This is a genomic window from Paraburkholderia fungorum (assembly GCF_046027605.1).
GTDB classification, from domain to species: domain Bacteria; phylum Pseudomonadota; class Gammaproteobacteria; order Burkholderiales; family Burkholderiaceae; genus Paraburkholderia; species Paraburkholderia fungorum_F.
The window spans coordinates 403,700-460,817 of the sequence record NZ_JAQQEF010000003.1; the positions used below are offsets into that span (position 1 = coordinate 403,700).

The 57,118-nt window shown below is 61.8% G+C and carries 52 protein-coding genes, 1 tRNA gene, 1 pseudogene and 1 riboswitch (2 of these 55 cut by a window edge); of the genes and pseudogenes, 20 read left to right on the top strand and 34 right to left on the bottom strand.

Annotated elements, in window-relative coordinates; genetic code table 11:
• Window positions 1–2,710, bottom strand: the 5' portion of a protein-coding gene (gene hrpA, locus PQR53_RS07890) for an ATP-dependent RNA helicase HrpA (protein ID WP_408452093.1). The gene continues 1,688 nt to the left of window position 1, outside the view; the window shows 2,710 of its 4,398 coding nt (coding positions 1–2,710); its start codon is at window positions 2,708–2,710; the stop codon falls past the left edge of the window.
• A 23-nt stretch (window positions 2,711–2,733) separates the two neighbouring features.
• On the opposite strand from hrpA, the gene argA reads away from it, so the two are divergent.
• Complete coding sequence (argA, locus tag PQR53_RS07895) at window positions 2,734–4,122, top strand: amino-acid N-acetyltransferase (RefSeq protein WP_179732927.1); 1,389 nt, start codon at window positions 2,734–2,736, stop codon at window positions 4,120–4,122.
• A gap of 54 nt (window positions 4,123–4,176) precedes the next feature.
• Window positions 4,177–4,452 (top strand): oxidative damage protection protein, encoded by a 276-nt coding sequence (locus tag PQR53_RS07900; protein WP_082855080.1) that lies wholly within the window; start codon window positions 4,177–4,179, stop codon window positions 4,450–4,452.
• Between the two features lie 29 nt (window positions 4,453–4,481).
• Here PQR53_RS07900 and PQR53_RS07905 read toward each other — a convergent pair whose 3' ends face one another.
• Window positions 4,482–4,712: a hypothetical protein gene (locus tag PQR53_RS07905; protein WP_408452095.1), complete on the bottom strand. Its 231-nt coding sequence runs from the start codon at window positions 4,710–4,712 to the stop codon at window positions 4,482–4,484.
• 482 nt (window positions 4,713–5,194) lie between these two features.
• Between PQR53_RS07905 and proP the strand changes: the two genes are divergently transcribed.
• Entirely contained in the window at window positions 5,195–6,697 is a 1,503-nt protein-coding gene (proP, locus tag PQR53_RS07910) for a glycine betaine/L-proline transporter ProP (protein ID WP_408452097.1), read from the top strand.
• Window positions 6,698–6,844: 147 nt separating this feature from the next.
• Here the strand turns inward: proP and PQR53_RS07915 are convergent, their stop codons facing one another.
• The 13 genes from PQR53_RS07915 to PQR53_RS07975 form a co-directional block, all read right to left on the bottom strand.
• Window positions 6,845–7,333 (bottom strand): metallophosphoesterase family protein, encoded by a 489-nt coding sequence (locus PQR53_RS07915; RefSeq protein ID WP_408452099.1) that lies wholly within the window; start codon window positions 7,331–7,333, stop codon window positions 6,845–6,847.
• Between the two features lie 143 nt (window positions 7,334–7,476).
• Complete coding sequence (locus tag PQR53_RS07920) at window positions 7,477–8,286, bottom strand: hypothetical protein (RefSeq protein ID WP_408452101.1); 810 nt, start codon at window positions 8,284–8,286, stop codon at window positions 7,477–7,479.
• A gap of 2 nt (window positions 8,287–8,288) precedes the next feature.
• Window positions 8,289–8,864: a TMEM175 family protein gene (locus tag PQR53_RS07925; RefSeq protein ID WP_408452103.1), complete on the bottom strand. Its 576-nt coding sequence runs from the start codon at window positions 8,862–8,864 to the stop codon at window positions 8,289–8,291.
• Between the two features lie 78 nt (window positions 8,865–8,942).
• Entirely contained in the window at window positions 8,943–9,329 is a 387-nt protein-coding gene (locus PQR53_RS07930; RefSeq protein ID WP_408452105.1) for a DUF488 domain-containing protein, read from the bottom strand.
• An 80-nt stretch (window positions 9,330–9,409) separates the two neighbouring features.
• Window positions 9,410–9,757, bottom strand: coding sequence for a cupin domain-containing protein (locus PQR53_RS07935; RefSeq protein ID WP_408452107.1), 348 nt, complete (start codon window positions 9,755–9,757; stop codon window positions 9,410–9,412).
• An 89-nt stretch (window positions 9,758–9,846) separates the two neighbouring features.
• Entirely contained in the window at window positions 9,847–11,247 is a 1,401-nt protein-coding gene (locus PQR53_RS07940; protein WP_408452109.1) for an FAD-containing oxidoreductase, read from the bottom strand.
• 92 nt (window positions 11,248–11,339) lie between these two features.
• On the bottom strand, window positions 11,340–11,528 hold the full coding sequence (locus PQR53_RS07945) for a hypothetical protein (protein ID WP_179732940.1): 189 nt from the start codon (window positions 11,526–11,528) through the stop codon (window positions 11,340–11,342).
• Window positions 11,529–11,688: 160 nt separating this feature from the next.
• The gene (locus PQR53_RS07950; RefSeq protein ID WP_408452110.1) at window positions 11,689–13,998 is read right to left on the bottom strand and encodes a putative bifunctional diguanylate cyclase/phosphodiesterase; all 2,310 of its coding nucleotides are present in this window, start codon (window positions 13,996–13,998) and stop codon (window positions 11,689–11,691) included.
• Window positions 13,999–14,120: 122 nt separating this feature from the next.
• Window positions 14,121–15,029 (bottom strand): SH3 domain-containing protein, encoded by a 909-nt coding sequence (locus PQR53_RS07955; RefSeq protein WP_408452111.1) that lies wholly within the window; start codon window positions 15,027–15,029, stop codon window positions 14,121–14,123.
• A gap of 228 nt (window positions 15,030–15,257) precedes the next feature.
• Complete coding sequence (locus PQR53_RS07960) at window positions 15,258–15,803, bottom strand: nucleoside deaminase (protein WP_408452113.1); 546 nt, start codon at window positions 15,801–15,803, stop codon at window positions 15,258–15,260.
• A 43-nt stretch (window positions 15,804–15,846) separates the two neighbouring features.
• The gene (locus PQR53_RS07965; RefSeq protein ID WP_408452115.1) at window positions 15,847–16,989 is read right to left on the bottom strand and encodes a BMP family ABC transporter substrate-binding protein; all 1,143 of its coding nucleotides are present in this window, start codon (window positions 16,987–16,989) and stop codon (window positions 15,847–15,849) included.
• A gap of 242 nt (window positions 16,990–17,231) precedes the next feature.
• On the bottom strand, window positions 17,232–17,540 hold the full coding sequence (locus tag PQR53_RS07970; RefSeq protein WP_408452117.1) for a helix-turn-helix domain-containing protein: 309 nt from the start codon (window positions 17,538–17,540) through the stop codon (window positions 17,232–17,234).
• Window positions 17,541–17,571: 31 nt separating this feature from the next.
• Window positions 17,572–19,005: an aminotransferase-like domain-containing protein gene (locus PQR53_RS07975; protein WP_408452119.1), complete on the bottom strand. Its 1,434-nt coding sequence runs from the start codon at window positions 19,003–19,005 to the stop codon at window positions 17,572–17,574.
• A gap of 165 nt (window positions 19,006–19,170) precedes the next feature.
• On the opposite strand from PQR53_RS07975, the gene PQR53_RS07980 reads away from it, so the two are divergent.
• Window positions 19,171–21,489, top strand: coding sequence for an FdhF/YdeP family oxidoreductase (locus PQR53_RS07980; protein WP_408452121.1), 2,319 nt, complete (start codon window positions 19,171–19,173; stop codon window positions 21,487–21,489).
• 31 nt (window positions 21,490–21,520) lie between these two features.
• Here PQR53_RS07980 and PQR53_RS07985 read toward each other — a convergent pair whose 3' ends face one another.
• On the bottom strand, window positions 21,521–22,024 hold the full coding sequence (locus tag PQR53_RS07985; protein ID WP_408452123.1) for a M48 metallopeptidase family protein: 504 nt from the start codon (window positions 22,022–22,024) through the stop codon (window positions 21,521–21,523).
• Between the two features lie 772 nt (window positions 22,025–22,796).
• Window positions 22,797–23,444, bottom strand: coding sequence for a hypothetical protein (locus PQR53_RS07990; protein ID WP_408452125.1), 648 nt, complete (start codon window positions 23,442–23,444; stop codon window positions 22,797–22,799).
• 686 nt (window positions 23,445–24,130) lie between these two features.
• On the opposite strand from PQR53_RS07990, the gene PQR53_RS07995 reads away from it, so the two are divergent.
• The gene (locus PQR53_RS07995; protein ID WP_408452347.1) at window positions 24,131–24,829 is read left to right on the top strand and encodes an alpha/beta hydrolase; all 699 of its coding nucleotides are present in this window, start codon (window positions 24,131–24,133) and stop codon (window positions 24,827–24,829) included.
• Here the strand turns inward: PQR53_RS07995 and PQR53_RS08000 are convergent.
• From PQR53_RS08000 to PQR53_RS08010, 3 genes and pseudogenes are all read right to left on the bottom strand, one after another.
• Window positions 24,809–25,309 (bottom strand): annotated as a pseudogene (locus tag PQR53_RS08000) (transporter substrate-binding domain-containing protein); the annotation flags it as partial. The gene PQR53_RS07995 and the pseudogene PQR53_RS08000 sit on opposite strands and share 21 nt — an antisense overlap.
• A 75-nt stretch (window positions 25,310–25,384) precedes the next feature.
• Entirely contained in the window at window positions 25,385–26,812 is a 1,428-nt protein-coding gene (locus PQR53_RS08005) for an MFS transporter (protein ID WP_408452127.1), read from the bottom strand.
• 62 nt (window positions 26,813–26,874) lie between these two features.
• A complete protein-coding gene (locus tag PQR53_RS08010) occupies window positions 26,875–28,269 on the bottom strand; it encodes a dihydroorotase (RefSeq protein WP_408452129.1) in 1,395 nt (464 codons plus the stop codon).
• Between the two features lie 113 nt (window positions 28,270–28,382).
• Between PQR53_RS08010 and PQR53_RS08015 the strand changes: the two genes are divergently transcribed.
• Genes PQR53_RS08015 through PQR53_RS08025 form a run of 3 tightly spaced genes read left to right on the top strand, consistent with a single transcriptional unit; the run spans window position 28,383 to window position 30,488 of the window.
• Window positions 28,383–29,159 (top strand): GntR family transcriptional regulator, encoded by a 777-nt coding sequence (locus tag PQR53_RS08015; protein ID WP_408452131.1) that lies wholly within the window; start codon window positions 28,383–28,385, stop codon window positions 29,157–29,159.
• A 52-nt stretch (window positions 29,160–29,211) separates the two neighbouring features.
• A complete protein-coding gene (locus PQR53_RS08020; protein WP_408452133.1) occupies window positions 29,212–29,499 on the top strand; it encodes a hypothetical protein in 288 nt (95 codons plus the stop codon).
• A gap of 5 nt (window positions 29,500–29,504) precedes the next feature.
• Entirely contained in the window at window positions 29,505–30,488 is a 984-nt protein-coding gene (locus PQR53_RS08025; RefSeq protein ID WP_408452135.1) for a CobW family GTP-binding protein, read from the top strand.
• 144 nt (window positions 30,489–30,632) lie between these two features.
• Here PQR53_RS08025 and PQR53_RS08030 read toward each other — a convergent pair whose 3' ends face one another.
• Both PQR53_RS08030 and PQR53_RS08035 read right to left on the bottom strand, forming a co-directional pair.
• The gene (locus tag PQR53_RS08030) at window positions 30,633–32,837 is read right to left on the bottom strand and encodes an OsmC domain/YcaO domain-containing protein (RefSeq protein ID WP_408452137.1); all 2,205 of its coding nucleotides are present in this window, start codon (window positions 32,835–32,837) and stop codon (window positions 30,633–30,635) included.
• 561 nt (window positions 32,838–33,398) lie between these two features.
• Window positions 33,399–33,483 (bottom strand) — tRNA-Leu (locus tag PQR53_RS08035).
• Window positions 33,484–33,665: 182 nt separating this feature from the next.
• On the opposite strand from PQR53_RS08035, the gene PQR53_RS08040 reads away from it, so the two are divergent.
• The 6 genes from PQR53_RS08040 (at window position 33,666) to PQR53_RS08065 (ending at window position 39,647) form a co-directional block, all read left to right on the top strand.
• Window positions 33,666–34,721, top strand: coding sequence for a LacI family DNA-binding transcriptional regulator (locus tag PQR53_RS08040; RefSeq protein ID WP_408452139.1), 1,056 nt, complete (start codon window positions 33,666–33,668; stop codon window positions 34,719–34,721).
• Window positions 34,722–34,883: 162 nt separating this feature from the next.
• Window positions 34,884–35,963 (top strand): ABC transporter substrate-binding protein, encoded by a 1,080-nt coding sequence (locus PQR53_RS08045; protein WP_408452141.1) that lies wholly within the window; start codon window positions 34,884–34,886, stop codon window positions 35,961–35,963.
• Window positions 35,960–36,784: an ABC transporter permease gene (locus tag PQR53_RS08050; RefSeq protein ID WP_408452143.1), complete on the top strand. Its 825-nt coding sequence runs from the start codon at window positions 35,960–35,962 to the stop codon at window positions 36,782–36,784. Before PQR53_RS08045 ends, PQR53_RS08050 begins: the two co-directional genes overlap by 4 nt.
• Before the next feature lie 38 nt (window positions 36,785–36,822).
• Window positions 36,823–37,731: an ABC transporter permease gene (locus PQR53_RS08055; RefSeq protein WP_408452349.1), complete on the top strand. Its 909-nt coding sequence runs from the start codon at window positions 36,823–36,825 to the stop codon at window positions 37,729–37,731.
• Window positions 37,728–38,774: an ABC transporter ATP-binding protein gene (locus PQR53_RS08060; protein ID WP_408452144.1), complete on the top strand. Its 1,047-nt coding sequence runs from the start codon at window positions 37,728–37,730 to the stop codon at window positions 38,772–38,774. The genes PQR53_RS08055 and PQR53_RS08060 overlap by 4 nt, the downstream gene beginning before the upstream one ends.
• A 45-nt stretch (window positions 38,775–38,819) precedes the next feature.
• Window positions 38,820–39,647, top strand: coding sequence for a phosphodiesterase (locus PQR53_RS08065; protein ID WP_408452146.1), 828 nt, complete (start codon window positions 38,820–38,822; stop codon window positions 39,645–39,647).
• An 18-nt stretch (window positions 39,648–39,665) separates the two neighbouring features.
• On the opposite strand, the gene PQR53_RS08070 is transcribed toward PQR53_RS08065, so the two are convergent.
• Complete coding sequence (locus tag PQR53_RS08070; protein WP_408452148.1) at window positions 39,666–40,151, bottom strand: DUF2569 domain-containing protein; 486 nt, start codon at window positions 40,149–40,151, stop codon at window positions 39,666–39,668.
• Window positions 40,152–40,526: 375 nt separating this feature from the next.
• Here PQR53_RS08070 and PQR53_RS08075 point away from each other — a divergent pair, with 375 nt between their 5' ends.
• Window positions 40,527–41,720, top strand: a complete 1,194-nt coding sequence (locus PQR53_RS08075) for an MFS transporter (RefSeq protein WP_408452150.1) — start codon at window positions 40,527–40,529, stop codon at window positions 41,718–41,720.
• Between the two features lie 990 nt (window positions 41,721–42,710).
• Here PQR53_RS08075 and PQR53_RS08080 read toward each other — a convergent pair.
• From PQR53_RS08080 to PQR53_RS08100, 5 genes are all read right to left on the bottom strand, one after another.
• A complete protein-coding gene (locus PQR53_RS08080) occupies window positions 42,711–43,139 on the bottom strand; it encodes a response regulator (protein WP_408452151.1) in 429 nt (142 codons plus the stop codon).
• 20 nt (window positions 43,140–43,159) lie between these two features.
• Entirely contained in the window at window positions 43,160–43,792 is a 633-nt protein-coding gene (locus tag PQR53_RS08085) for a response regulator (RefSeq protein ID WP_408452152.1), read from the bottom strand.
• 320 nt (window positions 43,793–44,112) lie between these two features.
• A complete protein-coding gene (locus tag PQR53_RS08090) occupies window positions 44,113–44,685 on the bottom strand; it encodes a ferritin-like domain-containing protein (protein ID WP_323047314.1) in 573 nt (190 codons plus the stop codon).
• A gap of 88 nt (window positions 44,686–44,773) precedes the next feature.
• The gene (locus PQR53_RS08095; protein ID WP_006052455.1) at window positions 44,774–44,935 is read right to left on the bottom strand and encodes a DUF1328 domain-containing protein; all 162 of its coding nucleotides are present in this window, start codon (window positions 44,933–44,935) and stop codon (window positions 44,774–44,776) included.
• A 142-nt stretch (window positions 44,936–45,077) separates the two neighbouring features.
• A complete protein-coding gene (locus tag PQR53_RS08100; RefSeq protein ID WP_179733025.1) occupies window positions 45,078–45,254 on the bottom strand; it encodes a DUF1328 domain-containing protein in 177 nt (58 codons plus the stop codon).
• Between the two features lie 304 nt (window positions 45,255–45,558).
• Here PQR53_RS08100 and PQR53_RS08105 point away from each other — a divergent pair, with 304 nt between their 5' ends.
• Together PQR53_RS08105 and PQR53_RS08110 are read left to right on the top strand one after the other, a co-directional pair.
• Window positions 45,559–46,965, top strand: coding sequence for a sensor histidine kinase (locus PQR53_RS08105; protein ID WP_408452351.1), 1,407 nt, complete (start codon window positions 45,559–45,561; stop codon window positions 46,963–46,965).
• A gap of 232 nt (window positions 46,966–47,197) precedes the next feature.
• Window positions 47,198–47,332: an entericidin A/B family lipoprotein gene (locus PQR53_RS08110; protein ID WP_012433647.1), complete on the top strand. Its 135-nt coding sequence runs from the start codon at window positions 47,198–47,200 to the stop codon at window positions 47,330–47,332.
• 254 nt (window positions 47,333–47,586) lie between these two features.
• Here PQR53_RS08110 and PQR53_RS08115 read toward each other — a convergent pair whose 3' ends face one another.
• Entirely contained in the window at window positions 47,587–48,381 is a 795-nt protein-coding gene (locus PQR53_RS08115) for a DUF4397 domain-containing protein (protein WP_408452154.1), read from the bottom strand.
• A gap of 363 nt (window positions 48,382–48,744) precedes the next feature.
• Here PQR53_RS08115 and PQR53_RS08120 point away from each other — a divergent pair, with 363 nt between their 5' ends.
• On the top strand, window positions 48,745–50,844 hold the full coding sequence (locus tag PQR53_RS08120; protein ID WP_408452156.1) for an oxidoreductase: 2,100 nt from the start codon (window positions 48,745–48,747) through the stop codon (window positions 50,842–50,844).
• Window positions 50,845–50,948: 104 nt separating this feature from the next.
• On the opposite strand, the gene PQR53_RS08125 is transcribed toward PQR53_RS08120, so the two are convergent.
• The 5 genes from PQR53_RS08125 to PQR53_RS08145 form a co-directional block, all read right to left on the bottom strand.
• Entirely contained in the window at window positions 50,949–51,890 is a 942-nt protein-coding gene (locus PQR53_RS08125) for an EamA family transporter (protein ID WP_408452158.1), read from the bottom strand.
• 366 nt (window positions 51,891–52,256) lie between these two features.
• Window positions 52,257–52,505: a pentapeptide MXKDX repeat protein gene (locus PQR53_RS08130; protein ID WP_408452160.1), complete on the bottom strand. Its 249-nt coding sequence runs from the start codon at window positions 52,503–52,505 to the stop codon at window positions 52,257–52,259.
• 123 nt (window positions 52,506–52,628) lie between these two features.
• The gene (locus PQR53_RS08135) at window positions 52,629–53,432 is read right to left on the bottom strand and encodes a molybdopterin-dependent oxidoreductase (protein WP_408452162.1); all 804 of its coding nucleotides are present in this window, start codon (window positions 53,430–53,432) and stop codon (window positions 52,629–52,631) included.
• A 50-nt stretch (window positions 53,433–53,482) separates the two neighbouring features.
• Window positions 53,483–54,130 (bottom strand): cytochrome b/b6 domain-containing protein, encoded by a 648-nt coding sequence (locus PQR53_RS08140; protein ID WP_408452164.1) that lies wholly within the window; start codon window positions 54,128–54,130, stop codon window positions 53,483–53,485.
• Between the two features lie 191 nt (window positions 54,131–54,321).
• Window positions 54,322–54,786 (bottom strand): hypothetical protein, encoded by a 465-nt coding sequence (locus tag PQR53_RS08145; RefSeq protein ID WP_408452166.1) that lies wholly within the window; start codon window positions 54,784–54,786, stop codon window positions 54,322–54,324.
• A gap of 565 nt (window positions 54,787–55,351) precedes the next feature.
• Here PQR53_RS08145 and PQR53_RS08150 point away from each other — a divergent pair.
• Together PQR53_RS08150 and thiC are read left to right on the top strand one after the other, a co-directional pair.
• Window positions 55,352–55,762: a GreA/GreB family elongation factor gene (locus PQR53_RS08150; RefSeq protein ID WP_408452168.1), complete on the top strand. Its 411-nt coding sequence runs from the start codon at window positions 55,352–55,354 to the stop codon at window positions 55,760–55,762.
• Between the two features lie 153 nt (window positions 55,763–55,915).
• A riboswitch (TPP riboswitch) is annotated at window positions 55,916–56,034 on the top strand.
• A 176-nt stretch (window positions 56,035–56,210) separates the two neighbouring features.
• Window positions 56,211–57,118, top strand: partial view of a phosphomethylpyrimidine synthase ThiC gene (gene thiC, locus PQR53_RS08155; RefSeq protein ID WP_408452170.1) — the beginning only. Its footprint extends 1,024 nt past the window's final position; 908 of the gene's 1,932 nt are visible here — the first part of the coding sequence; its start codon is at window positions 56,211–56,213; its stop codon lies off the right edge, out of view.

Genomic DNA, 57,118 nt, shown 5'->3' on the forward strand with positions numbered 1-57,118 from the left:
GGTCGTAGAAGCCAAAAATCAGTTCGTCGTCGACCAGCACATCCTGGCGGCGCGATTTGTGTTCCAACTGCTCGATATCGGCGAGCAGCTTGCGATTGTGCGCGAAGAACGCGAGCTTCGTATCGAACTCGCCTTCGACCAGCGCACCGCGAATGAACAACTCACGCGCCCGCGCCGGATCCTGTTTGCCGAAGCTCACGCGCCGCCGGTGATAGATCGGCAGGCCGTACAGCATCGCGCGCTCGAACGCCGACACCTGCGCCGCGCGCTTTTCCCAATGCGGCTCGGACAAAGACTTCTTCAGCAGGTGTTCGCCGATCTTCTCGATCCATTCCGGCTCGATCTTCGCGATGCAGCGCGCGTACAGACGGCTGGTCTCGACCAGTTCCGCGGCCATCACCCACTTGCCGGCCTTCTTCACCAGCGCCGAGCCCGGCCAGAGGTAAAACTTGATGCTGCGTGCGCCGAGGAAATAGGGTTCGTCGTCGGCTTTGAGGCCGATGTTGCCGAGCAAGCCGGTCAACAACGCGAGGTGAATCTGCTCGAACGTCGCCTCGGCCTCGTTCAGACGCCAACCGTGCTCGCGCACCACCGTCAGCAGTTGCGAGTGCACATCGCGCCATTCACGCAGGCGCAGTTGCGACAGGAAGTTCTTGCGGCACTCGTCCTGCAATTGCCGGTTCGACTTCTTGTGCGCGATGGCTTCTTCGAACCAGTTCCAGATCTTCAGCCATTGCAGAAATTCCGAACGCTCGTCGGCGAACCGGCGGTGCGCCTGGTCGGCTTGCTCCTGCGCTTCGATCGGCCGGTCACGCGGGTCCTGCACCGACAAGGCGCTGGCGATGATCAGCACTTCCTTCAACGCCTGCTGATCGCGCGCGGCGAGAATCATCCGGCCGACACGCGGATCGAGCGGCAGGCGCGCGAGTTCGCGGCCGAGCGGCGTGAGCTGGTTGTCATCGTCGACGGCGCCCAGTTCGTTGAGCAGTTGGTAACCGTCGGCGATCGCTCGGCCCGGCGGCGGCTCGATGAACGGGAAGGTTTCGATCGCCGTCAGATGCAGCGACTTCATCCGCAGAATCACGGAGGCGAGCGACGAACGCAAAATTTCCGGATCGGTGAAGCGCACGCGGCCCTGGAAGTCGCTTTCCTCATACAGGCGGATACACACGCCATCGGCAACGCGGCCGCAGCGCCCTGCCCGCTGATTCGCGGCGGCTTGCGAAATCGACTCGACCTGCAACTGCTCGACCTTGTTGCGATACGAGTAGCGCTTGACGCGCGCGAGCCCGGTATCGACCACATAGCGGATCCCCGGCACCGTCAACGAGGTTTCAGCGACGTTGGTTGCCAGAACAATGCGGCGCGCGTTCGAGGTGCGGAACACGCGCTCCTGTTCGGCTGCGGACAGGCGCGCGAACAGCGGCAGAATTTCCGTGTGCGGCGGATGATGCTTGCGCAGCGCCTCGGCGGCATCGCGAATTTCACGCTCGCCAGGCAGGAACACCAGCACGTCGCCCGGGCCTTCGCGGCACAGTTCGTCGACCGCATCGACGATCGCTTCCATCAGATCGCGATCGGTCTCGCGCTGCGTCTTCGGCCTGTCGCGCGATTCACGCGAAGACGATGCGGCTGAGCCTTCCGCTGACTTCACCGCCGGACTGTCCTCCGCGACCGGCCGGTAGCGCATCTCGACCGGATACAGACGCCCGCTCACCTCGATCACCGGCGCAGGCTTGTCGTCACGGCCGAAATGCCGCGCGAAGCGGTCCGCGTCGATCGTCGCCGAGGTCACGATCAGCTTCAGATCGGGGCGCTTGACGAGAATTTCCTTCAGATAGCCCAGCAGAAAATCAATGTTGAGGCTGCGCTCGTGCGCTTCGTCGATGATCAGCGTGTCGTAGGCTTTGAGCAGCGGATCCGTTTGCGTTTCGGCGAGCAGAATGCCGTCGGTCATCAATTTGACCGACGCGCCCGGCGACAGATTGTCGGTAAAACGCACCTTGTAGCCGACCACTTCGCCAAACGGCGTGCCGAGTTCTTCGGCGATGCGGCGGCCCGTCGCCGATGCGGCGATCCGGCGCGGCTGCGTGTGGCCGATCAGACCGGTTCCCCCCGCGCCGAGACCGCGCCCGAGTTCGAGGCAGATTTTCGGCAGTTGGGTCGTCTTGCCCGAGCCCGTCTCACCGCAGACGATCACCACCTGATTTTGCGCGATTGCCTTAGCGATCTCTTCGCGGCGGCCGGAGACCGGCAACGCTTCGGGGAACGTGATCGGCGGAATCGGATTCGGTTCGACGACGCGTTGAACGCGCGGCGGACGTGGTTCACGACGCGGCTGACCGCCTTGCGCATCACCTGCTTGCGGCGAATTTTGCACGCGGCCTTCATCACGACGCGCCGGCTGCACCGCGCCGCCGGCATTGGGCTGCCGGCGCGAAGCATCGCCCTGCGGCGGCTGTTTGCGCCCCTCACGAGCGGTGTTCGGCGCCTGCGCGCCCGCTTCGCGGCGCGCGTCACGGGGCGGATTATTTTTCGGTGCCGACGCTTGCGCGCCTTTTGCGGCACGTCGCGGTTCGCGCGCCGTTTCCGGCGCGTTGCGTTTAACATCCTGCGCGTCACGGCGCGGCGCGTCACCGGGCTTCACCTGATCGGCGGCCGGCGCCGCATTCTCGTTCGCCGTAGCGGGACTTTTGGGTACATTCGACATGGGGGCGCATTATAATCCCCGGCATGAATTCCCAAACCGACCTCGTCCCCGCGCCCGCGAGCGTTCCGGCCCCCGCCGGAGCAACGGAAGATCTCGCACAGCACGCGCAATTCGTCGACTGGATGCGCTCAGTCGCCCCTTACATCCATGCGTTCCGTAACAAGACGTTCGTCGTCGGGTTCGGCGGCGAGGTGGTGCATCAGGGGCTCCTGAATGCACTCGTGTCCGATATCGCGCTGCTGCAGGCCATGGGCATCCAGATCGTGCTGGTGCACGGCTCGCGACCGCAGGTCGAAGAGCAGATGAGCCTGCACGGCGTGGAATCCGAGTTTTCGCACGGCATGCGCATTACCGACGCGCGCGCGTTGGAGTCGGCGAAAGAAGCGGCCGGCGAAGTGCGTCTGGATATCGAGGCGGCCATCAGCCAGGGCTTGCCGAACACGCCAATGGCGCACGCGCACATCAGCGTGGTGTCCGGCAACTTCGTGACGGCGCGCCCGGTCGGCATTCTGGACGGCGTGGACTTCGCCCACACCGGTGTGGTCCGCAAGATCGACGCGGATTCGATCCGCCATTCGCTCGCGAGCCGCAAGCTGGTGCTGCTGTCGCCGCTCGGCTTCTCGCCGACCGGCGAAGCCTTCAATCTGGCCATGGAAGACGTCGCCTCGGCAGCCGCGATCGCGCTGCGCGCCGACAAGATCGTGTTCCTGACCGAGACGCCGGGCCTGATGGAGACCGGCGAAGACGGCCCCGTACTGGTTCGCGAACTGTCGCTCGACGACGCCTACAAGCTGCATGAAAGCGGCGAAGTCACCGGCGACGCGGGCTTCTATCTGAAGCATTCGATCCGCGCCTGCCGCGGCGGCGTGGCGCGGGCGCACATCATCCCTTACGCGCTCGACGGCAGCCTGCTGCTCGAACTGTTCCTGCACGACGGCGTGGGCACGATGATCTCGTACGAGAACCTCGAAAGCCTGCGCGAAGCCACGCCGGACGATGTCGGCGGCATTCTGTCGCTGATCGAGCCGCTCGAATCCGACGGCACGCTGGTGCGGCGCGGCCGTCACCAGATCGAACGCGACATCGACCATTTCTCGGTGATCGAGCACGATGGCGTGCTGTTCGGCTGCGCGGCGCTGTATCCGTACCCGCAGGAGCGCATCGGCGAAATGGCGTGCCTCACGGTCGCGCCGGAAGCGCAAGGCACCGGCGACGGCGAACGCCTGCTCAAGCGCATCGAACAACGCGCCCGGGCGCGCGGCCTCACGCGGATTTTCGTGCTTACCACGCGCACCGAACACTGGTTTCTCAAGCGCGGTTTCGTCAAGGTCACGGTCGACGACCTGCCCGAAGACCGTCGCCGACTCTATAACTGGCAGCGCAAGTCGCTCGTGCTGATGAAACAGCTCTGAGCGTCCTCATATAAAGCGACTGCCCGCCCCACATCGATATAGGAGAAGCACAGCATGACTCGTATGGTTCAATGCGCGAAGCTCGGCAAGGAAGCCGAAGGCCTCGATTTCCCGCCGCTGCCGGGCGAACTTGGCAAGCGGATCTACGAAAGCATTTCGAAGGAAGCCTGGCAGGCATGGTTGAAGCAGCAAACCATGCTGATCAACGAAAACCGCCTGAACATGGCCGATCCGCGCGCCCGCCAATATCTGATGAAGCAGACTGAAAAGTTCTTCTTCGGCGAAGGCGCGGATACCGCCCAAGGCTACGTGCCGCCGGCAGCTGAGTAAGCGTTTCGGTTGCACGCCAGCATTGGCGATCAGCCTGATAAAAAATCCGCGCCGCGTGCGCGGATTTTTTTCGTCCCCGTTTTTGCGTCCCGTTTTTTCATCCCGATCGCGCCGCAAAACTCACCAGACGGTACATTCCCGGCCGGTTTTAAGCCTTTTTTCCATACCGCCGAATTGCACCAGATCCCCCGCCCCGCAAGGGATTGCACACCGTCCCCCAAATCCTCGCCGGACAGCGGGTTTGCACGATCCTCTGTCATCGTGCTATCATGTGCATCGTTCCAACAGCAATTCACCTTCATTCACGTTTACATCAAGCTTGGTTAGGTCGCGTTCGCAAGCACGGCTCGCATGGCTTCACCGCGGGTTCACAGCGAATTTCAACCAGGCGGATTGAACAGTTTTTATACAAGAAGGCTCGTCGGTCGTTTCACCGCTTCATCTCGCATCGTGAGCGGCGATCCAGCACCGGCCTTTTTCGTTTCAAGCCTTCCAGCGGCGCATGGGCCAGCTTCAGCCACCCCAGCGTCCTCATGCATCTGCCCCCCTTCCACGGCCACGCAGATGCAACCGTCAGCACAATTTAGACGAGTGTTTTTTCGCGATCTGTCTCGCGAGGCACGGGCGTTGTGTTTTCCTTCACGCCCCAATCTTTCGTCCTTGCGGGCGAGGGAGACGCCATCGCCTTAGCTCGCGAAACTGCACTTCCCCAGCACCCGTGGCGGAACATTCATGCGTTTTCATGAGTTTCGTCGCAGTCATTGGAGTTTTCACCTTGACCGCTTCCAGCAACGGCTTCTGGCGACACCACAAAGAAGAACAACGCCTCTCCCTCGACGACATCACCGTCGTCGATAAATCTCTCCTCAAGCGGGCCGTCGGCGCCATGGCGCTCGGCAACGCAATGGAATGGTTCGACTTCGGCGTGTACAGCTACATCGCTGTCACGCTCGGCAAAGTGTTCTTCCCGTCCGCGAGTCCCGCCGCGCAACTGATCGCCACCTTCGGCACGTTCGCCGCGGCGTTCCTCGTGCGGCCGGTCGGCGGCATGGTGTTCGGGCCGCTGGGGGACCGCATCGGCCGTCAGCGCGTACTGGCCATGACGATGATCATGATGGCGCTCGGCACCTTCGCGATCGGCCTGATTCCGGGTTACGCGACGATCGGCATTTTCGCGCCGGCATTGCTGCTGGTCGCGCGCCTCGTGCAAGGTTTTTCGACGGGTGGTGAGTACGGCGGCGCCGCGACCTTCATCGCCGAATTCTCGACGGACAAGCGCCGCGGCTTCATGGGGAGCTTCCTCGAGTTCGGCACGCTGATCGGCTACGTGCTCGGCGCGGGTACGGTCGCGGTGTTGACGGCGACACTCTCGCACGACGCGCTGCTCTCGTGGGGCTGGCGTGTGCCGTTCCTGATCGCCGGCCCGTTGGGTCTGGTGGGTCTCTACATCCGGATGAAGCTCGAAGAAACGCCCGCGTTCAAGAAGCAGGCCGAGCAACGCGAAGCCGAAGACAAGGCGCTTCCGAAGCAATCGTTCCGCGAGTTGCTGATGCAGCAATGGAAGCCGCTTCTGCTGTGCGTCGGCCTCGTGCTGATCTTTAACGTCACCGATTACATGGCGCTCTCGTATCTGCCGAGCTATCTGTCTGCCACGCTGCACTTCAACGAAACACACGGCCTGTTCCTCGTGCTGCTCGTGATGGTGCTGATGATGCCGATGACGCTCGCAGCCGGTCGCCTGTCCGATACGATCGGTCGCAAGCCGGTTATGCTGTTCGGTTGCGTAGGTCTGTTCGCGTTGTCGATTCCGGCGCTGCTGCTGATCCGCATGGGCACGGTGCTGCCGGTGTTCGGCGGCCTGATGATTCTCGGTGTGCTGCTGTCGTGCTTTACCGGTGTGATGCCGTCGGCGCTGCCGGCGTTGTTCCCGACCAAAATCCGCTACGGAGCGCTTGCGATCGGCTTCAACATTTCGGTGTCGCTGTTCGGCGGGACGACGCCGCTCGTCACGGCATGGCTGGTCGACAGCACCGGCAATCTGATGATGCCCGCGTACTACCTGATGGGCGCGTCGTTGATCGGCATCGTGTCGGTGTTCGCGCTGCGTGAAACGGCCCGCAAACCGTTGCTCGGCTCGGGTCCGTGTGTCGCGACGCGTGCGGAAGCACATGCGGTGCTGCGCGGCGAGCGCGAGGCGGCGGAGATGGATGAGGGTTATGCTGCCGCGGCTACGGCGCGGGCTTGATCTTCTGGGTTGCGTGATCGCTAGCCGCCGAAGTTTTGTACGCGCGTTAGTCGCGGTTAGCGGTTAGCGGTTAGCCACAGGCAGTCACAACCGTTTGCGTTAGTGTGTCCAAAAACGGGCCGGCAAAAAATTTGCCGGCCCGTTTTTTTATATCACCAGGGAAGCGAACGTCGCGCTCGCGTGGGCACCTTCAATGATCAGCATGCCAGCGGAAATGGGCAGCTTGAACCGCCGGGGTCCGGCGCTGCCCGGATTGACGAACAGCACGCCGTCGCGTTCGCTGATCGCGGGCTTATGCGAGTGACCGGTCACGACCACGTCGATGCCTTCACTACGCGGATCGTCGCCCACGTCGGCGATGTCGTGTACGACGAGGATCGTCACCTGCTGCACGGTGAGCTTGACGTGTGTCGGCAGCGAAGCGACCGGCTCGTCGATGTCGTTGTTGCCGCGCACGGCGGTAACCGGCGCGATCTGCGCGAGGGCATCGAGCACTGCCTGATTGCAGATATCGCCCGCGTGGATGATCGCATTGCAGCCCGCGAGATATTGCAGGGCTTCGGGGCGCACGAGGTTGTGCGTGTCCGAGATCAGGCCGATTCGGGTGGCTGAGGAGCTGTGGGTGCGCGAAGTCATGGTCGCAGTATCGGTCAAATGGTTTGGCCTGCTGCAAGCGGCCCGGCGAGGTCAAGCACTCAACGCGCTTGGTGCCGCTCGGCAAGTTTGCCCGTGCCGTTCGGATGCAGTAGTTCGGCCAGCACACACGTTCCCCACTCAACTCAATCTACCGACTGCTGCTCGGCAAGCTCACGCGTCAAAGCCCGCACCGGCTGCTTCGCCCCGAGCATCCCTTTGGTCGTACCCTGCACGACTACCGACACCACCGCCGCACACGCAAAGCTCGGCCAGATGCCGTAATGTGGCAGCATCGTCGCGGTCACGGCGAAGAACGCTGCAAACGAGCCGCGCCCGATCACCATGCCGCGCATCAACAGCGCGACGAAGTCCGCGCCATGCGCGCGCTGCGCCGACACCGCAAGCACGATGCCAAGCAAGGGAAACACCGACAGCAGCCCGCTCCATGTCGCACCCATCGACGCGGACAATGTGGTCACCGCCACCGTCAGCACAGCGCCGGCGAGCATGCGCAGCGCAAGATCGCCGAGCCCGAGGCGCGCCGCCGGCACATGCCCGGTGACGCGCGGTAACCCGCTTTGCGACACGGCCACCGCCATGCAACCCACCGCCACGGCCCACAGCAGTCCGCCGGGCAAGTGCGTGAGCAGCATCGCAATGCCAATCCACCCGAGCATGCCGGCCACGAGCGAAACCGGCCATGCTGAACGCCGGCAGGTCCATGCATACGCAAAATTGAACGCCTCGGAAGCAGCGATCGCCGCGATCGATGCCGCCGACGCCTGCGCCGCGAACGCCGGCCCACGCTCCAGCGCGAGCAGCAACACGATCGGTCCGGCGACCACCGGCAGGCCCGCCAGCCATCCCGCCACCGACGGTCCCCACACACGCCCCGCCACAGTCAGCGCAGCGAGAAACGCGGGCACCAGCGCGAGCTTGAGCGCAAGCAGCATGCTTATGCTTCCAGCACGTGCTCGATGCGCCGATCGGGCACCAGCCACCACGCCGCGGCGAGCGTATAGAGCGCAGCGGAGAGCCACGGCTGAACGAATGCGAGCGCAATGCCCGACAGATAGATGACGACGGAGACCTTGCCCTTGAAGTCGTTGCCCACGGCTTTGGCCAGCGTCGAGTCTTTGCCGTGTTCGCGGATCAGCATGTGGGTCAGAATGAAATAGGCGATCGCCGACATGAACAGCACGACGCCGTACATCGCGGTCGGCCAAGCGGCCAGATGATTTTCACCGACCCAGTGGGTCACCGCCGGCAGCAGCGACAGCCAGAACAACAGATGGAGATTGGCCCACAACACCGAGCCATTGACCTTCTGCACGGCATGGAACATGTGGTGGTGATTGTTCCAGTAGATGCCGACGTAGATGAAACTCAGCACGTAGGCGCAAAACACCGGCGCTACCGGACGCAGCGCGGCGAGGTCGAAGCCTTCCGGCACCTTCAATTCGAGCACCATGATTGTGATGATGATGGCGATCACGCCATCGCTGAAGGCTTCGATGCGTCCCTTGCCCATCGGTTGGTTTCCTGGTCGTGCAGTGGTTGTGAGGAGAATGCGGGTGTGCCGGGCGCCGCCGGCCACGTTACGCACACGTCACTTTATCAGCGCACCCCGCTCACTTAACAGCTGGCGAAGAATGCTGCGATGGCAGCGGCCTTCGTCCTCGCAGTAGCAGCCGATGGCAAAGTGCGTGGTTTTTGACAATGCAGCGAGCAGGTCCAACACCTTGGCGGCGTCGCTACCATTCATCTCCGCCCGGAATTTTTTCGCAAACGCGGCCCATTCGGCGTCGCTGGCGGCCGCCTTTGCTTCTTTTATCAACTCCGCATCAGGCGACAGATTGGGCAGCCACACATCGTAATAGTCGCGCGTGCTGAATTCCGTTTTGGGTACGCCGCGCGGCGGCCGCCGAACGGTGCCAATCCGCAACCCTTCGTAGGGCGTCCTCGGAGACCCCAACTGGACGATGCTAATGCTCATGTTTTCCCCTTTCAATCGAATCCATCGCATCGTCGATCAAAGCAAGCGCACGTTCCCCCTGGTGTGGGCCCGGCGATCAATCAGCGGCGCACGCCAGGATAATAAACCGCGAGCCACACGCTCGGCTCCGTGCCGCTCGTCCACGCGACCCGATGCCGGCAATGCGCTTCGATCAGCACGTGGTCGCCGGGTTTCATCGGATGCGGCTCACGCTCGCCTTCGAATTCGAGCGTTGCCGCGCCGCTCAGCAGCACGACCCACTCGGTGCGCGGACTGTCGTACCAGAAGTCGGGTGAACTTGCGTGGCCCCGCGAGACGATCCGCTCGACGCTCACGCCGGCTTCTTCCACGAGCGCGTCGACTTGCTCTTCAGGGCTCGCCAGCGCGCCGAGATCGAACAGATTGCCGCTACGGATTGCGCGTTTCATCGCTTGTGCTCCGGCTATGCTCGTCACCTGCGTTCAATGCGCGACCTCGCCATTGCGCTTGTCACCCCGTTTGCCACTGGACCCATCGCTCATTTCATCGGCTTCAACCCGTCGAGCAACGTGGGCACCAGTTCGCTGATGGTCGGATGAATGTGCATCGCGTACTGCAAGGTCGGATAAGGGGCCCCGGCCGTCATGATGTCGATAAACGTGTGGATGGCTTCGTCGCCTTCGATGCCATGGATCGCCGCGCCAAGAATCTGCTTGCTGTTGGCGTCGACCAGCACCTTCATGAAGCCGTCGGTCTCGCCGCGTTCGCGGGCGCGGCCCACACGCGTCATCGGCATGGTGGCGATCAGCGCGGCGCGGCCGGTCTTGCGCACGTCGGCCTCCGAAAGCCCGACGCGCGCGAGCGGCGGATCGACGAACACGGCATACGCCATGATCCGCGTGTCGACGCTGCGCGAGCCGCCGTCGAGCAGATTGGCCGCGACGATCTGGAAATCGTCGTAGGACGTGTGGGTGAAGGCGCCGCGTCCATTGACGTCGCCGATCGCCCAGACGCCCGGCACGTTGGTGCGCAACTGGCCGTCGACGGGAATCGTGCCGTGCTTGTCCGTCGCGATGCCGGCGGCGTCGAGGCCGAGGTCGTCGGTATTCGGTTCACGGCCGGTGGCGAACAGCAGGTGCGAGGCTTCGAGCGCGGGAAGGTTCTGCTCGAAGCCGATACACACCGCATTCTCGCGATGCGGATGCGGTTCGACCCTCACGGGCTGCACGCCGAAGACAAACTCGATCCCTTCGCGCGCCAGTACCTTCTGCACGGATTTGGCGAAGTCGGCATCCTCGCGCGTGAGCACGCGCTCGCCGCGCACCAGCACCGTCACCCGGCTGCCGAAGCGGCGAAAAATCTGCGCGAATTCAAGCGCGATGTAGCTGCCGCCGACAATCGCCAGATGGTCCGGCAATTCCGTCAGTTCGAGCAGATTGGAGTTGGTGTAGTAGCGAATTCGCTCGAGTCCTTCGAGCGGCGGCACGACTGCGCGCGTGCCGGTATTGATGAAGATTTCGTCGGCGCTGATGTCCTCGCGCACCGTACCGTCCGGCCCGCTGATGGACAGCGTATGCGCGCCGGTGAAGCGCGCGTGGCCATTGAAGACGGTCACGTTATCCGCGCCGCGCAGCCATTTCTCGACGCCGTCGCGCGATTCGCCGATGATCTCGTCCTTGCGCGCCTTGACCGCCGGCAGATTGACGGTGACCGAGCCGCCGACCTGCACACCCAGATCGGCGGCGTGGCGCGCCACGTGAGCCGCGCGGGCGCTGGCCACATAAGACTTGGTCGGCGTGCAGCCGACATTCACACAGGTCCCGCCGAAGGCCGCGCGTTCGATGACCGCGGTTTTACGTCCGCTTTGACCGAGCCGGACAGCGAGCGGCGCACCGCCTTGTCCCGTGCCGATCACGACTGCGTCGAAGTGCTGTGGCATGGCAAACCTCCCGAGGCTGGAGTGCTGGTCGTAGCATCTTACCCTCAGCGCCCTGGGTTGCCGTGATCGTCGTTTCTATGAGCTTGGGTCGTTCAGGCGTGGCAGTGCACCGCGCAGATCAATTCGCGCGAGCGTTGCAGTGCGGCCTGCGCGCCGCGCGCTGCAACCACCCAGCCGACCTGGCCGAGGTTGAAGTCCTGTGACACCATCACTTGCATGAGGGCGACCATCGGCAGGACCACCGATGGCCGATAAAGCTGGTTTTTGATCAAGGCTGGCATAACGTTCCCATCGCGGTTCACATCGCGCCAAGCCGTTTCGGCATGGCGCGGAATTTACATTCGATGGGAGGATTTTAGGGAGACTTGGGCCGCGGATAAATACCGGGAACGCGAAGGCACTTGTCTGCCGATCTGAACAATCGATTCATGACGCCCTGAATCATGACGCCCCGGCCAGCCCCATCTGCGCGTCGCACAGACTACGCGCATATGCGCTTGCCCCAACGGGCCGGCTGTAAAAATACCCCTGCTGCTTGTCGCAAGCGATTCCGCGCAAAAACGCCGCCTGCTCGGCAGTCTCCACACCCTCAGCAGTGACATTCATGCCGAGCGAATGGGCCATCGCCACCACCGCCTGGGTGATCGCGATCGAATCGCGATGATCCGGCAAGCCCGCGACGAAGGACCGGTCGATCTTCAGGTTATGCAGCGGAAACCGCTTCAAATACGACAGCGACGAATACCCGGTGCCGAAATCGTCGACGGAAATCCGCACGCCCATTGCGTTCAACGCGCTTAGCATCGGCAACACGGCGTCGCTGTCGCTCATCAACAGGCGCTCGGTGATCTCCAGTTCCAGCGCCTCCGGCTCGAGCCCCGACTGCTCGAGACAGCGCGCGATCCGCTCCACCAGGCCGCCTTTGAACTGGCGCGGCGACAGATTCACCGCGACGATCAGATCCGGCGCCAGCGTGCGCCGCCATTGCGCGATCTGCTCGCAAGCCCGCGCCAGCACCCAGCCGCCGATTTCGACGATCAGGCCGGCGTCTTCGGCCACCGGGATGAATTCCACCGGCGAGACGTTGCCCAGCTCGCTGTTGTACCAGCGCAGCAGCGCTTCGGCGCCGATCGTGCGACCGCACTGGCTGTCGACGATCGGCTGATACACGAGGCTCAGTTCATTGGCGGCGAGCGCGCGCCGCAAGGCCTGCTCGATCATGAAGCGGCGTTGCAGATGCTGATTCAGTTCGGCGGTGAAGAACTGAAAGTTGTTACGGCCGCATTGTTTCGCGTGGTACATCGCCGAGTCGGCGTTGCGCATCAGCGTGGGGACGTCCTGGCCGTCCTCCGGAAACAGGCTGATGCCGATCGATGCCCCCATGTAGTACTCGTTGTCCGCCACCGCGAACGGCACCGCGATCATGTCAAGAATGCGTTGGGCGAGCGCGATCAGATGACCCGCGCTTTCGTACGCGCTGACCACGATCACGAACTCGTCGCCGCCCACGCGCGCGAGCGTGTCGCTCGGTGCGACACACGCCGACAGCCGCTCGGCGACGCTGCACAGAAGCGCATCGCCGGCCTCGTGACCGGCGGTGTCGTTGACCTTCTTGAAACCGTCCAGATCGACGAACAGCACGGCGACCCGCGCCAGCTCACCCATCCCCGTCACGCCGCCCGGCGCGAACAGATCGCGCATCCGCTCGCCCAGGTAGGCGCGGTTATAGAGACCGGTGAGCGGATCGCGGGTAGCCAGAAACTTGAGTTGCCGTTGCGCCTCGCGCACCGGCCCGATGTCGGTAAACGAGATCAGCACCGAGCTGGGTTCGCTGTCGCCCGGCTTGATGATCGGCACGACATTCTCAGTAATCCAGACGACCTCGCCGCCGATCAACTCCAGGCCGATCGTGATGCCGAGCTGGGGCTTGCCGGTTGCCAACACCTGCGTGGTCGGGCGGCCTGCTTCGGTGACGATGGAACCGTCTTCGTGATACGAACGCGCCAACACGGTCATGATGTCGCGGCCGATCAGGTCGGCGCTCGCCCGCAAAATCCGTTGCGCACTCGGATTGCAGGCCAGCACCACGCCCTCGCGCGACTGCACGACGATGCCCTCGTTGAGATGATCGACGACCAGCCGGTGATGCTCCTCGCTGCGCGCGAGGCGTTGCGCCATGGCGTCCTGATGAACGGCGAGACCGACACTGTGGCTGATGTCGTGGAGCATCGCCTCTTCTTCGGGGGTCGGCCGGCGCGACGTGCGGTAATAGACCGCGAATGCGCCCAGCACCGCGCCGGCATCGTTTTCAAACGGCACCGACCAGCACGCGCGCAAGCCGAGCGGCAACGCGAGGTGCCGGAAGTCGGCCCACAGCGGATCGGTTTCGATATCTTCGACCGCGACCATGCGCCGCTCGTACATCGCGGTGCCGCAGGACCCGGCCCGTGGACCGATCGCGACGCCGTCGATCGCGGCGCTGAAATGCGCCGGCAGCGAAGGTGCGCCGCCCACGCGCGCGCGAACGCCGTCCGGATCCAGTAACAGGATCGAACAGGAGGCGCCAGCGCCGAGCAGCGCTTCGGCGCGGCGGCAGACTTCATTCAGTAATTCCGGCAGCGGCGTGTTGCGGGTAATCAGCCGCAACACCGTACGCTCCGACGCCAACACCCCCTCGGCCAGATTCGACCCATAGTGGGTGCTCTCCGGCGTTGCTCCCATCGTGCTATCTGATGTCGCTTCGCGTGTCATTTGTGCGCCCCCTAACCCGACATCGGCAAGTTAGTGTACGCGGCGCACCGGGGTTTACGCGAGGGCTGCGCATTTTAATCACGATGCATGGCGCGAAGTGCATAACCCGGCCGACTAGCCGGTCAGCCGTGCTGATCCGGCGGCCTGCCACCGCCGCCACCGCCGTTTCCTCCACCCGGGGGTCGGCCGCCACCACCTTGCGGGTGACCACCGCCGTTGCCTTCCGGCGGACGGCCTCCTGCATTGCCGCCTGGCGGCCGTCCCCCTGCGTTTCCGGGTGGCGGCCCTCCGGACGGATGCCCCCCTGCGTTCCCCGGCGGGCGCCCACCCGAATTCCCTGGCGGCGGACCGCCCGGTGGCCGTCCACCCGCATTCCCCGGCGGCGGACCGCCCGGTGGCCGTCCACCCGCATTCCCCGGCGGCGGACCACCCGGCGGCCGTCCACCCGCATTCCCCGGCGGCGGACCACCCGGTGGTCGTCCACCCGCATTACCAGGCGGCGGACCACCGCCCGGTGGCCGTCCCCCGCCATGCCCCGGCGGCGGACCACCCGGTGGCCGTCCCCCGGCATTCGGCGGATGGCCTCCCGGTGGCCGGCCTGCACCGGGTCTCGGCGGCGGTGGCGGCGGATGGTGCGCCCAGCGGGACTGCTGGCCATACCACGGCCGGCCCCGATAATAGTTGCCCCAGTAAGTCCCGATCGAGAACGTCACGATCGGCAGTCCGATCACGGTGCCGTAATTCATCACCGGCACGTTGCTGCCCTGATAGGGATAGCTGAGCCGCCCCGCATAGACCCAGCCGCGCAGGTTCGGCGCGGCGACGTCACACCATTGGTAATTGCTGACGCATCCCATCACGGTAACCGGGACGCCGCCCGGCAACTGCGTCACGACCGGATAATCCGAAGCGGGCCCGGCGCGCACGTTGACCGTGCTGCTCGTATAAGCCTGCGACTGCGCAAACGCCACTGCCGGCAACGCCAGCAAACCAGCCGCCGCGGACAAGCATCGAACGAGGTGTCGTTTCATTTGTTCTCCCGTTTTTACGTCCGCATCTGGGTGCGCGCCGCGCGGCCCGCACGCGTGCCTATCTGCACGCATGGGTAAACGCCTCGGGCCCGGGACCGCCCCTGCGGACGTAGCGGCAAAAGCATACCCGCTATTCTCGCCTGCAATGCTCGTGCCTGAAGCCGCCGGGCAAATGCAAATCCGCTCCGCTGGCAAATAGAACTCAGCAGCGCCAACGGCGCAAACACGCTACCTGCCGCTCCAGAACCGCCGCTGAACCTCCATCACCTCGGCCTCCACCTCGGCCACCGGGCCCATCACCTCGACGGGCTTCTGGCAATGATCGAACACATACCGGCAATCCACGCTCATGGTCGGATTCTCGGCATGATCGCCGGTCGCCTCCAGCAAGCGCTTCTCGGTCATGCCAAACACCACACGGCCGATGTTGGCCCAGTACATCGTCCCGGCGCACATGCAGCAAGGCTCGACCGATGTGTACAAGGTACAACTCCACAGGTACTCCGGCGTGAAGTTCAACGCCGCCACGCGAGCCAGCACCGACTCGGCGTGATTCACCGTGTCCACATTGCCCTGCTCCATCAGGACGGTCTCCTGATCCGGGCCGACCAGCACCGCGCCGAACGGGTGGTGGCCCAGCAGCGTCGCCCGCTCGGCCACCCGGCTCGAATGCCTCAGATGCCGCATGATCTGCTCGTGCGTCGGCGTTAAACCCTGCGGCGGATAAGCCGCCGCCGCGCCAGCGGCGGCATCGGTCGAGACGGTCAGACTCACGGGCGATCTCCTTTAGTAATGGTCAGGCAAACCAGGCAGTTCATTACTTCGGCAGCGATCCATCCACGCCTTGCACGAACCAGTTCAAACGCAGCAGCTCCACATCGCTCAGCGATTTGCCCGCCGCGACCTTCACCGCGCCGGACTGATCCGCGATCGGACCGGCAAACGGATTGAACCTGCCGGCGATGATGTCGTCACGCTTCTGGTTCAGCGCCTTTTGCGCCGCCGGCGACACCGCGTCCGTATTGATGTCGGCCAGATCGATCGCCTTCTCTTTCAGCCCCCACCACACCGGCGAATTGTTCCACGTACCCGCCATCACCTGCTGCACCAGATGCGTGTAATACACGCCCCAATTGCTGACGCAGGCGCCCAGTTGAGCGTTCGGCCCGAACTTCTTCATGTCGGAATCCCAGCCGAATGCATGCACTTTCTTCTGTTCGGCCGTCTGCATCGTCGCCGTCGAATCGGTGTTCTGGATCAACACGTCGGCACCCTGGCCGATCAGCGTCTCGGCGGCCTGCTTTTCGCGGCCCGGATCGAACCAGCTGTTGATCCACACGACCTTCACACGCGCCTTCGGGTTGACCGAGCGAGCGCCCATCGTGAACGCGTTGATGTTGCGCACGACCTCCGGCACCGGCACCGAGCCGACAAAGCCGAGCGTGTTGGACTTCGTCGTATAACCGGCGACCAGGCCGGCCAGGTAGGCGCTCTGATAGGTCCGCACGTCATAGGTGGCGAAGTTGGCGGCCTTCTTGTAGCCGGTCGCATGTTCGAACACGGCGTCCGGAAAGTCCTTGGCAACCTTCAGCTCGAAATCCTGAAAGCCGAAGCTCGAGCCCACCACGATCTTGTTGCCCTTGGACGCCAGGTCGCGAAACACGCGCTCCGAATCCGCCGACTCCGGCACGTTCTCGACACGCGTCACCTTGATCTTGTCGCCGAATTTCGCCTCGACCTCTTTCACGCCCTGCTCATGCGCATAAGTCCAGCCGGCGTCGCCCGGATTGCCGAGGTAGACGAAAGCGATGCCGAGCGGCTGCGCGCTCACCGCGGTGGCCGCCGCGGCGTTGAACGCGAGCGATGTGCCAAGCGCTACGCCGAGCGCCGCGGCGAGAACGGTCCGGACAGATTTGAGCCGCAATGCGTCATGCAGTGCGCGCGCCAGCTTTGTTTTCATGAATTCTCCGAAGATGGTTTCCAGGTGCCTGCCACAGCGCCCGGGACACGCCCGGGCAACGCTCCAGCATAGGGGGCCATATTCGAAGGTCAATTTCAGCGGAAAAATTATTATTCGTTATCCCGCTCATATCGGAATCTTTATTTTTGCGCGCCGAAAATATGCTCGGCATCATCGAACAAGTACACCGGAGGCCTCCGGAGTACACCAGCAAAGCCCGCGCGCGCAAATTCAGTGGCGATTCAATGGACTCGTGGCGGCGGGTCCATCTGCTCGTCGTCAGGCGGACCGCCCGCTTCGAACAGCTCCGCGCACAAGCCCTGGCCCAGCTCGCTCAGGCGCGCCGTTCCCGTGCCTTCCTCGGTGAAGGTGGTGTCCACCAGACCACCGTCGACCAGCGCCGTCAGTTGTCGCCGCAAGGCGCTCATCGGCACGTTCGCCTGCTTGGAAAGCTTGGCTAGCGACCACGCGCCGCCAGGCGTTTCCTGATACGCGCGCCACAGTTGCCCCAGCACGGCCACCAGCACCGGATCGAGTTCATCGTCTTCCATCGTGAATGTCTCCTCGTTGTCTCCTGCCCCATCAAGCCATATGCGCGATCAGTTCGCCCAGCGTCTTCAAAGCCATCTCCGTCTGCACCGTCCATGGATAGCTGTAATTGAGCCGGATGAAGTGGCGAAAATCGTCGCGCATCGAAAACATCATGCCCGGCCCGATCGTGATGCTGCGCGCGAGCGCCGCCTGATAGAGCCGCATTGAGTCGACGCGTTCGGGCAATTCCACCCACAGCACGTACCCGCCTTGCGGCGTCGACATGCGCGTGCCGGCCGGAAAAAACCGCTGCACCATCGCCGTCATGATGCTTGCCTGCTGCCGGTACACCTTGCGCACATGCCGCAGATGGCGGTCGTAGGCATCCTGTTTCAGGTAATCGGCGACGGCGACTTGCGGCACCGAGGGCGTGGTCAGTGTATTGAGAAACTTCAGCTTCTCGACCTGCGCGCGGTAGCGCCCCGGCATGGCCCAGCCGATCCGGTACGAGGCGGTCAGGCTCTTCGAAAACGACGCGCAATGCAGCACCAGGCCCTTGGTATCGAAGTTCTTCAACGTCGACGGCCTGGCCTCGCCGAAATACAGCTCCTGATAGACATCGTTCTCGATGACGGGAATCTCGTGCGCGGCGAGCAGTTCGACCAGTTGCTGCTTGCGCGCGTCCGACATCTGGAAACCGAGCGGATTCTGGAAGTTCGGCATCACCATGCACGCGGCGATCTTTTGCCGCGTGATGACCTCGGCCAATGCCTCGATCTCGATGCCGTGGACCGGATGCGTGGCCACTTCGATTGCTCGCATGCCGAGACGCTCGATGGCGTGCAACATCGCATAGTAAGTCGGCGACTCGACGGCGACCGTATCGCCCGGTTTGGCGACCGCCTGCAAGCTGAGGTTGATCGCCTCGGTCGCGCCGAGCGTGATGATGATTTCGTCCGGATCGACCGGCACGCCGCTCTCGGCATAGCGCCGCGCGATTTGCCGGATCAGCTCGGGATTGCCGGGCGGCAAATCGTCCATCAGGTTCCAGCTCGCCTGGCGCCGGGCAATCGCATTCGCGTACTGGTTGATGCGGCGCCACGGGAACAGCGATGGATCGGGGTACGGTGAGCCAAGCGGCACGGCGTCGTGCGCGCGAATGCTGCGCAGGGTCGACAGCACGAGGCGGCTCACGTCGACCTCGGCGGCCACGGGCGGCGTGTGCGCCGCCGGCTGGCGATTCAGACGCGACTCGTCGAGCGCCGCGACCGTCGCGACAGCGTCGCGCACGAAATAGCCCGACTGCGGACGGGTCTCGACAATCCCCCGGCTTTCCAGCAACGCGTACGCGTGCAGCACGGTCTTGATGCTGACGCCGTGCTGCTGGCTCGCCTGCCGCACCGATGGAATCCGCTCGCCCGCCGCGAAGACGCCGCGGCGCACGGCTTCGGTCAATTCATCGGCGAGTTTTTCGTACAGTTTCAAGGATCTGGCTCAAACAAACGCGTGGGCGGGAACGCCAGTCTATGACAAATGTCCAGTAACTGTATCCCTCGGCTTTCCAATTTTCTGTACGCTGCGCCGCTTTTGGAACACAGTAGCCTTGTAGGCATCGGCATAAAAGCCTCGTCCAAGACACGCGGCAAGACCATGAAGAAACCCGAAGCTCGCATTGAACCGTATACGCACCCCGCCGCGGGTTGGGGCGCGCTCAAATACGTCGCCATCAACCTGCTCAAGGAAAAGGTGACGGGCGGCGACTACCGCATGCTGCTCAAACAGAACCAGCCGAACGGCTTCGACTGCCCGGGTTGCGCGTGGCCGGATCGCGAACACGCCTCCACCTTCGAGTTCTGCGAAAACGGCGTCAAGGCCGTGGCCGCCGAGGCGACCAGCAAACGCGTGACGGCCGCGTTCTTCGAACAACACACGGTTGAAGCACTGATGACGCAGTCGGACTTCGAGCTGGAACAACACGGCCGTCTGACCGACCCGCTCGTCTACGACGCCGTGCGTGACCGGTACGTGCCGATCGGCTGGGACGAAGCCTTCGATCTGATCGCCGCACACCTCAAGCGTCTCGACAATCCCGACAGCGCCGCCTTCTACACCTCGGGCCGCGCCAGCAACGAAGCCGCCTTCCTGTACCAGTTGTTCGTGCGCATGTACGGCACCAACAATTTCCCCGATTGCTCGAACATGTGCCACGAGGCGACCAGCCGCGGCTTGCCGCACACGGTCGGCATCGGCAAGGGCACGGTCACGCTCGACGACTTCGAACACGCCGATACGCTCCTGATCTTCGGCCAGAATCCGGCGACCAACCATCCGCGCATGCTCGGCGAGCTGCGTGAGTGCGCGAAACGCGGCGCGACCATTGTGTCGATCAATCCGCTGAAGGAGCGTGGTCTCGAGCGCTTTGCAAGCCCGCAACATCCGGTGGAAATGATCACGATGGGCAGCACGAAGATCAGCTCCGTGTTCATCAGGCCGAAGGTGGGCGGTGATTTCGCATTGATCAAGGGCGTCGCCAAACGCGTGATCGAACTCGACGACGAAGCATTGGCGTCGGGTCTCGAACGTGTGCTCGACGTCGCGTTCATCGCCGAACACACGGTTGGCTTCGACGCGTTCGCCGACGATCTGCGTGCCGAAAGCTGGGACACCATCGTCGCCGAATCGGGCGTGCCGTTTGAAGACGTGTTGAAGCTCGCCGACATCTATGTGAAAGGCCGCGCGGTGATCTCGACGTGGGGCATGGGCCTCACGCAGCACAAGAACTCCGTGCCGACGGTGCAGATCCTGTCGAACCTGATGCTGATGCGTGGCAATATCGGCCGCCGCGGCGCCGGCTTGTGCCCGGTGCGCGGACACTCGAACGTGCAGGGTGACCGCACGGTCGGCATCGAGGAACGGCCGACTCAGGCGTTCCTCGATCGGCTCGGCGAAGTCTACGATTTCGAGCCGCCACGCGAGCATGGTCTCGACGTCGTCAACACGATCCAGGCGATGCTCGACGGCAAGGTGAAAGTGTTCATCGGCCTCGGCGGCAACTTCTCGATCGCGACGCCGGATACGCCGCGCACGTGGGAAGCGATGCGTTCCTGCGACTTGACCGTGCACATCACGACCAAGCTGAACCGCAGCCACCTCGTGCACGGCCGCGACGCCCTCATTCTGCCGACGCTCGGGCGCACCGAGATCGACTTGCAAAAGGGTGTGGCGCAAGGCGTGAGCGTCGAGGATTCGATGAGCATGGTGCACATCTCGTACGGCATGAACAAGCCGGCCTCGGAGAATCTGTTGTCGGAGATTGCGATCGTCGCGCGCATGGCACACGCCACGCTCGGCAGCGGCAAGGTCGACTGGCTCGCTCAGGCAGCCGACTACGCGTTGATTCGCGACGGCATCGCGCAGGTGATCGAAGGCTTCCACGACTACAACGAGCGCCTGAAGCACCCGGGCGGCTTCCACCTGGGTGTCGCATCGCGCGAGCGGATCTGGAAAACGCCGAGCGGCAAGGCACAGTTCCTCGTCCATGCGATTGACGTCGACACGCCGATTCATCAAGCGCGCGCCGAGCATGGCGAGCGTCTGATGACCTTGATGACGACGCGCTCGCACGACCAGTACAACACGACGATCTACGGTCTCGACGACCGTTACCGCGGCGTGTACGGGCAGCGGCGCGTGCTGTTCGCCAACAAGGACGATCTGGCGATGCTGGGATTCGTTGCGGGCCAGCGCGTGGATATCACGAGCGTTTGGGCCGATGGCATCGAGCGTCACGCGGCCGGATTCCTGCTGGTGGAGTACGACATTCCGCGCGGATGTCTCGGCGCTTACTATCCGGAGACGAATCCGCTGGTGCCGCTTTCTTCGGTTGCCGATGGCGCGGGGACGCCGACTTCGAAGTCGATTCCGGTGTTGTTGAAGGCCTCGGCGGTGCTCGACGCGATTGCTGCTTGAGGGGCGCCTGTAGCCCGAAGGTGCCCGAAGCTCAGCGCGGGCTTTTCGCCAGATCGCGATACGTAAGGTACAAACGCAGATCGAACTCGATCTGGTGGTAGCCTGGCTGCATGAACTCGCAGAGGCGGTAGAACGCCTTGTTATGGTCGCTTTCTTTCAGATGAGCGAGTTCATGCACGACGATCATTTTCAGAAATTCGGGCGCCGCTCCTTTGAATAGCGACGCCACGCGGATTTCCTTTTTGGCCTTCAGCTTGCCGCCTTGCACACGCGAAATGCTCGTGTGCAAGCCGAGCGCATGCCGGACGACATCGAGCTTGCTGTCGTAAGTGACTTTGTCGATTTGCGCGCCGTTGCGAAGGTGTTCGCGCTTGAGCTCCGCGCAGTACTCGTACAGGGCCCGGTCTGTTTGCACGTCGTGCGTGCCGGGGTAGCGCTTCGCCAGATACGGGCCCAGTTGCTCGTCGGCAATCAGCGTGCGCACTTTTTCCTGTAACGGAGCGGGATAACCGGTCAGATATTTCAAATGCGGCATAGGGTTGCTCTTCAAAGAGTCGCTTATGATACCTCGCGGTGACGTCCCTACGCCTTTGGGCGGCAACCATGCGCATTCACATTCGCCCTCAGTCAGTTTGCAACTTCGACCATCAAAATGGTGTTCGGAGTGGTACTCGGGTCTACGCAAAAATTAACGACCAACGCGAAGCAAAACAAGACGAATTGTATCGGCCGTTGAATTCACAAGCGTGATGTACAACAGACTTTGACCCGTTCCCGCATGCATGACAAGAATGCCAGGGACATTCGGCAAACTCCGGCCAGCTTCATTCCTTATCTTTAATATCGAGGCAATATAAGTTAACTCGCTCGTATAATCAAAATTGTCCTGGGAATACGAGGACTTGCAGAAAATCACCAATATGACGAGCCAAAGAAAACTCATCGAACACCTCCGCAAACCATTAGTGGCCGGAATCCGCACGACTTGATGCGCCCTCATTCTTTTCGATGGACATGCCTCAAATTCGACAGCCAGGCGTCATGCGAGTAATGGAATCGCATGACAATATGCTCTCGAGATCGAGAGTAACGGTGACAGTAGTGGGTCTGAACTGAAGCTCAGCAGATAGACGAAAAACTGGCGTGCTACGCAGCCGTTCATCTAATGCATTTCGAATTGACTCCAGCATACGTGAGCCAGTGCGCCGGGTAACGGCGCGGATTGTCGCACGCCACGCACACCGGACGCTGCAAATGCCCACGATGGTCTCGCCAGATGCAATGTGGCGATCTTTGAGAAGATTCGGCTAGCTACCCTGATTACGCTCGCAATCTGACCAATAACGCAGCGGATCGCGATGCAGCGGATACTGCGTGTCGAGCCAGCCAGACAGCCTGGCCCAATCCGGATGATGCGTCCCACTCTGCGCCGACCAGCTCGACGATCGCTCGAGAATGTGGCCGTTCTCACGATCACGTACAAGCAGGCTGCCGAGACCGTTCGAGCTGTTTTCCTGCGATTCCACCAGATACCGCGGCAGAATCCTGAGTTCTGCGTCCTCCGCCCAACCGTATAGGGCGCGGACAACCCCGTTCGCGTCCCGTAACTCCACCGGGCCGCTTTTTGGCCTGACGGCCGCCCAGCCTTCGGGGAATTCCGCGACGATCTCGTTCTTGCCTTCGCGGACCCATTTCATCCGCCACGCCCGCTCCATCGCTTCGCGCACACGGGAGGCCGACTCATACCCAGGCGGCAACTCGATCCCCACGGGCAAGGTGACGAGGTTCTCTTTCCAGAGAGATTTTTCGTCACGATCATGCCGGTCGACCGCCTCGAATGCCTCGCCGCCAAACGGATTGTCGGGCCGGCTCCCGATGTGAGCGCCGCTCGGTTTCAAGTCAGGGAACAGTCCGTCAGCATGCTGACGCGTGAACTTCGGCTTTCCGTTCTTCATTGGCCTCTCCGCTCCATGGCGCTCGCATGAGCGCCTAACGTGGTTAGACCGGCTGCGTTTCAACGACGTGCTGCAGATCCGGCTTGTCGCGCGTGTTAGCCACGACTGGACTCAAAGGTTGATTGTAACGGACGGTCAGATCGAGCGAACGGACCGCGCGACGTGGCGCGATGTGCCGGCATGTCTCGCCGGGCAGTTAGCGTGAGATTGCCGTTTCGACGTGAGAAGCGGCCGCTAGTCAATGGGTGGCAATAAAGCCGGAAAAAAGTCGGCGCTTAGGGCCTCTCCTTATATTGCTCAGACATGTCGCGGCCTTAGCATCGACACTTTGTTGTTGACGCTAACCCTTGGAGACTGCCTGCATGAAAGAGCCATCGAGCGAGTTGATCGACCCTGTCGCAAGCCGTAGACGATTGATGCTGGCGGGCCTCGGCTGCGCGTTGACACCGTTAGCCGCCTGCGTCGCCAACCAACAGCCTGCGTCTGCTAATGCCGCCAATGCTGTCGATAGTCCCATTGTCTGGTCCGGCATGACTCAGGCTGAACTCGATAAAGCCTATAACCAGAGTGCTTACGCTCCGAATGAAAGCCAGTTGATAGCCCGTTATCGTGATCGCAGCAACGACGCGCTGACGCGGCTGGGAAAGCCGCAACGCGCGTCTTACGGCACGACGCCGATCGAAGGCATGGATATCTACCGGACCCATGCGAAGAACGCGCCGGTTCACGTTTTCATTCACGGGGGCGCATGGCGCGTCACCGACGCGCGCGACTATGGGTTTCTCGCCGAGGTATTCGTCGGTGCGGGCGTCAATTTCGTGGTGCTCGATTTCGCGTGGGTGCAGGACCTGAACGGGGACCTCGCGGCCATGGCGCAGCAAGTGCAGAACGGCATTGCGTGGATCGCTAAAAACGCCGGGACATTCGGCGCCAATGGCCGGGAGATTTATCTGTCCGGGCATTCGTCCGGATCGCATCTGCTGGCCGTCGCGCTGACGCAAGACTGGCAGGCGAAGTACGGTATCGATAGCCGCGTCTTCAAACACGCGCTGCTGATCAGCGGTCTCTACGACCTGCACCCGGTGCGGCTGTCGGCGCGCGGCAAGTACGTCCATCTGACCGACGCGACCGAAGCGCAGTTGAGTCCGCAACGCCACCTCGACAGCCTGGTTTGCCCGCTCACCATCGGCTATGCGTCGCTCGACACACCGGAGTTCCAGCGCCAGTCGCGCGACTTTTCGGCGGCGCTCAATGCGGCCGGCAAGCGGACGCCTGTCGTTCAGGCGACGCTTTATAACCACTATGAAGAGCTTGAAACCCTAGGCAATCCGTACGGAATCTTCGGACGCACAGCACTGGGGGAGATTGCTCAGCGCAAGGGATAAAGGAGCGGCGGCGGCGTCGATCGGACCTGAACGAAGTGCTTGCAAAGCGTCGGGCTGCTCCTTGAAAAGGATGATTTGACCGTCGCTTACGCCAGACGCTTTTGCGGAATCGAATTGCACCTGTCCATGAATAACGCCTAGCCGCGCATCTTTTCGTCGTGCAACCGCAGCGTAGCTGGTGAGCGCTTTCGAATTGCCCTTTTGAACCAGAAAGCCGTCGCCTATCGCCCAGACAGGCAGACTGAACGCAGCGTGTTCGGCCCGTTCAGGCGTAACGAACAGGGGCACGTTCATGTCCCAGCGCCCCTCTTGTACGCCGGTCAGAAGCTCGCTGAATGACGTCAAGTGATATTCGATCCTGGACACACCGATTGCGCCCGGGACCACTTCAGCCAGCTCAACGTCCGCCCCCTGCGCAGCCCCATCTGCTCCCGTCCAGCCGAACGGGGGCTCCTCGATGTATGCAATTGTGATCTTCATGCCGCGCTCAACAAAGTTCGTTGCTGCTGATAAGAGGCGAATTGAAGTGGTTCTTCTGGCAACCGGCCTCGACGCTCAGTCGGATGCGTCTTCGAGCGACCGGCCCTTCGTGGACGGCCCGATCATTGCAACGACCACCGCGGCGATCAGCAACACGACATCGCTGATCAGGAAAACGAACAGCTTGCCTTTGAGCACCGTGAACACGCCAAACACCAGTAGCAGAATGATGGCGCCAGCGCGCCCCCACGCAGAGGCGAGACCCATACCGGTCGCACGGATTTCAGTCGGATAGAGCTCAGGGGTATAGCTGTAAATCGCGGTCGAGCCCAACGCCAGGCTGAAGGCCATCAAGCCGCCGAATGCCATCAGCGCGGTCGACGTAGTCGACAGACCGAACAGCGTTCCAAAGATTGCGGTGCCGATGAAAGCGATCACTGCCGTCGGCTTTCGATCCAGCCAGTCGACGATGTAGCCGCCAAGTACGTAGCCTGGTATAACCGAGGCATAAATCGCGATCGAAAACTGGAACGACTTGACGATGGTGAACCCTTCCATCGCAAGCAACGTCGGCACGAAGGTCATGAATGTATAAAGGACACCATATTCCGCGAACCACGCAAGCCACATCATCAATGTCAGTTTCAGATAGCGCGGGCCGAGCAGATCGCGAGCCCGGTAACTGCGCGCCGGCGAAGTCTGTGCGGCCGGCATCGACACAACAACGCTTGCGTCCAGCTTGCGCCCTACGCGCTGCTCGATCGACGCGAGTGCCGCTTCTGCTTCTGCTGCGCGCCCCTTGCGAAGCAGCCAACGGGGCGACTCGGGCAAGCCGGAGCGCATCAGGCCGACAACGATGGCAAACGGCAACGTCATGAACAGTGCCGCGCGCCATCCCAGGTTTGGAATAATGTTGAGCGCCCAGATCGGCGAAAACGCAATGCCAAGCGCAAAGAAGCCCATCATCCAGCCGCCTAGCTTGCCGCGAACCCGCGTTGGCCACAACTCGGCCAGATAAGGCGGAACAATCGAGCTTTCCGCGCCGACGAAAAGCCACGTGAAGAAATTCAATGCTGCAAAGGTCGACACGTCGTTGACCAGGCCCCGTGACGCAGAAAACAGCGAATACAGAACGAGCGTCAACATGATCATGCGTTTGCGCCCGTATCGGTCGGCGGCAAAGCCTGCAACCGCGGAGCCGACCAGGTAACCGGCGAGACCAATTGCCGATATCACACCGATCGTTGCAGCACTAAAACCCCATATTGGCCGCAAGGTGGCCAGTACGAAACCGGTAATGACGGTATCCAGCGTATCGAAAAAGAGCGACAACGCCGCGACGACAAGTACGGTGACGTGGAATTTCGACACGGGTAGTACGTCGAGGCGCGCCGCGATCTGTTGTTGCGTCAGCGTGAAGCCGGGTTTCGCCACAGTGCCGGCGGGATACGTTCCAGCGCTCTGCGGTTGCGTGGTGTGCGTCGGTGAAGAAGGTGTGGTCATTGTTCTGCCCTCTCGGCGCCGGTTTTCGCCGGCGCGTATGACTGTCTATAGGTACACGGCGCTCAGGAAGCGGCTGTACCCGGATGGAATTTCCCGTATCCCGGTTGCCCGACGATCTTCCCGTGGTCCATCACCGTGCTGCCCCGCACGATGGTGTAGACGGGCATTCCTTTCGTCGTCATGCCTTCCCATGCGGTGTAGCCGGCTTTAGTGTGCATATCCGCAGCCCGGAAAGTCTGCTCCGCCTTCATATCGACGATTGTCAGGTCACCGTCCGCGCCCGGCTGGATGCGTCCTTTCTTTGGAAACTGTCCGAAGCGCTTCGCCGGGGCTTCGGCGCAGAGTCTCGCCACATCTCGCAAGTTGAGCTTCCCCTCGTTGACGGCGTTGAGCACAAGAGGAATGAATTCCTGCGCGCCAGTGACACCAAGCGGAACAGAGAAATTGTCTTTCCATCCTGGCGTGATCTCCTCAAGCGTGTGCGGCGCGTGTTCGCCGACCAGCATGTCAGCGGTGCCGTCGCGTACTGCCTGCCAGTGTGCTTCGGGCGCGTAAGCCCAGGCGTACGTCCCGGGTCCCACTTTCTCGGCCTGCGCGCGAGTCATGAATAGCGTCGCCGTTTCCATCTCGCCCGAAATGTCGACTCCCTGGCTTTTTGCAAAACGCACCAGATCGTTGGCAGCCGGAGGCATGACGCCCATGTGAAGAACATGGAGGCGCACACCCGTAAGACGTGCATAGTAGGTCGAGGCTGCGAGGCCCGCGGCCATGCCGTGACCGTACATGTAGCCGCGCTCGTAAGCCTCCATGTAATCGCTGTTGCTCGTCTTGCCGGCGTTGATGTAATCGCGAAAGGTCAGGCGTTTGCACCACTCGCTGTCGTCGTGATGCACGGCGCAAAGCAGCCCCGTGTCAGCCACTGCTTCGTAAAGCTCGTGAAGGATGCCGTGATCGACAACCCCCAACTCGGAGATATAGGGATACACCTCCTTCACATGCCGGGTATTGAACACCTTGATCCCGATTGCGCCCGCTTTCGCCAGTGCGTCGACGGTCTTCGGATAGAGGCCGCCTCCGTACAACGCGTAGTCCACCAGCGCTTTCGGCGCTATCGACGAACGCTTGAGTTCGAATGCCTCGAGCGTGGTCGGATGAGGATCGTTGTTCGTCATGTCGATGCAGAACGTAATGCCGCCGGCAGCGGCCGCAGTCGTACCTGACGTGAAGTCTTCCTTGTATGTGTGACCGGGTTCGCGAAAGTGGCAGTGGACATGCCAGAGCCCTGGTAGCACATCGAGTCCCTTTGCATCGATCACTTTCCCGGCTGCAGGCGTGCTGGCCGCATCGGTAAGTCCGACTATTTTTCCGTCCGTAATGCACACGTTCAATTGGGCGCTGCCTTCCGGCATATGTACGGTTCCGTTTGCGACGACCAGATCCACCTGTTGCTCACTCATCCTGTTCCCCGATAAAAATACACACTCAATACACAGTAAATTCTTGGTGTATAAAATATTTGTGTCAAGCGGATTGTTTCGCTAAACTCGGCTGAACAGCCAAGGATTTTCAGATGCATAGGAAGAAGTCGCCTGCCACCGAGCGGGCCAGAACCGGAAAAGGATCGGGTGCGAGCAACGCATATCGCCTTCTGCGCGGCCGGATCGTGTCGCTTGAAATGCCCCCGGGCGAAGACATCGACGAGCAGGCACTGGTGGAGGAATTGGGGATTTCGCGGACCCCGCTTCGGGAAGCAATGATCCGGCTCGCGGCCGAAGGACTGATTTCGCTTCTACCTAACCGGGGAGCGCGCGTCGCCTCGATGGATATCCCGCAACTCCAGGAGCATCTTGAGGCGTTCGACCTGGCGCAACGAGCGACCACGCGACTTGCCGCGCTAAGGCGCTCCACGGCGGATCTGAACCGGATTGAAGGTCTGATTGTCGCGTTCGAAAAAGCTCACGCGGACAATGATGTGAATGGGATGATCGACGGAAACTGGGAGTTGCATCTCGCGATTGGGAATGCGTGTGGCAACCGCGTACTCGCGAAGATCTACGCCAACCTGCTGACAGAAAATCTTCGTGTCGCTCGTCTCGCGATGAGCTATGAGACGTTCGCAAGCGCTGAAGCCAGGCGCTCTCACCTGGACAACATACTCAGGGAACACCGCGAGATTCTTGAGGCGATCAGGACGCGCGATGCCGACCGTGCCGAAGACCTCGCGAGTTCTCACACCGGCCTTGCGCGCAAACGAGTAACCGAATACATCTCCCAAAGCGCGGCTACCGACGTCTCCATTAGTCCTCGCTCCACGCTTTCGCTGACTGGAACACCAAACGATGTGTGAAGTGTGTGCGGTTTTCGGCGTGAGCCAGCATTGGATCGATGCTGCAGATCCTATGGGTTCACAAAACGTCGCCACGGGCATCCTTGAGAACCGCGAGGAACGCAGCAAACGCCTGCGGCTGATCAACCGGATATTGCGATCTGTCGGTCTCATCGCAAGCGACTGGGATGGCGAGGCCTACAGCGTGGAAGACGCGCAAGGGCGCCGCAAAATCGCCCCCGATCTTTCGGCTCTCTGGCGCATTGCCGAAGAGCTTGGCCAGACTCACCTCGATCCTCTTGAAGCAGATTTTCTGCGCACCACTTCGCCATGGTCAGACTCGTACCGCGCCTCGAACTAAACGTAGTGACCGGCTTTCTGGGAAGCGGAAAGACCACACTGCTGAAACGCTACCTGCAACAGCAGCCTGTTGGGTCGACACTCGTCATCATCAACGAATTCGGTCGCGAATCGATCGACGACCGTATAACGTTGCATCTCAAGTCGGAGATAGAGACGATTGCGGATGGCTGTCTATGCTGCACAGTCCTCGGCCAGTTACAGCAGACACTGCTGCATGTCCTGACACGGCGGGCGCGGGGCGAGTTGCCTGCCCTCGAACGCATCGTTATTGAAACTAGTGGATTGGCCGATCCGACTCCCATACTCGGCACAATCCTTTCTGATGAGAATCTCGAAGAGTACATCCGGGTGGGGCCCTGCGTGACGACCTTCGACGCCCTCGAGGGTCTGCAGACGCTCGAACAGTTCGCCGAGGTGGCCCCTCAGCTTGCAGCGGCCGATCGCGTGATCGTGACAAAAACAGATCTCGCTGATAGTGCCCGCCTGGACGCGGTGATGACGGCGATTCGCTCCGTGAATCCCGCTTGTGACGTTACGTTGAACGACGTGCCTGAATCGATCTTTGCTCCAGTTGAAAATGCCATTGTTGAGCGTTCCATGCGCGGCAAGAGTGTGAGCGCGCATAGGCACACAGGTGCTGTGCGCAGCTTTTCTACGGTTCTCGATCGGTCGGTTGACTGGGCCACGTTCTCGGTGTGGCTCACCGCGTTGCTCAATCGTCACGGCGACCGGATTCTGCGATTCAAGTCGGTGCTGGCCGTACGATCCGCCGGGAAGCTCGTGGTTCAGGGAGTGAGACATCGCGTGTACCCACCTTCTCATCTTCCTGCCGAAGAGGCTCAGGATAATGTGTCGCGGCTCGTTTTCATCACCTACGGCATCGACGATCAAAAGATCCTTGATTCGCTTAGTCGCCTGACCGTGATCTCGTCGCCCTTCAGTCAGGCCGTTACCTCATTCGGCAACACGACTCTTTCTCTGCGCTAATAGCCTCGAACGGCCCCTCTTTCAGAAAGAAGGCGTTTGGCCACGGAACCCCGCGGATTCCCTGTGAAACAAAAAACCCTCGAAGCATTGCTGCATCGAGGGTTCACTGAACGGCATCATCGCATCCAGCCATGACTCGTCACCCTAACTGGCTGTAGCCGCCACGTTGGCGCGCGCCTTATGCAATTTTTTGTAGCTGTCGATCAGGCGGTGGTGCCTATCGAGGCCCTCCAGTTTCATACTCGTTGGCGTGAGCCCATAGAAACGCACGCTGCCGTCCACTGCCCCCATTACCGCGTCCATCCGAGCGTTGCCAAACATCCGACGGAAGTTGACCGCGTAGTCGTCCAGTTCCAGGTCGTCATCGAGCAGCACCTCCAGCACCACATTCAAAGCCTGATAAAACAATCCGCGCTCGACCGTGTTGTCGTTGTACTGCAGGAAAGCTTCCGTCAGCTCTTTTGCCGCCTCAAATTGCTGCAAGGCGAGATGAATTAGCAGTTTCAACTCGAGAACGGTTAGCTGCCCCCAATCCGTATTCTCGTCAAATTCGATGCCGATCAGAGTGGCAATATCGGAGTGCTCATCCAGTTCATTGTTATCCAACCGCTCAAGCAGTGCTGCCAGGCCGGCATCGTCCAGACGATGCAAGTTCAAAATATCGGCGCGGAACAACAGCGCCTTGTTGGTGTTCTCCCAGATCAAATCCTCTACCGGGTAAACTTCCGAATAACCCGGCACTAGAATCCGGCAGGCTACCGCGCCCAGCTGGTCATACACCGCCGTGTAAACCTCTTTGCCCATGTCTTCGAGAATGCCGAACAAGGTTGCGGCTTCCTCGGCATTGGAGTTTTCGCCCTGACCGGAAAAATCCCACTCAACAAACTCGAAATTCGCTTTGGCGCTGAAAAAGCGCCACGACACGACACCACTGGAATCAATGAAGTGCTCGACAAAGTTATTCGGTTCAGTCACCGCGTTACTGACAAAGGTAGGCTGAGGTAAATCGTTCAGGCCTTCAAAACTGCGCCCCTGCAGCAATTCCGTCAGGCTCCGTTCCAGCGCCACCTCGAAGCTCGGGTGCGCGCCGAACGAGGCAAAGACACCGCCTGTCCGCGGGTTCATCAAAGTGACGCACATCACCGGGTAGGCCCCACCCAGCGACGCATCCTTTACCAGCACCGGAAAACCCTGCTCTTCCAATCCCTGAATCCCGGCCAGAATGCCAGGGTATTTCGCCAGCACTTCGTGCGGCACATCAGGCAATGCGATCTCACCTTCCAGAATTTCGCGCTTTACCGCGCGTTCGAAAATTTCGGACAGACATTGCACCTGCGCTTCGGCCAGCGTATTACCGGCACTCATGCCATTGCTGACGAACAGGTTTTCGATCAGGTTGGACGGAAAATACACCACTTCGCCGTCCGATCGCCGCACATACGGCAGCGAACAGATACCGCGCTGCACATTGCCGGAGTTGGTGTCGATCAGATGCGAGCCACGCAACTCGCCATCGGGGTTGTAAATTTGCAGGCAGTACTCATCCAGAATCTCAGCCGGCAGTGCCCCCTTACGGCCCGGCTTGAACCAGCGCTCGTTCGGGTAATGGACAAACTCCGCATTGGCGATGTCTTCGCCCCAAAACGCACCGCCATAGAAATGGTTGCAATTCAGGCGCTCGATAAACTCTCCCAACGCCGACGCCAACGCGCTTTCTTTGGTCGCTCCCTTGCCATTGGTAAAACACATTGGCGAGTGCGCGTCGCGGATATGCAGCGACCACACATTGGGAACGATATTGCGCCACGAAGCGATTTCAATCTTCATGCCCAGGCCCGCCAGAATGCCCGACATATTGGCGATGGTTTGCTCCAACGGCAGATCCTTGCCCGCAATATAGGTGCTGGCGTCAGAAGCCGGCTTCAACGTCAGCAAGGACTGAGCATCGGCATCCAGGTTCTCCACCTCTTCAATGACAAACTCGGGGCCGGCCTGCACCACTTTTTTGACCGTACAGCGGTCGATGGAACGCAAAATACCCTGGCGGTCTTTGTCAGAGATGTCCGCCGGCAACTCAACCTGAATCTTGAAAATCTGTTGGTACCGGTTTTCCGGGTCGACAATATTATTCTGCGACAGGCGGATATTTTCGGTAGGAATATTGCGAGTTACGCAGTACAACTTCACAAAGTAAGCTGCACACAAGGCCGATGAGGCCAGAAAATAATCGAAGGGACCAGGCGCCGAGCCATCGCCCTTATAACGGATCGGCTGGTCAGCCACTACCGTGAAGTCATCGAACCTGGCTTCAAGACGTAGCTTATCGAGAAAGTTGACTTTAATTTCCATGGGGAAATTCCAAAAATGGTGTTCAAAACAAAATATAAAACACTGAAAAAAACAGGGCTTTACTAGTCAATCAACTAGCGAATGATCTTTCCTGGCGGGAATTCTACTCCTGCCCGATCGTCAATCAGGCGGCTAGAGCCTTGTCTGGACGGCGTTTACTCGCGGTTATGCAACAACGATACCGTCAGCCCCTCCTCACCTTCATATCGGACGTTGCGTTGCCCCGCCTCCTCGGGACTTCGTGGGGCGAGCTCAATGACAGGTGCGACGACGGCGTCCTCCTGCCGCACTTCCTCACAGCAGGATCAGAGGCGAAGCAACATGCCGACGTGTTGACGCGAGCGTTCCGGGATGCGATTCAGAAGGAGACAAACCTCTCCGACATAGCACCGTTCGAACTCGGAGAGTTAAGTCAGCAGTTGCAAGGTCGTACCGATGTGGACCCGGATGCACTTTGCCAGATTGAATGGCGGTTCCTGTGGGTGCTCGACTTCCACCAAGGGATGGGCCTTGTGTGGCGGGGGTTTCCCGGATTTCATCGGAACTTGTCGGAAGAACCCTTGGTGCCGGGGACCGGACTCGAACCGGCAAGCTGTGAAGCGGCGGATTTTAAGTCCGCTATGTTTACCAATTTCATCACCCCGGCAGGGCTCAGAACCGCTTGTGGACGCGAATTCTACCATTGCCCGGCGAGCGCACCAAACTGGCTCATCCAGCCCCAGTCCATTCTCCCTCGCGCCGCGCAGCCGCAAATATTGACGTCATCCGGGAGTCACAAACCTTCCCGATAATCCGCTCACGAAAACGTTTACAACCAGAGCGGAAACGATGATCCCAACGATCAAAGATGTCGCCGCCCACGCGGGCTTCTCCATCGCCACGGTCTCGCGCGCGATCAATGCGCCGCACACCGTCAACCCGGTCACGCTCGAGAAGGTGCGTCAATCGATCGACGCCCTCAATTTCCGCCCCAGCCCGCTAGGCAGGCAGCTGCGCGGCGAACGCACGCGCCTCATCGGCGTGATCCTGCCGACGCTCGCGAACCCCGTATTCGCCGAATGCCTGCAAGGCATCGACGAGCTCGCCTCGACACAAGGTTACCGGCTCATGCTGATGACCACCCAGTACGATGCCGAGCGCGAACGGCACGCCATCGAAACGCTGCGTGAACACCGCGTGGAAGGTCTGATCCTGACCGTCGCCGACGCCGACACGCACCCCTTGCTCGACGAGCTCGACCGCGCGGGTCTGCTCTATGTGCTGATGCACAACGACACGGTGCGGCGCCCGTCGGTCTCGGTCGACAACCGACTCGCCGCGTTCGACGGCGTACGCATGCTGATCGCGCACGGCCACCGCCGCATCCTGATGCTCGCCGGCACGCTGGCCGCCTCGGACCGCGCCCGTCAGCGGCACCTCGGCTACGCGCAGGCGATGCAGCAGGCCGGCCTCACCCCCGCGCCCGCACTCGAGGTCGATTTCAACGCCGACGAACTGTCGCCGTCCGTGCTCGCGCATCTGACCAGCGGCCCGAACCGCCCGACCGCCCTCTTCTGCAGTAACGATCTGCTCGCCATGGTCGTGATGCGCGGCCTGCGCCGTGCGCGTCTGCAGATTCCGCACGACATGTCGATTCTCGGCTTCGACGGACTCGCGATGGGCGAGCTGCTGTCGCCGCCGCTGGCAAGCATCTGCGCGCCCAATCGCGAGATCGGCTGCGCCGCCTGGCAGCGTTTGCTGACGCGCGTCACCGGCACCTACGAAACATTAGGTGAAACGTCGCTCACGCTGACGTTGCCGCACAGCTTGCGCGAAGGCGCCACTATCGCCGCGATTTCGAACCGCAACGAAACATCAGCGGCTACCGAAAGGCGGTTCGCCTAGCCGCTTGCGCAAGACGTGCGCGTACTCCGGGTCTCTTTGCCCACGCTGTCTTTTACGGACGGTTTGCGCTGATCGTCTGGAATGTCCCTCGGCAACACCCTATTTGCGCTATCGACTTCGAACCCCGAACCACCCGTTCTCTTTCTCTCCAGGAGACCCGCAGTGATCCGCTCTTCAACACGCCATGCTTCCTCGATCAAACCGCTCTGGCGGCGGCTCGTCCGCACGACGGCCACCGCGCTGTCCGTCGGCATGATCGTCACCGCCGCGCTCGCCGCCCTAGCGCCGCAAGCGGCCCACGCCGACGAAACCGCGATCTGCTACAACTGCCCACCCGAATGGGCCGACTGGGCGGGCCAGATCAAGGCGATCCAGCAAAAGACCGGCATCCGCGTACCGTTCGACAACAAGAACTCCGGCCAGTCGATTGCACAACTGATGGCCGAGCAGAAGAGCCCGGTTGCCGACGTGGTCTATCTCGGCGTGTCGTCGGCGTTCCAGGCGAAAGACAAAGGCGTCATCCAGCCGTACAAACCCGCGCACTGGGACGACATTCCGGCGAACATGAAGGACCCGCAAGGCTACTGGTTCACGATCCACTCGGGCACGCTGGGCTTTTTCGTCAACAAGGACGCGCTCGAAGGCAAGCCGGTTCCGCGTTCGTGGGCCGACCTTCTGAAGCCTGAATACAAAGGCATGATCGGCTACCTCGATCCGTCGAGTGCGTTTGTCGGCTATGCGGGCGCGGTCGCGGTAAATCAGGCACTCGGCGGCACGCTCGATAATTTCGAGCCGGGCCTCGACTGGTTCCGCAAGCTGAAAGCCAACGCGCCGATCGTGCCGAAGCAGACCGCCTACGCGCGCGTGATGTCCGGCGAAATTCCGATCCTGCTCGACTACGACTTCGACGCTTATCGCGCGAAGTACAAGGATCACGCCAATGTCGAATTCGTGATTCCGAAGGAAGGCACGATCTCGGTGCCGTACGTGATGAGTCTCGTGAAGGGCGCGCCGCATGAAGCGAACGGCAAGAAGGTGCTCGATTTCGTACTCTCGGACGAAGGCCAGAAACTGTGGGCCGAAGCCTATCTGCGTCCGGTACGCGCGAAAGCCATGACCCCGGAAATCGCCGCTAAATTCTTGCCTGCAAGCGACTATGCGCGCGCCAAAACGGTCGACTTCGACAAAATGGCCGCGAAGCAATCGAGCTTCGGCGAGCGTTATCTACAGGTGATGCATTGAACGACGTCACGTTCCCGCTGCGCTGGCGCGTCGCATTGATCGCCCCGGCGCTGGCGGTTTTTATCGCGTTCTGGCTGCTGCCAATGGGTGCGCTCGCGCAAATCAGCGGCGACGGTCACGCGTTCGCGACCTATCGCGCGATGCTGACCAATCCACGCTATATGTCGAGCCTCGGCGCCACCGTCGTGTTGTCCGCGGCGGTCACGGCGGCAACCCTGGTGCTCTCGGTGATCGCCGGCCTGCTGCTGGCGCGCCGTGAATTTCCGTTGAAACGCACGTTGCTCGCATTGCTGACGTTTCCATTGGCATTCCCAGGCGTCGTGGTCGGCTTCATGGTCATCATGCTGGCCGGACGTCAGGGTTTGATCGGCGCGCTGTCGCTGAAACTCACCGGCGAGCGCTGGGTGTTCGCTTACTCGATGAGCGGCCTCTTTCTCGGCTACCTGTACTTCTCGATTCCGCGGGTGATCGTCACGGTGATGGCGTCAGCCACCAAGCTCGATGCGTCGCTCGAAGAAGCCGCGCGTTCACTCGGCGCATCGCCGTGGCGCATTACGCGCGACATCGTATTGCCCGCGTTGTCGCCAGGCCTGATCGCGGCAGGCGCCGTCTGTTTCGCAACCGCGATGGGCGCGTTCGGTACCGCCTTCACACTGGCCACCGACATCGACGTGTTGCCGATGACCATCTACACCGAGTTCACACTGAACGCCAACATGGTGACGGCCGCGGGTCTCTCGATCGTGCTCGGCATCGTCACATGGCTCGTGCTGACGTTCGCTCGCAGCGTGAGCGGCTCGGCGGTCGCGGCGAGCGCATGAGCATGAGCCGCGTGTCCAAACCGGATGACAAGACTTCGATGAATTCCCTCACCGCTCCAATCCAGCCGAGCGCAAAACCACGCTCGCGGCCCCTCAGGCCGCCAACGTCACGCACGTGGCTGGCAGCCGGTCAGTGGCTCGTTACGCTGCTGCTGTGTGCGTTTCTGATCGTGCCGGTCGTAATGTCGATCATGGCGGGGCTCACGGTCAACTACTTCAAGGGCGTATCCAGCGGGCTCACGCTGCGCTGGCTAGGCGAAGTGTGGACGCAGTATCACGACTCGGTGTTTCTATCGCTCGAGGTGGCGGCCGCAACCTTGTTCATCACGCTGCTGACCGGCGTGCCGGCCGGCTACGTGCTGGCTCGCAGCAAGACGCGGCTCTCGCGCGTCATCGAAGAGTTTCTGGTGCTGCCGATCGCGCTGCCCGGCCTCGCTTCCGCGCTTGCACTGCTGGTGGTCTACGGCGGCTTCACGATGTTTCGCATGAGCGTCGCGTTCATCGTCGTCGGGCACGTGGTGTTCACGCTGCCGTTCATGGTGCGCGCGGTGGCGGCCGTGTGCGCGAGCAGCGATCTGCGCACGCTCGAAGAAGGCGCGGCAAGTCTCGGCGCGAGCTTTTTCCAGCGCTTCCTCACGGTCGTGCTGCCGAATGCGCGGCCTGGGATTGTCGCTGGCGCGCTGGCGGTGCTGACGCTCTCGATCGGTGAATTCAATCTGACGTGGATGCTGCACACGCCCGACACCAAGACGCTCCCGGTCGGGCTCGCCGACACCTATGCGTCGTTACGCATCGAAATCGGCAGCGCGTACACGATTCTGTTTTTCATCATGACCATGCCGCTGCTCGTTGCCATGCAATGGCTCGGCGTCGATGCGACCGGCCAGCGCAGCGCGGGCAAAAAGCGCGCGAACGCCTCTCCTTTGAAGTCCACACCTACGCCATGAAACTCGACTCCGTTCCCATCACGCTCACGCAATGCGCGAAAACGTTTCGCGGCACGCGCGTGCTCGAACCGCTCGATCTGCACATCGGCGCCGGTGAGACACTGGTCCTGCTCGGCCCGTCCGGTTGCGGCAAGACCACCACGCTGCGCATGATCGCGGGCCTCGAAACACCCGACGCCGGCGGCTCCATTGCCTTTGGCGATGAAGATGTCACCGCGCTGCCGATCGAAAAACGCCAGGTGGGAATGGTGTTCCAGAGCTACGCGCTGTTTCCGAATCTGACCGTGCGCGGCAACATCGGCTATGGACTGAAGATCAAACGCGTACCGGCCGAAACCGCGCGGCAACGCGTCGACGAACTGCTCGCGATGATGCGTCTCACCGCCCACGCCGACAAACCCATCGATCAGTTGTCGGGCGGCCAGCGCCAGCGAGTTGCATTGGCGCGCGCGCTCGCCGTGCAACCTCGCGTGCTGCTGCTCGACGAACCGCTCACCGCTCTGGATGCGCGGTTGCGCGATACGTTGCGCAGCGAAATGAATACGCTGCTGCGCGAACTGGGCATCACCACCGTCTACGTGACGCACGATCAGGCCGAAGCAATGGAACTTGGCGACCGCATCGTCGTGATGAGCGCGGGGCGCATCGAGCAGATCGGCTCGCCGCGCGACATTTACTATCGTCCGGCAAATCGCACAGTCGCGCAGTTCGTCGGCACCATCAACCGGCTGGCGGGCGAACGGCGCGCGGGTCTGCTGACGACCACCGGCGGCGCTGTCCCGCTGCCGGCAGGTCCCGCGCAAACAAGCGCGGCGCACGAAATCTTCTTTCGCCCTGAAGACGCCTACCTCGCCGACCCGGCTGACGCCCAATTGCGCGGCCATATCGAAAGCACGGCGTTTCTCGGCGAACGCACCCGTTTGACGATTGGTGGCGCCGCGCCGGACGCCTTGCTGATCGATGTCGCCGGCCGGGTCGAACTCGCGCGCGGCACGCCGGTCGGGATATCGATCGCCCAGGATGCGCTGATTGCGCTATCGTAATGACGCCGCGCTGTGTTTTAGCGCGACATAAGAAAGGAAATCCCCATGCTGCTAGCTCAAATCAGCGACCTGCATATCAAGCGGCTCGGCGCGCTGGCCTACCGCCGCGTCGACACCGGTGCCTATCTCGCGCGTACCATCGCGGCGCTCAATGCGCTCGAGCCGCGTCCCGATGCTGTGATCATGACCGGCGACCTCGTCGATCAGGGCGACCCCGAACAGTATGAATATTTGAAGGTGCTGCTCGCGCCACTCGAGATCCCCTACTATCTGCTGGTGGGTAATCACGATGAGCGCGCTGCGTTGCGCGCGGCATTTCCCGATCGCGCGGAATTGCACAGTGGCGGCAAGTTCGTGCAATACGCGGTGGATGTCGGCCCATTGCGGATCATCGCACTCGATTCGATGGTGCCCGGCGAAAGCGCCGGCAATCTGTGCGATGCGCGCTTAACCTGGCTCGCTGCACAACTCGATGCCGCGCAAGGCAAGCCCACGGTGGTGGCGTTGCACCATCCGCCGTTCGTCTGCGGCATCGGGCATATGGATGAATTGCGGCTCGATCCCGCGGCCGCCGACAAACTCGCCGACCTGATCGCGCGTTATCCGAATGTGGAGCGGGTGATTTGCGGCCATGTGCACCGGCCGATGTTCGTGCGGTTTGGCGGCACGATTGCGTCGGCGGTGCCGGCGCCCGCGCATCAGGTCGTACTCGATCTGCGTGAGGATGCGCCCTCCGCATTCGCCATGGAGCCGCCCGCTTACGCGCTGCATCGCTACGATCCCGCGACGGGCATCGTCACGCATCACGCGTATGTCGATGCAGCGGATGGGCCGTATCCGTTTTACGAACCTGAAGGCGCGCTGATCGATTGACGGTGCCGCCTCGCCGGCTCAGGCGGCGACGAAAGTTTGCTGTACGCGCCGGGATAGCCTGAAATACGGTATCCCGAGCGCGGCGGCGACAACGGCCTGAATGAAATCGTCGAGCGGAATCGCAATGTCGATGCCAATGGCGTTGGCCATATGATCGCCAAGCAGATAGGCGATGGTTCGCATGACCACGATGACCAGCAGCCACGCCTGCACCTGAACCGGAAAGCGCGCCGATTTGCGCCACGCGAGCAGCGCCAGCCAACCGGCGCCGGCAACGATAAACGAGCTGGCGATCACATCGCAGCCGACCATCGAGATGACGGTGCGATACCAGCCGTGCGTTTCGGGACGCACGAAAACCGCCAGCAGTTCCCATTCGAGCATGAGCTTCAGCGGGTCGCGCAATGCGACCGCGGTTGAAAGTACCCATGCGGCGAGGCAGATCAGGGCGATGAACAGCCAGCCGCCGATGCGTCGAGGCTCGGATTTCGAAGTTGTGTTCATGAAATGGGTGATGTCAGGGATCTTGTTACGCGCGCCGATTCTACGAACGAAAACCGAACGACCATCTCATTTTTATCGCGAACTCTGCGGGGCAGCCGCCGCGCCACGCCCGTTAGCGCTCTGCCGGAGCGGTTGCCCGGCTTGTGCCGCGCCTGTGCATCGCGTGTTCGCTGTCGTTTCGCCTCGACGTCGAGCAGGCGCCACATGGGGCTCCCGTTCCCCTGTTGCGTGCCGGCCGTTTCCCCGCCGCATTGCCTTCGCGCCCACGCCGGCACTGCAGGGCGCACCGGGAACCGTCAGCACGATCCCTCCTGCTCCGGTATGATCGGCACGCTTGAGGACCGTGCATGGGCCGGTCCGTCGACGATTCCTCTCATGTCCACATCCGACGCTTCTACTCCCGCTTCCGCCGACCGGTCGTTGCGCGGCCTGCTGCTCCTGCTCGCGACGATTGCCGGCGTATCAGTCGCGAACATCTATTACAACCAGCCGCTGCTCGACAATTTCCGGCAGTCGTTTCCGAACGGCGCCTCGTGGGTTGGTGCGGTACCGGCCGTGACGCAGCTCGGCTACGCAGCCGGGATGTTGTTGTTGGCGCCGCTCGGCGACCGTTTCGATCGGCGCTTCCTGATCCTGTTGCAGATCGCGGGCATGTGCGTCGCGCTGGTGCTGGCGTCCGCGGCACCCACGTTGTCGGTGCTGATCATCGCGAGCCTTGCGATCGGCGTGCTCGCCACCATCGCGCAACAGGCGGTACCGTTCGCAGCCGAACTCGCGCCTGCCGCCGAGCGTGGCCATGCGGTCGGCACCGTGATGAGTGGACTGTTGCTGGGGATTTTGCTGGCACGGACTGCCGCGGGCATCGTCGCCGAGTATTTCGGCTGGCGCGCGGTATTCGGTGCGTCGGTCGTCGCACTGCTGGTGTTGGCGGTGGTGATCATCCTGCGTCTGCCCAAGAGTAAGCCGACGTCGACACTGCCGTACGGCAAACTGATGGTCTCGATGTGGCACCTGGTGGTCGAACATCGCGCGCTGCGTGAAGCCTCGTTGACGGGCGCGGCGATGTTCGCGGCGTTCAGCATTTTCTGGTCGGTGCTGGCGTTATTGCTGGCGGGCCCACCGTTTCATTTTGGGCCGCAGGCCGCCGGGCTATTCGGGATTGTGGGGGCCGCGGGTGCGATGGCCGCGCCGCTCGCCGGCAAGTTTTCCGACCGGCGCGGACCGCGGGCGATTATCACGCTGTCGATTGTGCTGGTGGCGATTTCGTTTGTGGTTTTCGCCTTGTCGGCGAAGAGCATTGCTGGATTGGTGATCGGCGTGATCGTGCTTGATATTGGCGTGCAGGCTGCGCAGATTTCGAATCAATCGCGGATTTACGCGCTGAAGCCTGATGCGCGGAGTCGCGTGAATACGGTTTATATGGTGGCTTATTTTATTGGCGGCGCCGCGGGGTCGGGGGTCGGTGCTGTGGTTTGGCCGGCTTTTGGATGGGTTGGAGTTAGCGTTGCTGGGGTTGGTTTTGCCGGGCTGGCGGCGTGGAATCATTTGAGGCTTCCAGCCAAGGGGTGAATGCCTGCGGCGCTTGTTCGTGTCTGTGGTTTTAGGGCTTTGGCGTTGGCTTGATTTCTTTTGTTTGCGTTGCGCTTTGTTTGGCTGTGCTTTTATGGTGTTGGCCTTTCCTTGATTTCTTATTGGTCTATTAGTGTTGCCCCTGTGCGGGGCGGCACTTACTTTCTTTGCCGCGGCAAAGAAAGATAAGCAAAGAAAGCCGCTCACACCGCCAGCTCACAAGCGGGTCCCCCGCACAGTCGCGGTAGTGGTGCATCTGGAATCTGCGTTCTCGCACATTCGGCGCGAGTGACAAGGCCGTCATACTTCCCGCCTCGCACTGCGCGCTCGCCGGAAAGGTTCATCGAGAACCCACGGTTTCTTTGGCGCGTGATGGGATTCGCGGCTTCGCCCCGGACCCGTGGCAGTCATCTCTTTCGCTTCGCAACGCTGTCATACTTCCGGCGGCGCTGCGCGCGCCGAAGAGCGCTTCTTCAAATCACCCGCAGCGTTTTTCGCGGTCACGCTTCGTTTGGCGCAGTAGCTGGGTCTGTATCGCCCATATGCATCTCTGCCTCTGCCTCTCTCCCGGTTATCGTCAGGGCATTTTGCCGGGGTGAAACCGATGAGTCCCAACGCGTCCAAACGAAGCCTAATGTTTCAGATGAACCCTTCTGGCGAGCACGCAGTGCGAGGCGGGAAGTATGACTGCCTGGTCACTCACGCCGAATGTGCGAGGACACCGATTCCAGATGCTCCACTACCGCAACTGTGCGGGGGACCCGCTTATGGGCTGGCGGTGTGAGCCGCTTTCTTTTGCCTATCTTTTCTTTGCGGCAGGCAAAGAAAAGTAGGTGCCGCCCCGCACAGGGGCGACGCTAATAGACCAATAAGAAATCAAGGAAAGGCCACCGCCATAGGCATACAGACAAAGCGCCAAACAGGCAAACAAAACCGGGGAAACCCCACCGCCACAGGCAGACAAAAAAACCCAAAAACCAAACCAACCCCTCACCCAGCGCCCCGCGCAAACGCATACTCATGTAAAGCATCAATCACCCGATCAAACTCGAACGACTTATCGTAAAAGTGCCGCACACCATATTGCTCGCAACGCTCCCGATACGCCGGCAAGGCGTGATTCGTCAGGACCGCGGAAAACACCGAATCGATCAGCCCCTCGCGCTGCAAATAAGCAAGCACCGGCACCCCTGACCCCTGCTTCAGCTGCAAATCCACAATCACCGCATCAAAAGCCTCATCGCTCAACAAAGCAATCGCCTGATCGGCAGAATCCGCATACGCGGCCACCCGCAGCAAACCCGATGCATCGATCGCCTCGACCAGGCTTCTGCGGATCAGCGGCGAATCCTCGATCAGCAGCACGCGCAACGGCGCGCGACTGGCTGGCTCGACAACAGGTTTCGATTCGCTATTCATCGATGTGTCTCGATCGTTCATTATTCGATCAAGCCGTTCTTGATCGCGTAATAAGTCAGATCGGCATTGTTCGCCAACCGCATCTTCTCCAACACGCGAGCCCGATACGTACTCACGGTCTTCACGGACAAATGCAATTCCTCCGCAATCTCTGTCGGAATCTGTCCCGCCGCAAGCTTGCAGAAAATCTGGAACTCGCGCTCGGATAACGCTTCGTGCGGCCGCCCGGCAGCCGGCTTGTCAAGATTATCGGCCAGCGTATCGGCCACTGCCTCCGACAGGTAACGGTGCCCGCGTGCCACCGCGCGGATCGCCCGCACAATCTCCTCGGGCTCGCAATCTTTGTTGAGGTAACCGTTGGCGCCTGCCCGCAGCAGATTGATCGCGTATTGGCTCTCCGGATAGCCCGACAGAATCAGCACGCCCTGCTCCGGTCGCACCTGCTTGATCACACGCAACGTGTCGATGCCGTTCTTGTCCGGCATCGCAATGTCGAGCAACACGACATCGAATGCCTGCTCCCGAACAAGGCTAATCGTTTCGTCGCCGGTCGCAGCTTCGGCCGCGACGCACATGTCCGCCTCGTCAGCGACGAACTGCCTGAAGCCACCTCGGACGATCGCATGGTCGTCAGCTATCAACACTCGAATCATCGGTCTCGTGTCCGTGCAATAGGATTGCTCCAAAGCAGACATTGTAATGACCTTCGCCAGCGCCTCGGTCGAAGGTGTAAAGCCACAGCACTAGAAACGGCGAACATTGCCGGCGCGGGAAACCATCCAGACCCTCCCGCGCCAGCAACCTGCAACTGGATAGGCGCAACCGCCGAAACAACAATTCGCATGGCGGACGCCCGGCGTCTATCGATTAACGTTTCTCAACATCCACGCTTATCGCCATCCGCTTCCCGACAACCCTACTTCTTGCCGTCCGCTTCTCGTCGTCCGCGCTGCTTTGCGTCACTTCAGACTTGCTACTCGCGGCCCTCAAGCAGATCCGCCATATCATCGGCATGCTCTTCTTCGACAGCGAGAATTTCCTCGAACAAACGGCGCGTCGTCACGTCCTTCTCGCCGAGATAATGCACGATCTCGCGATACGTATCGATCGCAATCCGCTCTGCGATCAGATTCTCGCGGATCATGTCCGTCAGATTGTCGCCTTCCTTGTATTCCGAATGCGAACGCGTCTTCAATCCGTCCGGCGCAAAATCCGGCTCGCCGCCCAGCTGCACGATGCGCTCGGCAATACGGTCGGCATGCTCCTGCTCTTCCGCCGCATGCTCCGCGAATTCTGCCGCCACCGCCTCGGAGTTGATGCCCTTGGCCATGAAATGATGCCGCTTATAACGCAGCACGCAGACGATTTCGGTCGCCAGCGAGTCGTTGAGCAGTTTCAGCACCGTCTCACGATCCGCGCCGTAGCTCTGCGTGACCGGCCCATCCGACATGTGCTTGCGCGCGTCGTCGCGGATCTTTTGAATATCCATCACGAACGGATCGCTGGATTGAGATGCTGCGCCTTGGGCGCCAGAAGACTTTGCCATTGATTCTCTCCTTTATCCGGTATTGGGGGGAATTGCGTACCACGCACGAATCGCGCCTGATACGCCGGTTTAAGGACGGCGTATTCGTCTACGTTCGGAAGACGCCGAGCAGCAGCGTGACCACGAACACGACGAGGAAAATGTAGAACAGGATCTTCGCGATTTCCGCAGCGCCCGCTGCGATACCCGTAAAGCCAAACACGGCGGCAATGATCGCAATCACAAAAAAGACGATGGCATAGTGAAGCATGGCGACTCTCCTTGTTGGTATCTGCGTACAACGAAGCTGGAGTGAACCTGAGCGCTCCTAAGGCAAATCTGAAGCGCAAACCTGAAACGAACCGCTCCCTCACAATCGCGGAAACGGCACGCACCGGCCTCATCGGGCGACGCTAATCGATGATTTTCTTCGTCACCACGAAGCCAAGCACGAGGAACACCACGCACAGAATCACGAACACGACAAACAGGAACTTCGCAATCGCCGCCGCGCCCGCGGCAACGCCGGTAAAGCCAAGAAGGCCGGCGATCACTGCCACGACGGCAAAGAACAATGCCCATTTCAACATGATGGCTTCCTCCAGAATCAACCAATGAACGATCAGGTTCATCCTATCGATCGGCAACGGCGGGCGCATTCCGACGCACGCCGTTTTTCGTGTGAGAATCCGCTTACATTGGATTACGGCAGCGTTACGCCACTTGCCTCGGTGATTTAGGCGCGAAGGATGCGACTCAAAGGGCAATGCACGCAATTCCTCCTCGAACCCTCGAGCCGGTGAACGTTACACTGTTGCCCCACCCCAGGAGCCGAATGTGCCGAATGTGTCGAACACGCAGAATCCAGGTGCCGCCGCGCGACTGAGCGACTGGATGCGCAATCGCAGTTGGGCGATCGCGATGACCGTGGCGATCGTCATCACTGTCGGCGGCCTCGTGATTCTCGAAACCGCGCGCGAGCGCATTGCCGCTGAATACGAAACCGCGCTCGAAGCACGCGACATCACCGTGCAACTGAGCACGCTCGCCAGTCAGCTAGCCAGTCTGAGCGCACACCAAAGCGATTTTCTTCTGACGAAGCAGGACGCGTCGGCTCATGGCTTTTGCGCGACCGCTGTGCGCATCAGACAGAACGAACAACAACTGAGCCGGTTCTACCGCGGCGGCAAGGCGGACAGCGCCGAGCTCGCGAGCTTCACGCAAATCGCCGCATTGATCGATGCGCGCATCGGTGCGGGCGCTGCTGCATTGCAACGCGCGGCACCGCAGCCACTCGATCTCTCCGCCTGCGGCAGCGCGAGCGAGGCCAGTCCCGCCGACGCCGCCCTGGTCGACAACACCCTCACGCTGCTGCGCGACAACGAGGAGCGCCGCGCGCAGCACGCGCTCGACGCGAGCCGCGCCGACCAGCGCATCTCCACGCTGTGCGCGGCCGGGCTGTCGGCGCTGAACATCGTGCTGTTCATCCTGCTGTTTCGCAATCTCGGCATCCAGATGGATCGGCAAGCGCGTGTGCAGCGTCAGTTGATCACGCAACAGGAAGAGCTCGACCAGCTCGTCAATGAACGCACGCGTCAGCTCGAAGCGCTGGGCTGGCACTTGCAGGCCGTCAGCGAGAACGAAAAAACCCAGCTCGCGCGTGAACTGCACGACGAACTCGGCGCCATTCTGACCGCGAGCAAAATGGACGTGGCCTGGGCCAATCGCAAACTGAAGGACAGCGCCCCGGACATCTCGGAGAAACTCAAACGCGCACTCGCCAATCTCGACCAGGGCATCGCGCTGAAGCGCCGCATCATCGAGGACATGCGGCCCACCGTGCTGGCGAACTTCGGGCTGGTCACCGCGCTGCGCACGCTCGCCGACGAAGCCGCGCAGCGCAACAACTGGATGCTCGAATCGCACCTGCCCGCCGACGATATCCAGCTCGACGAGCAAACCGAGATCGCGCTCTTTCGCGTGGCGCAAGAGTCGCTGACGAACGCGGCCAAGTACGCACACGCTTCCAGGGTGTCGATCGCCTTGCAGGTCGGTGACGGCCAGGTGGCGCTGCATATCGCCGACAACGGCGTCGGCATCATGCCTGCCGATCTGAAACGCACGCACACCCACGGCTTGCTCGGCATGCGCCAACGCGTCGCCGCGCACGGCGGGCGCTTCGATATCCAGCGCGGCGTGCCGAGCGGCACCGACATCCATGTGGTAATGCCGAGTGTCAGCACGGCAACGCCATCGGTCGATCTGCCGCCCTCGATGCCGTCGCAAACGTCCGTCGAATAAGGCCTTGCGACCTGTTGCAGAAACCCGTGTAGGCGTGCGCCGACGCAAACACCGGAGCACGCCTACAAAAAAATCGCAGCGCAACCGACAGCGCGATCCCCGCCCTTTTTTTACCATGCAATCAGACCGGATCGACTGGCGTAAGCCCCGGTCGGACGACAGCTAGCCCAGCTAGCACGGGCCGTAAAACATAGGCACGTCAACCGATGCATTCTCGACAAGGAGAACTTTCATGAATCGACTGATCGCTTTGCTTCTCATTGCAGGGACGGCTGCGCTCGCCGGTTGCAACACGATGGCGGGGGCTGGGCAGGACATTTCGAAGGGCGGCAACGCCATCACGAACTCAGCCGAACAAGCCAAGTAAGTTAGGGATAACCCATCGATTGCTGGGCGCCTCGCGGCACCTTGCAATGCACGATCTCCACGCCCGTCGCGGGAAACCGCGACGGGCTTTTTTCATGGCCCAAGCCGTCTGATCCGTGCGCGGCCCTCCAAACAAAACGGCGATCCACGCACGTGGATCGCCGCTCTGTCCTCCCAGGCCCTGTCGCTTATCGTGTATGTCGCATGCTATGTACGCATGCTGATTCGCAGGCTTGTTGACGCTTTATTGACGCCTTATTGGCCCGTCAGTGTATTCGCCAGTTCGACGCTCGGCGTGCTCGTATTGCCGTTCTGTGCAATCAGCAGATGGATCTGCCCCGGCACGAGCTGGCTCAGTGCCCCGGCGATCGGCACCGACGTCACCAGCCAGTCAGCGTTGTTCGACAGCGAGAAAGACTGCGACTGGAAGATCGGCGTCTTGCTGCCCGCTACCGTCGCGATCAGCACATATTGACCGCCGGAGACGTAGATCGAATCCTGACCGCTTGCCGGCACCGCATTCTTGAACGACACGCCTGCCATCGTCGGGCTGACCGCGCTAATGTTAGTGCTGGTTGCCTGAACCAGATAGAAGTCGAGGTTGGTCGCATTAGCCGATGCGTTGAAGCCACGCAGGCGCGCGCTGTTGGACAGCAGGCCCTTGTCGAACGGATCGTCGATCAGGCCGATATCCGGCGCGGCCAGGCCCGGCAAAGCCAGCACTGTGTATTCGTGGCCCTTCGCCACATCGGGGAAGTTGCCGCTCGCCAGCGCGGTCGTCGTGCCGGTCGCCGAGTAGCCGACGTTGGTCGAACCCGTATTGATGTTGGTGAAGTTCGTCACGCCCTTGTAGGCGATATTCGTTTGGCCCGATGGCGCCGTACCGTTCACGAGAAAGTCGACTGCCGGACCGCCCGGAATGGCGTGGATGAAATGAATCTCCGGGTTAGTCAAACCGAGTTCCTTGCCTACGTCGTCGGAGCCGCCACCGCACGCGCTCAAGACGGATGCAACCGCAACCACAGCCGCCATGGTTCGGATCATTTTCATTGTGTTCACCTATATCGATGTTGGGCGCTCGACCCGTTAATTTGTGGGCGCTCAGCTTCGGACATCGCGCCGTCTGAAACCTGGTCCGTCGGTCGTTGAAACGGCTTCAGCCCGGCTCTCCGAAATGAAGTGCCCCCTCCTATCCCTGCTGCACATCGCGCCTGTTTTTTATGAGCGGCGCGGTCCGTGTCGATGGACGCTCGCATTCAGCAATGCGTGTGCCGCAGGCTTCGATATGGCGTGTGCACCCTGAAGAATGTCTTACGGAGCAAGGAGTTGCGCGGATTAGAATTTTTCCTCGGAGGGTTGGCCCGATGAGCGGTGTATTGTTCGTGCGCGTCCAATACTTACACGGTCCTCTCCATGTCTTACCAACAATTACTCGCTGAACTCGACCTCGGCTCCACCAGTTTGCGCAACCGCGTGGTAATGGGTTCGATGCACACCGGTATGGAGGACCGATTCTGGAATTACCCGAAGCTGGCCGCGTATTTCCGCGAACGCGCGAAAGGCGGGGTCGGCCTGATCGTCACGGGTGGCATCTCGCCGAACCGGCAAGGCTGGCTGCTGCCCTTCGGCGGCACACTGAATTCGGTGTTCGACCTGCGCAACCACCGCTTGCTAACGGAAGCCGTGCATGCCGAAGGCGGCAAGATCGCGCTGCAGATCCTGCACGCGGGCCGCTATGGGTATCAGCCGTTCGTCGTGTCAGCGTCGGCGCTCAAGTCGCCGATCTCGAAGTTCAAACCGCGCGCGCTCACCGAAGCCGGCATTGCGCGCACCGTCCGCGACTACGCACGCTGCGCGCGCCTCGCCCAACGCGCAGGCTACGACGGCATCGAGATCATGGGCAGCGAAGGCTATCTACTCAACCAGTTCCTGTGTCCGCGCACCAACCAGCGTACCGACCGCTACGGCGGCAGCATCGAGAACCGCATGCGGCTTGCGCGCGAGATCGTCGAGCGCGTGCGCGCGGTGTGCGGCGAACGCTTTATCGTGGTGTACCGGATCTCGCTGATCGATCTGGTGGAAGGCGGCAACACCTGGGAAGAAACCGTGCAGGTCGCTCAGGCGCTCGAGGCCGCCGGCGTCACGATGTTCAACACGGGAATCGGCTGGCACGAAGCACGCGTGCCGACCATCGTGACTTCGGTGCCGCGTGCAGCATTCGCCGCGCTCAGCGCGCGGCTGAAGGCAGCGGTCAAGGTGCCCGTGATCGTGTCGAACCGCATCAATACGCCCGAGGTTGCGGAAGAACTGCTCGCTCAGGGAGCGGGTGATCTGGTGTCGATGGCGCGACCGCTACTGGCCGATCCGGAATTCGTGCTGAAGACCGCCGAAGGACGCGCGCACGAAATCAATACCTGTATCGCCTGCAATCAGGCCTGCCTCGATCACACGTTCAAGAACCAGCGCGCGAGTTGCCTCGTGAATCCACGTGCCGGCCGCGAGACCGAACTGGTCTATCGGCCGCTCGCAGGCCCGCAGGCCGCGCGTTCGGTCGCGGTGGTCGGCGCGGGCCCGGCGGGACTTTCCGCGGCGAGCGTCGCGGCATCGCGCGGGCATCGCGTGACCTTGTTCGATGCGAGCGCAACCATCGGCGGCCAGTTCAATCTGGCGATGCGCGTGCCGGGCAAGGAAGAGTTCAGCGAAACCATCCGTTATTTTCAGAGCCAGTTGCAGCGGCATCGCGTCGAGGTGCGGCTCGATACGCGTGTCGATCCCGCCCTGCTCGCGTCGGGCGCTTACGACGACGTGATCATCGCCACCGGCATCGTGCCGCGCAGCCCGGCGATTGCCGGCATCGACGGGGCGAACGTGCTGTCTTACGTGGATGTGCTGCGCGGTGCGCCGGTGGGACGCCGAGTCGCGGTGATCGGTGCGGGCGGGATCGGTTTCGACGTCAGTGAGTTTTTGCTGCATCGCGCCGGCGATCCTCTGCCGATGCCGCGCGATGCATGGCTCGCCGAATGGGGTGTCGATCTCGCGGTACGGGAACGCGGCGGCCTGCAACCGCCGGCGCCGGTGCAGCCGTTCCGCGAGATCTGGCTGTTGCAGCGCAAGGCGGGCAAGCTCGGTATGGGGCTCGGCAAGACCTCGGGCTGGGTGCATCGCGCGACATTGGCCAGAAACGGCGTGAAGATGCTGGGTGGCGTGTCGTATCTGGAGATCAGCGACCGCGGTTTGAAGATTGCGCGCGCAGGTGTCGAAGAATGGCTCGAGGTGGACACGATCGTCGTGTGCGCCGGGCAGGAATCGCTACGCGATCTGTATCCGGCAACGGCGGCACGAGGTGCGGACACGACGAGTGCTGCGAATGGGGCTCAACCCGCTAGCCACGCGGCAAGCCCCAATGGGGCGAAGGTTCCGCGCTATCACGTGATCGGCGGCGCGAAGGTCGCGACCGAACTGGATGCGAAACGCGCGATTCGCGAAGGTGCGGAAGTGGCGGCTGTGCTGTGACGCGGCGGCAAGCGTAAGTGACCGCTGCGCTCTCAAGCAACGAAACACAGAACGCGGCAACCGAGGAGCGATAGACAGGCAGCGGACTGCGAGCCGCCCGCGCCTCAAGCGAGGCCCTTCTTCCGGTAATCGAACCAGAAAGACAGAGCCACGCTGGCCAGAATCACGACGGTTGCAATCACCGTCGAATGCGTGACCGGCTCACCCAGCAACACCGCCCCAAGCGCCACCGCGACCACCGGATTCACGTACATGCAACTGCTGGCGATGATCGGACTCGTATGCCGGATCAGAAAGCCGTACGCGACATAGGCGGCCATCGTGCCGATCAGCATCAGGTAGATGAAGGCCAGCACCGGCAACACATGCACCTCCATCATCCGCTCGCCCGACGCCCACGCGACCAGTGTCGACATCGCGCCGCCCAGACCGATCTGCAACGAGGTCGATAGAAACAGGTCCGACGGCAGTTTCAGCCGTCCGGCGAGATGCGCGCCGCCGGCCCAGAAGAGCGCGCCGCAAAGGATCGCGAGACTGCCGCCCGCCGACCCCGGCGCGCTATCGCCATGACTCAGGATCGCGATACCCACCAGCCCGAGACCGACCGCGAACCACTCGCCTCTGCCGATCTTGCGCCCCGCCACCGCCGCGATCACCGTCGCGAACAGCGGCACAGTCGCGACCATCACAGCCGCGGTGCCAGTGCCGACGGTGCGCATGCCATAAGCCAGCATGCCGCTCGACAAGCCGACCAGCATCGTGCCGACAAGGCCGGCATTACGGATTTCAGCCGCGCTCGGCCAGACCGGATTGCGGCGCGCCGCGAAGATGAAGAGTCCGATCCCGGCAAACAGATTGCGCAGACCCGAGAGCAGCAAGGGCGGAAACGAACCGAGCGCGACGTGCACGGCGAGATAGGTCGAGCCCCACACGAGATAGACGACGGCGAGCGCGAGCGCGATCTGTCCATTACGGGACTGCGGCAAACGGACTGGGAAATTACGCGGGAATCCACGCGGAAAGCGGCTTGGGAGTTGCAGCGACATGGGTTCAATCCGCCTGTGCTGCTCGAGGTGCTGCGCCCCCGCTGAAGACCCTGGTTCGGGATGGCGGACACCGCATCGGCGATGCGGTCTGGCGGGCGAGGCTGGCGGACATGTCGGTGGAACAGGAAGACGATAGATGGCCAATGGGGCCACAACGCCGCGGCGGTCGAAAGAAATCGATTCACGGCTGACACGCGCCAAACGTTTGGCGCGACGCCGCATTATGCAGTAAGCGCCCACCGCGTCGCTCGAAAGAATCGTAACTTTTCGGCGTACTTGCAACAAAAAAGCCGGGGGTGTCCCCGGCTTTTGCCACGTCCGTATAAGGCGCGCCTCAAGCTATGCAAGCGGCATCGGCGGCAACGCTCAATTGGCCATTGCACCCGAGGCGTCGTGCTTCATGCCCATCGCGTCGCTGCCCTTTTTCATCTTGTCGTGCTTCATGGTGCCCTTCTTCATCGTGTCCTTCGACATGCTGTCCTTGGACATTGCATCCTTCGACATTGCATCCTTCGACATCGAATCGTTGGACATCGCGCCGCTTGCCTGCGCGAATGCGGCGCCCCCGCTGGTCAGGAAAGCGACGGCCAGTGCTGCGATTGCGAACTTTTTCATGGGATGACTCCGTTTCGTTATGGATGAATCAGATCCGGCTTTCAACTCGAGCCGGGGGTATTTCCGAAGCTTCTGCCGCCCGGGGTCGTAGCGTGCAGCCTGGCACCCGGCGACCCGCGCGCGTCAGGAGCCTCCGAACCAGTTGTAACCCTGGTCGACCCAATAGCCGCCGGGATACGTGTTGGTGACGAACATCTCGACGATGTGCTTCGGATTCTTGTAGCCGAGCTTGGTCGGCATGCGCAGCTTCATCGGGAAGCCGTATTTCGCGGGCAGACGCTCGCCGTCGTAGGAGAACGTGAGCAGCGTTTGTGGATGCAGGGCGGTCGGCATGTCGATACTTTCGTAGTAGTCGTCCGCGCATTTAAAGCCGACGTACTTCGCGCTCGTGTCCGCGCCGATGCGCCGCAGGAAATCGCTGAACGGCGTGCCGCCCCAGCGGCCGATCGCGCTCCACCCTTCCACGCAGATATGCCGCGTGATCTGCTCGGCATGCGGCAGCGCGTACAACTCGGGCAGGGTCCAGACACGCTGACCGGTGACGAGGCCGCTGATCTTCAGCTTGTAGCTGGAAGCATCGACATCGGGCACATCGTCGATGCCGTAGAACGCGTTGAACGGAAACGGCCGTGTGATCTGCGCTTCGGTGTAGGTCGGCGCGAGCTGCTTCGGATCGAACAGTGCGGCTTGCGCGCGGTCATTCAGACGCGATACCGCAGTGAGGAATGCGTTGACCGAATCGTTGTCGGTGAGCGAGCAGCCGGTCAGCATCGAGAGGCCACCGAGCGTCAGAAGCCGTTTGCCGAACAGGCGCCGCGACGGCATGGCGAGTTCGCGCCGGGCGTCGATCAGGATCGCTTCGCGGTCGAGCTTATCGTCAAACAGAGAGTCGACCTTTCGATCAGTTTTTGTCTTGAGCTTGTTCATGATTCGATATCCTTAAGCTTCGCACAGCCGTCTCTCGGTGGATGCGCGGCTTAGCGTCCGCGCAGCATCGCCAGCAGCGAGCGCGGCACGAGCGCCACCATCGCCAGATGCACGACGATGAACGCCGCCATCAGCGACATCGCGCAGAAGTGGACAATGCGCGCGTTGTCGTAACCGCCCATCAGTTCGCGCAGCAGCGGAAACTGCACCGATTTCCAGATCGCGAGACCCGAGAGCACCAGCACGAAGAGATCGCAGACGACGAACAGATAAGCGAATTTCTGCACCGCGTTGTAGACGCGCAGATCGGCGTGCGAGAGCTTGCCGGCGAGTGCGGCGCTGAAATCGTGCAGCACGGCGCGCGGCGAGACCGGCAGGAACTTGCGCACGAAGCGCCCGCTGGCGAGGTTCAGCGCGAGATACAGCAGACCGTTGAAGACCAGCAGCCACATCGCCGCGAAATGCCATTGCAGCGCGCCGCCGAGCCAGCCGCCGAGTGTGATTGCCGGCGCAAACGTCAAGCCTTTGAAGATCGGCGACGCGTCATAGATGCGCCAGCCGGACAGCATCATCAGGATCGCCGCGAGTGCATTGAGCCAATGCGTGATGCGCACCCACACGGGGTGAATCGTGTCGCGCCCCGGTATGGCGGGGGGAACTGTTTCGCTGAAAGCTCGGCGGGTTGGTGCGGTTCGCATGGCGTGCTCCATCAGGATCTGCACGTTTGTCGAACCACGAGACCGGTTATGACAGCCGGTTTTGAATTTTTATTTCTGGTTTGAGTGGTTCGCTTACCGTCGCGACCATTTCATGCTGTTCAGGCCCGCGGGGCGCGGCGCGTCTGCGCGCTTGCAGGCGAGTTGCCGCAAAGCGCCCCGCAGAGCGTCCCTCAATCGTAACTAACGACAACCGTCACCCGGGTACCCTGCGCGGCACTCTTCGGCGCAAGCGACAACACCCCGCCGTCGCGGCCGATCCGGTAGTGCCCATCACGGGCGGCGCGAAACACCCGCCCGCCGCTATCGACAAAACGCTCAGCCAGGACGCCACGCGCCGTCGCGCCGTTGTTCACCTGAAGCGCGACATCCGCGCCCGTGGCCATACCCGGTGGCGCGCTAAAGGTCAGCGTGACCGCTGAAGCCGTCTGCGCTAGCCGCCCGCCGCCTGCGCCGATCCGGGCCCCGGCAGGCACCAGGACTGGGGCCGCCGAAATCACCAGTTGCGGCGCCACGATCGCCCCAGAGAAATTAATCGTTCCGCCACTCGCGGCCACCGCCGGCATCGGGGCTGCAACCAGCGCCGTCATGACCGTGGCCGCGCTGAACGCTCCGAACCGCCCTATTCCCGTTTTCATCAGCACATCTCCTTAAGCCGTCTCATCTCGCATCGCGCCATTGACGCGCCACCCGCCGCCCGTCGCTCGACGAGGTGACGGCCGCCCCTACAGGCGCATTAACGGCAGCGCCGTGACGGCCTTGAATGCGGCGGCCTTGAATGATGCTGCGGGGGACCCCACGCCACCCTGTGCGATAAAGACACGCCGCCCCCCCGTGCATACGGCACCTCCCGGCAGCATTTAAGGAGACACCCGGCCGTGCTAACATTCACCTTTCGATTGCGCCGATCAAGCTTTCTTTCCGGCGCTCACCCAAACATCTTTCACTCTCTGCCGGCTACCCCGATGCGCTTTCCGATCTCCCGTGCCTTCAATCGCTTGCGCCCCCGCCGCGCAACCGGTTGCGCGCGCACGGGCATGTCGATGCCGCACCCCAGCCAGCCGTTCCGAACGCTCCCGCTTCTCGCCGCCCGGCGCCCGATCTGACGTTGCTCCCTCCATCACCGGAGCCACGTCGTCGGGCTCCGGGCTGATCTCATCCGTACGCCATTCCCCTATATGCAGATCAATTGGAGAACCTGTCATGAAAAAGACGAAAACCTGTTACCTCACCGAACTCGACGCTGCCCGGCTTGAAAAGCACGCGGCCGCACCCGGTGCCGATGCCAAATTGCAAGACATGCTCGACGACGTCCTGGAACGCGCCGTGATCGTCGAATCGCGCGACATCCCCGCGAACATCGTCACGATGAATTCACAAGCCACGCTGGTCGACGAAACCAGCGGCGAGCAGATGACCTGGACGGTCGTCTATCCGCCCGATGCGGACTTCGCGCAAGGCCGCCTGAACGTGTTTTCGCCGGTTGGTCTCGCGCTACTCGGCGCCAAGCGCGGCGAACGCATCCGCTTTACACCGCCGAGCGGCACGGAGAAAGTGCTGAAGCTCGAAAAGATCCTGTTTCAGCCCGAAGCCGCCGACGATTTCACGCTGTAACGCAAGCACGCTCGCGCTTCAGATTTCCGCACCGCATCACACCCGGCAGCCCTATTACCATAAGAATAGTGCGCGGCTGACCGGCGTTATCTCCGAGCTCTGACTTTTTCAAGACGGGTTGCCAAGCAGCGCCCGGCCGGTGTATCGTGTGCGCTGCTAACGCGGGGGTCCTGCGTAGCGCGGAGGTTGGAGGTCCGTGTTGCGTGGGTGAGAAATACCCTTTGAACCTGATCTGGATAATGCCAGCGCAGGGAAGCGTACGGATTTCGCACTCCAGCTTTATCGCCTCACTTCTCGCGAATCCGACAACTTCCATCTCGTCTCCTGCTTAGCGGCCCCGAATGGGACTGGAGTGGGTGCTTTGCGCCAACTCTCGTCGACCGCAACAAGTTGCATGGGACCGGAGTAAGGCACTAAGCGCCAACTCCGGTCGACAGAGGAGATCCGCATGAACGCCAATCCGAAGTTCCTTTCCGCCGACGCCCACGTCGACGCCGCCGCTGTCGCCCCCCTGCCGAATTCCCGCAAGGTCTACGTGACCGGCTCGCGAGCCGATATCCGCGTGCCGATGCGCGAAGTCTCCCAAGCCGACACGCCGGATAGCTTCGGCGGCGAGAAGAATCCGCCGGTCTTCGTCTACGATACGTCGGGCCCGTACTCCGATCCGGAAGCCAAAATCGACATCCGCGCCGGCCTGCCCGCGCTGCGTCAAGCCTGGATCGAAGAACGCGGCGACACCGAAGCGCTGACGGGTCTGTCGAGCGACTTCAGCCGCGAACGCGCCGCCGATACCGCGACTGCCGATTTGCGCTTCAAGGGCCTGCACCGCACGCCGCGCCGCGCAATTGCCGGCAAGAACGTCTCGCAGATGCACTACGCGCGTCGCGGCATCATCACGCCGGAAATGGAATACATCGCGATTCGCGAGAACCAGCAGCGCGCCGCGTACCTGGAAAGCCTGAAGACGAGCGGCCCGAACGGCGAAAAACTCGCCGCGATGATGGGCCGCCAACACCCGGGCCAGGCGTTCGGCGCAAGCGCATTCGGTCCCGACGGCCTGAAGGAAATCACGGCGGAATTCGTGCGCGAAGAAGTTGCACGCGGCCGCGCGATCATCCCGAACAACATCAACCATCCGGAAAGCGAGCCGATGATCATCGGCCGTAACTTCCTCGTGAAGGTGAATGCGAACATCGGCAACTCGGCGGTGACCTCGTCGATCGGCGAGGAAGTCGACAAGATGACGTGGGCGATCCGCTGGGGCGGCGACACGGTGATGGATCTCTCCACCGGCAAGCACATCCACGAAACGCGCGAGTGGATCATCCGCAACAGCCCGGTGCCGATCGGCACGGT

What these genes read in the sequence shown, in the direction of transcription:
- argA (WP_179732927.1), top strand. Translation starts at nt 2,734, where the DNA reads ATGAATTCCCAAACCGACCTCGTCCCCGCGCCCGCGAGCGTTCCGGCC.
- PQR53_RS07900 (WP_082855080.1), top strand. Translation starts at nt 4,177, where the DNA reads ATGACTCGTATGGTTCAATGCGCGAAGCTCGGCAAGGAAGCCGAAGGC.
- PQR53_RS07905 (WP_408452095.1), bottom strand. Translation starts at nt 4,712, where the DNA reads ATGACAGAGGATCGTGCAAACCCGCTGTCCGGCGAGGATTTGGGGGAC.
- proP (WP_408452097.1), top strand. Translation starts at nt 5,195, where the DNA reads ATGAGTTTCGTCGCAGTCATTGGAGTTTTCACCTTGACCGCTTCCAGC.
- PQR53_RS07915 (WP_408452099.1), bottom strand. Translation starts at nt 7,333, where the DNA reads ATGACTTCGCGCACCCACAGCTCCTCAGCCACCCGAATCGGCCTGATC.
- PQR53_RS07920 (WP_408452101.1), bottom strand. Translation starts at nt 8,286, where the DNA reads ATGCTGCTTGCGCTCAAGCTCGCGCTGGTGCCCGCGTTTCTCGCTGCG.
- PQR53_RS07925 (WP_408452103.1), bottom strand. Translation starts at nt 8,864, where the DNA reads ATGGGCAAGGGACGCATCGAAGCCTTCAGCGATGGCGTGATCGCCATC.
- PQR53_RS07930 (WP_408452105.1), bottom strand. Translation starts at nt 9,329, where the DNA reads ATGAGCATTAGCATCGTCCAGTTGGGGTCTCCGAGGACGCCCTACGAA.
- PQR53_RS07935 (WP_408452107.1), bottom strand. Translation starts at nt 9,757, where the DNA reads ATGAAACGCGCAATCCGTAGCGGCAATCTGTTCGATCTCGGCGCGCTG.
- PQR53_RS07940 (WP_408452109.1), bottom strand. Translation starts at nt 11,247, where the DNA reads ATGCCACAGCACTTCGACGCAGTCGTGATCGGCACGGGACAAGGCGGT.
- PQR53_RS07945 (WP_179732940.1), bottom strand. Translation starts at nt 11,528, where the DNA reads ATGCCAGCCTTGATCAAAAACCAGCTTTATCGGCCATCGGTGGTCCTG.
- PQR53_RS07950 (WP_408452110.1), bottom strand. Translation starts at nt 13,998, where the DNA reads ATGACACGCGAAGCGACATCAGATAGCACGATGGGAGCAACGCCGGAG.
- PQR53_RS07955 (WP_408452111.1), bottom strand. Translation starts at nt 15,029, where the DNA reads ATGAAACGACACCTCGTTCGATGCTTGTCCGCGGCGGCTGGTTTGCTG.
- PQR53_RS07965 (WP_408452115.1), bottom strand. Translation starts at nt 16,989, where the DNA reads ATGAAAACAAAGCTGGCGCGCGCACTGCATGACGCATTGCGGCTCAAA.
- PQR53_RS07970 (WP_408452117.1), bottom strand. Translation starts at nt 17,540, where the DNA reads ATGGAAGACGATGAACTCGATCCGGTGCTGGTGGCCGTGCTGGGGCAA.
- PQR53_RS07980 (WP_408452121.1), top strand. Translation starts at nt 19,171, where the DNA reads ATGAAGAAACCCGAAGCTCGCATTGAACCGTATACGCACCCCGCCGCG.
- PQR53_RS07985 (WP_408452123.1), bottom strand. Translation starts at nt 22,024, where the DNA reads ATGCCGCATTTGAAATATCTGACCGGTTATCCCGCTCCGTTACAGGAA.
- PQR53_RS07990 (WP_408452125.1), bottom strand. Translation starts at nt 23,444, where the DNA reads ATGAAGAACGGAAAGCCGAAGTTCACGCGTCAGCATGCTGACGGACTG.
- PQR53_RS07995 (WP_408452347.1), top strand. Translation starts at nt 24,131, where the DNA reads ATGGATATCTACCGGACCCATGCGAAGAACGCGCCGGTTCACGTTTTC.
- PQR53_RS08005 (WP_408452127.1), bottom strand. Translation starts at nt 26,812, where the DNA reads ATGACCACACCTTCTTCACCGACGCACACCACGCAACCGCAGAGCGCT.
- PQR53_RS08010 (WP_408452129.1), bottom strand. Translation starts at nt 28,269, where the DNA reads ATGAGTGAGCAACAGGTGGATCTGGTCGTCGCAAACGGAACCGTACAT.
- PQR53_RS08015 (WP_408452131.1), top strand. Translation starts at nt 28,383, where the DNA reads ATGCATAGGAAGAAGTCGCCTGCCACCGAGCGGGCCAGAACCGGAAAA.
- PQR53_RS08020 (WP_408452133.1), top strand. Translation starts at nt 29,212, where the DNA reads ATGGGTTCACAAAACGTCGCCACGGGCATCCTTGAGAACCGCGAGGAA.
- PQR53_RS08030 (WP_408452137.1), bottom strand. Translation starts at nt 32,837, where the DNA reads ATGGAAATTAAAGTCAACTTTCTCGATAAGCTACGTCTTGAAGCCAGG.
- PQR53_RS08040 (WP_408452139.1), top strand. Translation starts at nt 33,666, where the DNA reads ATGATCCCAACGATCAAAGATGTCGCCGCCCACGCGGGCTTCTCCATC.
- PQR53_RS08055 (WP_408452349.1), top strand. Translation starts at nt 36,823, where the DNA reads ATGAATTCCCTCACCGCTCCAATCCAGCCGAGCGCAAAACCACGCTCG.
- PQR53_RS08060 (WP_408452144.1), top strand. Translation starts at nt 37,728, where the DNA reads ATGAAACTCGACTCCGTTCCCATCACGCTCACGCAATGCGCGAAAACG.
- PQR53_RS08065 (WP_408452146.1), top strand. Translation starts at nt 38,820, where the DNA reads ATGCTGCTAGCTCAAATCAGCGACCTGCATATCAAGCGGCTCGGCGCG.
- PQR53_RS08070 (WP_408452148.1), bottom strand. Translation starts at nt 40,151, where the DNA reads ATGAACACAACTTCGAAATCCGAGCCTCGACGCATCGGCGGCTGGCTG.
- PQR53_RS08075 (WP_408452150.1), top strand. Translation starts at nt 40,527, where the DNA reads ATGTCCACATCCGACGCTTCTACTCCCGCTTCCGCCGACCGGTCGTTG.
- PQR53_RS08080 (WP_408452151.1), bottom strand. Translation starts at nt 43,139, where the DNA reads ATGAATAGCGAATCGAAACCTGTTGTCGAGCCAGCCAGTCGCGCGCCG.
- PQR53_RS08085 (WP_408452152.1), bottom strand. Translation starts at nt 43,792, where the DNA reads ATGATTCGAGTGTTGATAGCTGACGACCATGCGATCGTCCGAGGTGGC.
- PQR53_RS08090 (WP_323047314.1), bottom strand. Translation starts at nt 44,685, where the DNA reads ATGGCAAAGTCTTCTGGCGCCCAAGGCGCAGCATCTCAATCCAGCGAT.
- PQR53_RS08095 (WP_006052455.1), bottom strand. Translation starts at nt 44,935, where the DNA reads ATGCTTCACTATGCCATCGTCTTTTTTGTGATTGCGATCATTGCCGCC.
- PQR53_RS08100 (WP_179733025.1), bottom strand. Translation starts at nt 45,254, where the DNA reads ATGTTGAAATGGGCATTGTTCTTTGCCGTCGTGGCAGTGATCGCCGGC.
- PQR53_RS08105 (WP_408452351.1), top strand. Translation starts at nt 45,559, where the DNA reads ATGCGCAATCGCAGTTGGGCGATCGCGATGACCGTGGCGATCGTCATC.
- PQR53_RS08110 (WP_012433647.1), top strand. Translation starts at nt 47,198, where the DNA reads ATGAATCGACTGATCGCTTTGCTTCTCATTGCAGGGACGGCTGCGCTC.
- PQR53_RS08115 (WP_408452154.1), bottom strand. Translation starts at nt 48,381, where the DNA reads ATGAAAATGATCCGAACCATGGCGGCTGTGGTTGCGGTTGCATCCGTC.
- PQR53_RS08120 (WP_408452156.1), top strand. Translation starts at nt 48,745, where the DNA reads ATGTCTTACCAACAATTACTCGCTGAACTCGACCTCGGCTCCACCAGT.
- PQR53_RS08125 (WP_408452158.1), bottom strand. Translation starts at nt 51,890, where the DNA reads ATGTCGCTGCAACTCCCAAGCCGCTTTCCGCGTGGATTCCCGCGTAAT.
- PQR53_RS08130 (WP_408452160.1), bottom strand. Translation starts at nt 52,505, where the DNA reads ATGAAAAAGTTCGCAATCGCAGCACTGGCCGTCGCTTTCCTGACCAGC.
- PQR53_RS08135 (WP_408452162.1), bottom strand. Translation starts at nt 53,432, where the DNA reads ATGAACAAGCTCAAGACAAAAACTGATCGAAAGGTCGACTCTCTGTTT.
- PQR53_RS08140 (WP_408452164.1), bottom strand. Translation starts at nt 54,130, where the DNA reads ATGCGAACCGCACCAACCCGCCGAGCTTTCAGCGAAACAGTTCCCCCC.
- PQR53_RS08145 (WP_408452166.1), bottom strand. Translation starts at nt 54,786, where the DNA reads ATGAAAACGGGAATAGGGCGGTTCGGAGCGTTCAGCGCGGCCACGGTC.
- PQR53_RS08150 (WP_408452168.1), top strand. Translation starts at nt 55,352, where the DNA reads ATGAAAAAGACGAAAACCTGTTACCTCACCGAACTCGACGCTGCCCGG.